The organism is Pseudoalteromonas sp. SG44-1, from assembly GCF_014164315.1.
GTDB classification, from domain to species: domain Bacteria; phylum Pseudomonadota; class Gammaproteobacteria; order Enterobacterales; family Alteromonadaceae; genus Pseudoalteromonas; species Pseudoalteromonas rhizosphaerae.
Genome location: NZ_JACJEW010000004.1, coordinates 1 through 57,671 on the forward strand (window position 1 = coordinate 1; position 57,671 = coordinate 57,671).

51 protein-coding genes (1 of these 51 running past the window's edge) are annotated in these 57,671 nt (G+C 40.7%); 32 read left to right on the forward strand and 19 right to left on the reverse strand.

What is annotated here, in order from left to right; all coding sequences use genetic code 11:
• Positions 1–118: 118 nt before the first annotated feature.
• The 8 genes from H5187_RS02630 (at position 119) to H5187_RS02665 (ending at position 10,869) form a co-directional block, all read left to right on the forward strand.
• Entirely contained in the window at positions 119–1,708 is a 1,590-nt protein-coding gene (locus tag H5187_RS02630) for an alkaline phosphatase (RefSeq protein WP_145238328.1), read from the forward strand.
• Positions 1,709–1,719: 11 nt separating this feature from the next.
• Entirely contained in the window at positions 1,720–3,510 is a 1,791-nt protein-coding gene (locus tag H5187_RS02635) for an alkaline phosphatase (RefSeq protein WP_182784077.1), read from the forward strand.
• A gap of 120 nt (positions 3,511–3,630) precedes the next feature.
• Entirely contained in the window at positions 3,631–4,341 is a 711-nt protein-coding gene (locus tag H5187_RS02640) for a hypothetical protein (RefSeq protein ID WP_145238334.1), read from the forward strand.
• A 273-nt stretch (positions 4,342–4,614) separates the two neighbouring features.
• A complete protein-coding gene (locus tag H5187_RS02645) occupies positions 4,615–5,421 on the forward strand; it encodes a VOC family protein (protein ID WP_182740406.1) in 807 nt (268 codons plus the stop codon).
• A 103-nt stretch (positions 5,422–5,524) separates the two neighbouring features.
• The gene (locus H5187_RS02650) at positions 5,525–6,190 is read left to right on the forward strand and encodes an SDR family oxidoreductase (protein ID WP_182717654.1); all 666 of its coding nucleotides are present in this window, start codon (positions 5,525–5,527) and stop codon (positions 6,188–6,190) included.
• Positions 6,191–6,317: 127 nt separating this feature from the next.
• On the forward strand, positions 6,318–6,680 hold the full coding sequence (locus tag H5187_RS02655; protein ID WP_145238340.1) for a hypothetical protein: 363 nt from the start codon (positions 6,318–6,320) through the stop codon (positions 6,678–6,680).
• A gap of 4 nt (positions 6,681–6,684) precedes the next feature.
• Positions 6,685–9,018: a fatty acid cis/trans isomerase gene (locus H5187_RS02660; RefSeq protein WP_182797520.1), complete on the forward strand. Its 2,334-nt coding sequence runs from the start codon at positions 6,685–6,687 to the stop codon at positions 9,016–9,018.
• Positions 9,019–9,141: 123 nt separating this feature from the next.
• The gene (locus tag H5187_RS02665; RefSeq protein ID WP_182740403.1) at positions 9,142–10,869 is read left to right on the forward strand and encodes a response regulator; all 1,728 of its coding nucleotides are present in this window, start codon (positions 9,142–9,144) and stop codon (positions 10,867–10,869) included.
• Between the two features lie 6 nt (positions 10,870–10,875).
• Here the strand turns inward: H5187_RS02665 and H5187_RS02670 are convergent, their stop codons facing one another.
• A complete protein-coding gene (locus H5187_RS02670) occupies positions 10,876–11,493 on the reverse strand; it encodes a hypothetical protein (protein WP_149982578.1) in 618 nt (205 codons plus the stop codon).
• A 145-nt stretch (positions 11,494–11,638) separates the two neighbouring features.
• Here H5187_RS02670 and H5187_RS02675 point away from each other — a divergent pair, with 145 nt between their 5' ends.
• The 10 genes from H5187_RS02675 (at position 11,639) to H5187_RS02720 (ending at position 19,483) form a co-directional block, all read left to right on the forward strand.
• On the forward strand, positions 11,639–13,081 hold the full coding sequence (locus H5187_RS02675; RefSeq protein WP_149982579.1) for an ATP-binding cassette domain-containing protein: 1,443 nt from the start codon (positions 11,639–11,641) through the stop codon (positions 13,079–13,081).
• A 490-nt stretch (positions 13,082–13,571) separates the two neighbouring features.
• Complete coding sequence (locus H5187_RS02680) at positions 13,572–14,354, forward strand: RES family NAD+ phosphorylase (RefSeq protein WP_220493226.1); 783 nt, start codon at positions 13,572–13,574, stop codon at positions 14,352–14,354.
• Positions 14,355–14,797: 443 nt separating this feature from the next.
• Complete coding sequence (locus H5187_RS02685; protein ID WP_182784083.1) at positions 14,798–15,847, forward strand: ankyrin repeat domain-containing protein; 1,050 nt, start codon at positions 14,798–14,800, stop codon at positions 15,845–15,847.
• Positions 15,848–15,969: 122 nt separating this feature from the next.
• Positions 15,970–16,533, forward strand: a complete 564-nt coding sequence (locus H5187_RS02690) for a hypothetical protein (protein ID WP_182797521.1) — start codon at positions 15,970–15,972, stop codon at positions 16,531–16,533.
• Between the two features lie 565 nt (positions 16,534–17,098).
• The gene (locus H5187_RS02695; RefSeq protein ID WP_149982583.1) at positions 17,099–17,425 is read left to right on the forward strand and encodes a hypothetical protein; all 327 of its coding nucleotides are present in this window, start codon (positions 17,099–17,101) and stop codon (positions 17,423–17,425) included.
• Positions 17,426–17,522: 97 nt separating this feature from the next.
• On the forward strand, positions 17,523–17,843 hold the full coding sequence (locus H5187_RS02700) for a hypothetical protein (protein WP_149982584.1): 321 nt from the start codon (positions 17,523–17,525) through the stop codon (positions 17,841–17,843).
• Positions 17,844–17,861: 18 nt separating this feature from the next.
• Positions 17,862–18,173: a hypothetical protein gene (locus H5187_RS02705; protein ID WP_182717661.1), complete on the forward strand. Its 312-nt coding sequence runs from the start codon at positions 17,862–17,864 to the stop codon at positions 18,171–18,173.
• A gap of 111 nt (positions 18,174–18,284) precedes the next feature.
• Positions 18,285–18,920, forward strand: a complete 636-nt coding sequence (locus H5187_RS02710; RefSeq protein WP_182717662.1) for a DUF4272 domain-containing protein — start codon at positions 18,285–18,287, stop codon at positions 18,918–18,920.
• 66 nt (positions 18,921–18,986) lie between these two features.
• On the forward strand, positions 18,987–19,262 hold the full coding sequence (locus tag H5187_RS02715; RefSeq protein ID WP_182740399.1) for a DUF6881 domain-containing protein: 276 nt from the start codon (positions 18,987–18,989) through the stop codon (positions 19,260–19,262).
• A gap of 20 nt (positions 19,263–19,282) precedes the next feature.
• Positions 19,283–19,483, forward strand: a complete 201-nt coding sequence (locus tag H5187_RS02720) for a hypothetical protein (RefSeq protein ID WP_182797522.1) — start codon at positions 19,283–19,285, stop codon at positions 19,481–19,483.
• A 253-nt stretch (positions 19,484–19,736) separates the two neighbouring features.
• On the opposite strand, the gene H5187_RS02725 is transcribed toward H5187_RS02720, so the two are convergent.
• The 6 genes from H5187_RS02725 to H5187_RS02750 are packed head-to-tail and all read right to left on the reverse strand — an operon-like array spanning position 19,737 to position 26,811.
• Positions 19,737–20,615, reverse strand: coding sequence for a TraB/GumN family protein (locus H5187_RS02725; RefSeq protein WP_182717664.1), 879 nt, complete (start codon positions 20,613–20,615; stop codon positions 19,737–19,739).
• A 46-nt stretch (positions 20,616–20,661) separates the two neighbouring features.
• Positions 20,662–22,110, reverse strand: coding sequence for a sensor histidine kinase KdpD (locus H5187_RS02730; protein WP_182717665.1), 1,449 nt, complete (start codon positions 22,108–22,110; stop codon positions 20,662–20,664).
• Positions 22,091–22,765: a response regulator transcription factor gene (locus H5187_RS02735; RefSeq protein ID WP_182717666.1), complete on the reverse strand. Its 675-nt coding sequence runs from the start codon at positions 22,763–22,765 to the stop codon at positions 22,091–22,093. The genes H5187_RS02730 and H5187_RS02735 overlap by 20 nt, the downstream gene beginning before the upstream one ends.
• Before the next feature lie 56 nt (positions 22,766–22,821).
• On the reverse strand, positions 22,822–24,786 hold the full coding sequence (locus H5187_RS02740) for an LTA synthase family protein (protein ID WP_182797523.1): 1,965 nt from the start codon (positions 24,784–24,786) through the stop codon (positions 22,822–22,824).
• Complete coding sequence (locus tag H5187_RS02745; protein WP_182717668.1) at positions 24,777–25,151, reverse strand: diacylglycerol kinase; 375 nt, start codon at positions 25,149–25,151, stop codon at positions 24,777–24,779. Before H5187_RS02745 ends, H5187_RS02740 begins: the two co-directional genes overlap by 10 nt.
• Positions 25,144–26,811: a phosphoethanolamine transferase gene (locus H5187_RS02750; protein ID WP_182760682.1), complete on the reverse strand. Its 1,668-nt coding sequence runs from the start codon at positions 26,809–26,811 to the stop codon at positions 25,144–25,146. The genes H5187_RS02745 and H5187_RS02750 overlap by 8 nt, the downstream gene beginning before the upstream one ends.
• 567 nt (positions 26,812–27,378) lie before the next feature.
• Here H5187_RS02750 and ilvG point away from each other — a divergent pair.
• The 7 genes from ilvG (at position 27,379) to can (ending at position 35,883) form a co-directional block, all read left to right on the forward strand.
• Positions 27,379–29,028 (forward strand): acetolactate synthase 2 catalytic subunit, encoded by a 1,650-nt coding sequence (ilvG, locus tag H5187_RS02755; protein ID WP_182784090.1) that lies wholly within the window; start codon positions 27,379–27,381, stop codon positions 29,026–29,028.
• Positions 29,025–29,267, forward strand: a complete 243-nt coding sequence (gene ilvM / locus H5187_RS02760) for an acetolactate synthase 2 small subunit (protein WP_145238377.1) — start codon at positions 29,025–29,027, stop codon at positions 29,265–29,267. The genes ilvG and ilvM overlap by 4 nt, the downstream gene beginning before the upstream one ends.
• Positions 29,268–29,382: 115 nt before the next feature.
• Entirely contained in the window at positions 29,383–31,239 is a 1,857-nt protein-coding gene (gene ilvD, locus H5187_RS02765) for a dihydroxy-acid dehydratase (protein ID WP_145238380.1), read from the forward strand.
• Between the two features lie 2 nt (positions 31,240–31,241).
• Positions 31,242–32,792 carry a threonine ammonia-lyase, biosynthetic gene (gene ilvA, locus H5187_RS02770; protein ID WP_149982595.1) on the forward strand — a complete coding sequence of 517 codons (1,551 nt, stop codon included), beginning with the start codon at positions 31,242–31,244 and terminating at the stop codon, positions 32,790–32,792.
• Positions 32,793–32,948: 156 nt separating this feature from the next.
• The gene (locus H5187_RS02775; RefSeq protein WP_182740394.1) at positions 32,949–33,998 is read left to right on the forward strand and encodes an ABC transporter substrate-binding protein; all 1,050 of its coding nucleotides are present in this window, start codon (positions 32,949–32,951) and stop codon (positions 33,996–33,998) included.
• Positions 33,999–34,030: 32 nt separating this feature from the next.
• Positions 34,031–35,224 (forward strand): methyltransferase, encoded by a 1,194-nt coding sequence (locus tag H5187_RS02780; protein WP_182717673.1) that lies wholly within the window; start codon positions 34,031–34,033, stop codon positions 35,222–35,224.
• Positions 35,224–35,883, forward strand: coding sequence for a carbonate dehydratase (gene can, locus H5187_RS02785; protein ID WP_145238393.1), 660 nt, complete (start codon positions 35,224–35,226; stop codon positions 35,881–35,883). The genes H5187_RS02780 and can overlap by 1 nt, the downstream gene beginning before the upstream one ends.
• Before the next feature lie 109 nt (positions 35,884–35,992).
• Here can and H5187_RS02790 read toward each other — a convergent pair whose 3' ends face one another.
• From H5187_RS02790 to ubiK, 4 genes are all read right to left on the reverse strand, one after another.
• Positions 35,993–36,790: a helix-turn-helix domain-containing protein gene (locus H5187_RS02790; RefSeq protein WP_182797524.1), complete on the reverse strand. Its 798-nt coding sequence runs from the start codon at positions 36,788–36,790 to the stop codon at positions 35,993–35,995.
• A 14-nt stretch (positions 36,791–36,804) separates the two neighbouring features.
• Entirely contained in the window at positions 36,805–37,590 is a 786-nt protein-coding gene (gene map / locus H5187_RS02795; RefSeq protein WP_182758652.1) for a type I methionyl aminopeptidase, read from the reverse strand.
• Positions 37,583–37,789, reverse strand: coding sequence for a ParD-like family protein (locus H5187_RS02800; protein WP_149982600.1), 207 nt, complete (start codon positions 37,787–37,789; stop codon positions 37,583–37,585). Before H5187_RS02800 ends, map begins: the two co-directional genes overlap by 8 nt.
• A gap of 112 nt (positions 37,790–37,901) precedes the next feature.
• Positions 37,902–38,174 carry a ubiquinone biosynthesis accessory factor UbiK gene (ubiK, locus tag H5187_RS02805; RefSeq protein WP_145238407.1) on the reverse strand — a complete coding sequence of 91 codons (273 nt, stop codon included), beginning with the start codon at positions 38,172–38,174 and terminating at the stop codon, positions 37,902–37,904.
• Positions 38,175–38,287: 113 nt separating this feature from the next.
• Between ubiK and rep the strand changes: the two genes are divergently transcribed.
• Positions 38,288–40,306, forward strand: a complete 2,019-nt coding sequence (gene rep / locus H5187_RS02810) for a DNA helicase Rep (RefSeq protein WP_145238754.1) — start codon at positions 38,288–38,290, stop codon at positions 40,304–40,306.
• A gap of 47 nt (positions 40,307–40,353) precedes the next feature.
• Here the strand turns inward: rep and H5187_RS02815 are convergent, their stop codons facing one another.
• The 3 genes from H5187_RS02815 to elbB all read right to left on the reverse strand — a co-directional run bounded on the left by H5187_RS02815 (position 40,354) and on the right by elbB (position 44,356).
• Positions 40,354–42,927 (reverse strand): diguanylate cyclase domain-containing protein, encoded by a 2,574-nt coding sequence (locus H5187_RS02815; protein ID WP_392352781.1) that lies wholly within the window; start codon positions 42,925–42,927, stop codon positions 40,354–40,356.
• A 193-nt stretch (positions 42,928–43,120) separates the two neighbouring features.
• A complete protein-coding gene (locus H5187_RS02820) occupies positions 43,121–43,513 on the reverse strand; it encodes a cytochrome c5 family protein (protein ID WP_182767484.1) in 393 nt (130 codons plus the stop codon).
• Positions 43,514–43,705: 192 nt separating this feature from the next.
• Positions 43,706–44,356, reverse strand: coding sequence for an isoprenoid biosynthesis glyoxalase ElbB (elbB, locus tag H5187_RS02825; RefSeq protein WP_149982603.1), 651 nt, complete (start codon positions 44,354–44,356; stop codon positions 43,706–43,708).
• Positions 44,357–44,923: 567 nt separating this feature from the next.
• Here elbB and polA point away from each other — a divergent pair.
• Positions 44,924–47,659: a DNA polymerase I gene (gene polA, locus H5187_RS02830; RefSeq protein WP_182717677.1), complete on the forward strand. Its 2,736-nt coding sequence runs from the start codon at positions 44,924–44,926 to the stop codon at positions 47,657–47,659.
• Positions 47,660–47,797: 138 nt separating this feature from the next.
• Here the strand turns inward: polA and H5187_RS02835 are convergent, their stop codons facing one another.
• Together H5187_RS02835 and H5187_RS02840 are read right to left on the reverse strand one after the other, a co-directional pair.
• The gene (locus H5187_RS02835; RefSeq protein ID WP_182760684.1) at positions 47,798–48,607 is read right to left on the reverse strand and encodes a lipase secretion chaperone; all 810 of its coding nucleotides are present in this window, start codon (positions 48,605–48,607) and stop codon (positions 47,798–47,800) included.
• Positions 48,608–48,610: 3 nt separating this feature from the next.
• Positions 48,611–49,531 carry a triacylglycerol lipase gene (locus tag H5187_RS02840; protein ID WP_182740281.1) on the reverse strand — a complete coding sequence of 307 codons (921 nt, stop codon included), beginning with the start codon at positions 49,529–49,531 and terminating at the stop codon, positions 48,611–48,613.
• 437 nt (positions 49,532–49,968) lie between these two features.
• Here H5187_RS02840 and H5187_RS02845 point away from each other — a divergent pair, with 437 nt between their 5' ends.
• Together H5187_RS02845 and H5187_RS02850 are read left to right on the forward strand one after the other, a co-directional pair.
• Positions 49,969–50,556: a YceI family protein gene (locus H5187_RS02845; protein WP_182717680.1), complete on the forward strand. Its 588-nt coding sequence runs from the start codon at positions 49,969–49,971 to the stop codon at positions 50,554–50,556.
• Positions 50,556–51,077 (forward strand): DUF1285 domain-containing protein, encoded by a 522-nt coding sequence (locus H5187_RS02850; protein ID WP_145238431.1) that lies wholly within the window; start codon positions 50,556–50,558, stop codon positions 51,075–51,077. The genes H5187_RS02845 and H5187_RS02850 overlap by 1 nt, the downstream gene beginning before the upstream one ends.
• Here H5187_RS02850 and yihA read toward each other — a convergent pair whose 3' ends face one another.
• Positions 51,078–51,740: a ribosome biogenesis GTP-binding protein YihA/YsxC gene (gene yihA, locus H5187_RS02855; protein ID WP_182740283.1), complete on the reverse strand. Its 663-nt coding sequence runs from the start codon at positions 51,738–51,740 to the stop codon at positions 51,078–51,080. It lies immediately after the preceding gene.
• 295 nt (positions 51,741–52,035) lie between these two features.
• Here yihA and H5187_RS02860 point away from each other — a divergent pair, with 295 nt between their 5' ends.
• From H5187_RS02860 to H5187_RS02870, 3 genes are all read left to right on the forward strand, one after another.
• Positions 52,036–52,668, forward strand: coding sequence for a cytochrome c (locus tag H5187_RS02860; RefSeq protein ID WP_149982610.1), 633 nt, complete (start codon positions 52,036–52,038; stop codon positions 52,666–52,668).
• Positions 52,669–53,422: 754 nt separating this feature from the next.
• A complete protein-coding gene (yihI, locus tag H5187_RS02865; protein ID WP_145238440.1) occupies positions 53,423–54,007 on the forward strand; it encodes a Der GTPase-activating protein YihI in 585 nt (194 codons plus the stop codon).
• On the forward strand, positions 54,007–54,519 hold the full coding sequence (locus tag H5187_RS02870; protein WP_220491317.1) for a DUF2489 domain-containing protein: 513 nt from the start codon (positions 54,007–54,009) through the stop codon (positions 54,517–54,519). Before yihI ends, H5187_RS02870 begins: the two co-directional genes overlap by 1 nt.
• A gap of 61 nt (positions 54,520–54,580) precedes the next feature.
• On the opposite strand, the gene hemN is transcribed toward H5187_RS02870, so the two are convergent.
• Together hemN and H5187_RS02880 are read right to left on the reverse strand one after the other, a co-directional pair.
• Complete coding sequence (gene hemN / locus H5187_RS02875) at positions 54,581–55,954, reverse strand: oxygen-independent coproporphyrinogen III oxidase (RefSeq protein WP_182717683.1); 1,374 nt, start codon at positions 55,952–55,954, stop codon at positions 54,581–54,583.
• Positions 55,955–56,064: 110 nt separating this feature from the next.
• Positions 56,065–57,671, reverse strand: partial view of a methyl-accepting chemotaxis protein gene (locus H5187_RS02880; protein WP_182797525.1) — the 3' portion only. 424 nt of this gene lie beyond the right edge of the window; the window shows 1,607 of its 2,031 coding nt (coding positions 425–2,031); its start codon lies off the right edge, out of view; the stop codon is at positions 56,065–56,067.

Here is a 57,671-nt window from a genome sequence, read left to right on the forward strand (position 1 = left end):
ATGTAACTTTTAATTTTTATGTAACATAAAGTCACTTTTTAAGTAACAAAACCTACCTAATATTATGCTCTCATTACTACAGACATTCTTGACCAAATCGTATCAATGGAACTTAAAAATGAAAATTAATAAAATTGCGACTGCAATTGGTTTAACACTGGCGTTGTCAGCGGGTGCTAATGCAGGTGTGTTACCTGATAACCAAATGAAAAGTGATTGGTATAGCGCTGCACAGGCTAAATTAACCTCTAAAGAAACGATGGCTAATGCAACACCAGCCACTAAAGCAAAGAACGTAATTCTATTTGTTGGTGATGGCATGGGTATATCAACCCTCACCGCAGCACGTATCCTTGCAGGCCAAAAACAAGGCGCTTTAGGAGAAGAGGGCTTTTTGAGCTTTGAAGAATTTCCGTATTCGGCACAAATAAAAACGTATAACGTCGATGCGCAAACACCGGATTCAGCAGGCACCATGACGGCTATTATCTCAGGTGTTAAAACGGATGTTGGTGTTATTGGTGTTAACGAAGACATTGAACGTGGCAAATGTGCAACTGTAGCAGGTAATGAATTAATTACAGCTACAGAGCTTGCAGAAATTAAAGGCCTAGCCACAGGTATTATTTCTACTGCACGGATCACCCACGCAACGCCAGCTGCAACGTATGCAAAATCAGCTGATCGTAATTGGGAAGACATTTCCGACATGCCTGCAGATGCAGTCACTGCAGGTTGTGAAGATATTGCGTCGCAATTAGTTAATTTCGAAAAAAATCTTGAAGCGCGCTTTGCGGGTGTTGATGTTGATGGTCTAGAAGTGGTGATGGGTGGCGGCCGTCGTCATTTCTTACCAAAAGATGCTGCATTTAACTCTAATGATGCTATGAGTGCAGTCGAAGGTGATCGTACTGATGAACGTGATTTAACAGCGCAATGGCAGCAAATGTATAGCGATGGTAAATACATTACTGATCAGGCCGGCTTTGACGCAATAAATGGCGATACCAAACGCGTATTTGGATTATTTAATGAATCGCATATGCAATATGAAGCGGATCGCAGTAATGATATTGCAGGTGAGCCTTCATTAACGCAAATGACGACTAAAGCGATTGATATATTAAAGAATAATGAAAAAGGGTTTTTCCTAACGGTTGAATCGGGTCGTATCGATCACGCCCACCATGCCGGTAATGCTTACAACGCATTAAATGACACAATTGAATTTGCCAATGCGGTAAAAGCAGCAGTAGAAAATACCGATCCGAATGAAACACTTATTTTAGTCACTGCGGATCACAGCCATGTATTTACCATTGCTGGCTATCCAAAACGCGGTAACCCAATTTTGGGTCAAGTTGTAGCAGTAGGTCGCGATACTCCAACCCTTGCAGCTGACGGTATGCCGTATACCACAGTCGGTTACGCAAATGGCTTGGGCTTTAGAGATTTAGGTGATGAAACAGATGCAGACGCTTCATATTTAGCCGCAGCCGTTGCTGGGCGTGTTGAATTAAGTGGTGTTGATACCTTAACACCGGGCTTTCATCAAGAAGCAGCAGTCCCACTTAGCTCGGAAACTCATGCAGGTGAGGATATTTCATTGCATGCTAAGGGCCCTGGGGCACAGTTGGCACAAGGCGTTGTGGAGCAAAATGTTATTTTCCACATTATCAGTCAAGCGCTCGAACTAATAGAAGAATAATGGTGATTACAATGAAAAAACTTAACTTAATATCTCTTGCTGTGGTTGTTGCGTTAGCGGGTTGCTCTGATGATGACGATAAAATTGAGTCAATGACGGTTAAAAATACGCTTGCAGTTGGCTCTGAGCAATGTATCAATGGTGGCATTGAGACCCTAACAGGTGACGACAGCAATCAAAATGGTGAGCTGGATGCAGATGAAGTAACTACAACCACTGTAGTGTGTAACGATGCTGAAACTTCATTGAATCCACAACAGTTAGCGCCGCTTACTACCAATACTTGGTATAAAGAAGCACACACTAAATTAGCTAGTAGCCAAGATAATATTGCTAATATTGTTAAAGAGTCTGGCAAAGCGAAAAACGTCATTTTGTTTGTTGGCGACGGTATGGGGATTTCAACAGTAACAGCTGCGCGTATTTTAGCGGGTCAGTTACAGGGCAAAATGGGTGAAGAACATCAGTTAAGCTTTGAAACACTACCGTTTTCAGGGTTTGCTAAAACTTATAATGTTGATGCACAAACACCTGATTCTGCCGGTACGATGACAGCAATGGCATCAGGCGTAAAAACTGATGTCGGTGTTATTGGTATTGATGAAGCAGTGGTTAATGGTAATTGTTTGTCAGGTAAAGGCCATGAATTAGTAACGTCATTAGAGCTTGCGGAAATTGCAGGTAAATCAACGGGACTTATTTCAACGGCACGTATTACCCATGCCACACCAGCTGCAACGTATGCAAAAGCGGCAAACCGCAATTGGGAAGATGTTTCAGATATGCCTGAGTCGGAAGCGGCTAATTGTGAAGATATTGCATCGCAACTGGTTAACTTTGAAAAGAACTTAGAAGCGCGTTTTGCTGGGATCGATGTTGATGGTCTTGAAGTGGTAATGGGTGGCGGTCGTCGTCATTTCTTACCAAAAGACGCAGCATATAATTCAGCTGATGCAGTAAGCTCGGTAGAAGGCGATCGTACTGATGGCCGTGATTTAACTGCTGAATGGCAAGCTCAGTATCCAAATGGTCAATACGTAATGGATCAAGCAGGTTTTAATGCGATTGATGTGACTAACACTAAACAAATTTTTGGCTTGTTTAATGAATCTCACATGCAATACGAAGCTGACCGTGGCAATGATATTGCAGGTGAACCATCGTTATCAGAGATGACAGCAAAAGCACTGGATGTATTGGATAATAACGAGAAAGGCTTTTTCTTAACGGTTGAAGCTGGACGAATTGACCATGCACACCATGCGGGCAATGCCTATAACGCTTTAAACGATACCATTGAGTTATCAAAAGCGGTGCAAGTGGCGCTTGATAAAACCAGCATTGAAGATACGCTGATTATTGTCACTGCCGATCACAGCCATGTATTTACTATCGCAGGCTACCCAAAACGCGGTAATCCAATTTTAGGTAAAGTGGTTGCCGTGGGTGAAACCGAGCCAACACTTGCTGCCGATAATATGCCATACACCACCGTAGGTTATGCTAATGGTGGCGGCTTTAGAGATTTAGGTCAGGAAACGGATGCTGAAGTAGGTTACGACTTTGCCCCAGTAACCGGCCGTGTTGATTTAACCGATGTGGATACGCAAAGTCCAGGTTTCCACCAAGAAGCACTTGTGCCGCTGTCATCTGAAACTCATGCTGGTGAAGATGTTGGTGTTTATGCAATTGGCCCTGGTGCGCATTTGGTAACAGGTACTAACGAGCAGAGCTTTATTTTTCACGTGATGGATTATGCAGCTGACTTAGTAAAACAAGCGGATGCTAAAGTTACAAATTAAGTAATTGTCATGTAATACGCTTTACTAAAGAGCAACCCAAAACTGAGTTGCTCTTTGTCATTAATCTGCAAAATAAACACATTACAGTGACCCACGGTATTAAATCGAAAAGAGAATCCAGTGAAAAAAATTATCCTATCTTTAGCGTTAATAAGTCCATTGGCCAGTGCCACGCAGTGTGCGTTGGACAGTCAATATGTGCAAGCAAGCTATCAGGTTGGTAAGCAAGTTGCGGGCAAAGCTGTGGCTGAATCTCAACAGTTTACATTATGGCGAACACCCCATCAGGTTGCAGAGCAAGGCCTTGAATTAGTTGAAGTGTGGCAACAGTTGAGTAATCAGCAAATTCGGCCAATTCGTTACTTTCAAACACCGCAGCGTGGTATTGAATATCAACCTTCAGAGGTGCAAGGTCAGCAAGATTGGAGTACTAAATACCAATTAGTGAGTGATGATTTTATTGCCAAGATGACTTTAACCGATGAGCAAGGTGATGGCTGCGAGAAAATACAGCATTATCAATTAGTGCAAGGTGATACTACGATTGAGCTTGCATGGTTGGTAAATCAAAAGCTGGTAAGCGCAATGAGTATTGCTAAACCGCAACTTACTCAAACATTAACGTTGGGCACTGTGGACTTTAAAAAAGCTCAGATACAGCAGCAATTTGCCCTGTGGGATGCTTATCAAACGACTGACTATGCGGATATTGGTGATAACGAAGGCGACCCATTTTTAGCCAAAATGATTAACTTAGGATTTATCGAGCATGGTGCGTCTGGCTTTTATGATGCTAATGGTAAAGCGCTTGGTGGTGGGCACAGCCACTAAAAAGGGCCGGTGAATGCTCTTTTAAAGTCTCGATTTGGGTGTTAAAAGGCCAAATTTCAGCTTTATAAATTAGCATGTGGCCAGTGCCCGCAAAAGTATCGATTCGTTTAACCGTAATAAGTGATATTACACTATCGCAGCTGTATTTAGGTCGGGTTCAAATCATTCGTTGTTTGTTTTGCTATAAAGATCACCTTACGATACAAATAAAATTGGCTAAAATGGCTTTCCTCTTTTAACTTTAGTAGATGTACTATTTAAGGAGATTGAATCGTGAGTGACACACAAAGTAATCACCCCCACGGGGTTTTCTGTTGGTCAGAGTTATGTACATCTAACTGGAAAAGCGGCAAAGCTTTTTACACTGAGTTATTTGCTTGGGGGGCTGATGATCAACCCATTGGTGATGGTCTTTATTACACTATGTTACAAAAGCAAGGTGATGATATTGCTGCCATGTATCAAATGCTGAACGAACAAAAAAACGCAGCGACATCAAGTCATTGGTTAGCCTATATTGCAGTAGATAATATTGATGAAGTAGCTGAAAAAGCCAAACAATTAGGTGCTGATATTATCGCCGGTCCTCATGATGTAATGGACGCGGGTCGCATGGTGTTGCTAAATGAGCCTGGTGGTGCATTATTTGCCTTATGGCAAGGTAATCAACATAAAGGTTGCAAACGTTTAGGTGAACTTAATACTCCCTATTGGCATGAACTGGCAACCCGCAACAGTGCTGCAAGCCGTGAGTTTTATTGCCAGTTATTGGGTTGGCAGAGCGTTGAAAAACCTATGCAAGGAATGAGCTACACATTATTCACTGTTGCTGACCAACCCGTTGCAGGGATGATTGAGATGACCGATGAATGGCCTGCAGAAATTCCTGCTCACTGGATGATTTATTTTGCTGTCGATGATTGTGATAACTATGTCGCAACGGCTCAGCAACTTGGCGGTGAAGTGTGTGTGGCACCAACCGATATTCCCGAGGTGGGCCGCTTTAGTGTGATCACCGATCCACAAGGCGCAGTGTTTTCAATTATGACCTCCGCTATGAATGATGTGAAATGTAACTAGTTATGCTTAATTTAATTAACTAAAAAAGCACTTAGGTGCTTTTTTTATTTTTGTTTGCCCCAAGCTCTCAGTTATAGAGTGTATATAGAATGGGAGTAAAAGTATGACAAAGCATGTGGTAATTACAGGCGCTAATCGTGGCATCGGCCTTAATTTATGTCAGCAATATTTAGCAAAGGGTTACCAGGTTACGGCCGTGGTGCGTACTCCAAGCGATGAACTTAAAGAATTAGATGTGACAGTGATCAGCAATATCGATGTTGCCAATGCAGCAGATATCGAAACACTTGAAAACCAGTTACATGGGCATAAGATAGATCTGCTTATTAACAATGCCGGTATTTTCCATAATGAAAGTATGGCAGAGATGGATTTTGATACCATTAATCAACAGATAGCCATCAATGCTGTAGCACCAATTCGAGTTACCCATGCGTTAATACACTGCTTAGGTATTGACGCTAAAGTTGCCATGATCAGCAGTCGCTTAGGGTCGATTGCTGATAATGACTCAGGTGGTTATATTGGTTATCGTATGTCAAAGGCTGCACTTAACGCGGCATCAGTCAGTTTAGCTCATGAGCTAAAAAGCAAAAAAATTGCGGTTGGTTTATTTCATCCGGGCTTTGTGCAAACACAAATGGTTAATTATGCCGGAGACATTTCGCCTGAATTATCTGCAGAGCTTTTAGCACAACGTATTGATGAACTAAACCTAAGCAATAGTGGTGGTTTTTGGCATTCAAATGGTGAAACCCTACCTTGGTAAATAATATTTAATGTAGGTTATCTTTAATAGCTAAACAGGCTGTAAATCAGCAGTCAGTTTAGCTAAATTTAATTAATTTTTGCTATAATACTGTCATATTAACGATTTTAGTATTTGAGAGCAGCACATGGAATTAGAGCAAGATAGTAGTTTAACACTTCCGTTATTTCTTTTTGATGAGACCTTAAATGAGCGAGATTTATCGACCCCTGATCTCTCAATAAGCGTACTTTTAGATGACGACTTACTGACCCAGCTTTGTCAAAATCCAGCACCGGATAGCAGCATTGCTATTACTATTTCAGATTATATTGTAGAAGCCCATAACCCGGCGTTTGCAGACTTAGCAAGCAATGCACATCAAGCACAGCTAACTTTAACGCGTGGACCATTATTGAGCGCAGTACTCGATACCCAATCAGAGCAAACATTTGTGTCCCCACAAATGGATATGATGCCGACGTTTGACTTGGGCGATGAGGACGAATAATTCGATGAGAAAGTCTTTTTTGCTGAGTGCACTAATTGTTGTGCTCAGTGGCTGCGCTTATTTAGGTGCCGCTCATTACAATGAGCTATTCGGGCCAGAGCAAACACAGCAGCGTATGGTTGAACATAACTCAGGTAGCGGTGCTGAGTTTTTACAGCATGTACAACCTGTGCTCGAGAGTCGTTGTGTGGTTTGTCATGGCTGCTATGATGCACCATGCCAACTGAAACTTTCATCTCCAGAAGGAATTGACCGCGGCCTAAGTAAGGAACGTGTTTACAATGGTACTCGTTTATTAGCATCGACTCCCAGCCGCTTACTTTTTGATGCAACGAATACTAGCCAGTGGCGTGATAAAGACTTTACCCCAGTATTGAATGAACGAGCGCAAACAGAGCAAGCAAATCTTGCCGGTAGCGTGTTGTACAACAGTTTAGTGTTAAAAATGAGCTCACCGCTACCAAATGATGAGATCTTAGGTGATGAGTTTGATTTTTCTTTAGATCGCTCGCAAAGCTGCGCCACTATAGGAGAATTTGACAGCCTTGCCAACAGCCAACCTCATTCCGGGATGCCATATGGATTACCTGGTATTTCGCGTACTGAATTTAAGCACCTTGAAAAGTGGCTTAAAGAGGGCGGTAAAATGGCGCATATTAAACCGCCAAGCAAAGCTGCTTTAGCTCAAGCACAACGCTGGGAGAGCTTTTTAAATCAAGACGATTTAAAGTATCAATTAACAGCACGTTATGTGTTTGAACATTGGTATTTAGCACATATTTATTTTGTACAAGATGATGAAAAAAGCTTTTTTAAATTGGTGCGTTCGAGTACCCCACCAGGGCAGGACATTGAGTTAGTAAATACCCGCCGCCCTTACGATGACCCTAAAGTGGAGCGGGTGTATTATCGCTTAATGCATGATCGTTCGACTATTTTGGCAAAAACGCATTTACCACTGGCACTGAATGACAGTAAATTAGCGCGCTTGTACAGCCAGTTTATTGCGCCAGATTATCACGTTGACAGCATGCCAAGTTACTTGCCAGAAATAGCATCCAACCCATTTAAAGTGTTTGCCGCCATGCCGGTTAAATCTAAATATCAATTTATGTTAGATGAAGCTGAATTAATCATTATGGGCTTTATTAAAGGGCCTGTTTGTCGTGGTCAAATAGCGTTAAATGTTATTAATGATCATTTTTGGGTGGCATTTGCTGATCCAGCTAAAGCGGCAACGCCAGAAGTGGGTGAAATGCTGCTACAACATGAAGATGCCTTGGCATTGCCAGCGGCTGAAGAAAGCAACGCTTTACCTATTTCTAGCTGGGTCAAATATGCCAAACGTCAGAATACTTACCTTAAAGCCAAGGCAACGTTGGCAAATAGCATGTTCAAAAATGGTGAAAATCTAACCACCGACCTATTATGGCGTGGTGACGAGGTGAATGATAATGCTGCTCTGACTATTTTCCGCCATTTTGATAGTGCGACTGTGGTTAAAGGTTTTATTGGCCAAGAGCCAAAAACCATGTGGGTATTAGATTACGCACTGTTTGAGCGGATACATTATTTATTAGTTGCCGGGTTTGATGTCTACGGTAATGTTGGCCATCAGTTGATCACTCGTTTATACATGGATTTTTTACGTCTAGAAGGCGAGCAAAACTTTTTAGCACTGTTACCTAAGCCTCAGCGTAAAGAGTTAAAAGCAAACTGGTATCGTAAAGCACCACCGAGTTTAACTAATTTCTTTGAAAGTGGTGATGAGTTTAGTCAGCCAACTGGTATTGACTACAAAACACAGGATCAACAACACGAGTTATATGGCTTAATTAAACAAACGCTAAAACCGGTGTTAAGTCCGCGCTTTGATTACACACAAGTACCAGAGCCGTTACAGCAGTTAAATAATATGCCTGCAAAAGCAATTAATTTACTGCCGCAAATCTCGTTTATATTAGTGAAAGACGGTGCTGCAGAGCATCAAGCGTATACCATGATCCATCACAATGCCCATTATAATATTTCTAGTTTATTGAACGAGGAAGGGCAGCGCGCTTATGCAGAAGATACCGTCACCATTGTGCCTGGTTTCATTGGTGATTACCCTGAAACAATTTGGTATTTGAATAATCCACAACAACTTGCATCATTTGCCGAGCAACTACCATTGATGCAAATAGAAGCCGATTACAGAGCATTAAAGAGTCAGTTTGCAATTCGCCGAACACATCCGCAATTTTGGCAATACAGTGATATTTTGCACAAAGTTGCCAAACAATACGGTGGTGTTGAATACGGTTTGTTTGATTATAATCGTTTAGAAAATCGGTAATTATTAAACCAAAACTGATAAACCCCGCATTTAAGCGGGGTTTATTTTTTTAATAATATCATTGCGTAAAGTGTCACTTTATCCCCTTTGGTCTACACTTATTAAAAAATAATAGGGCCTATTATGATTCAAATTATTGCTAATATTCGGTCGCGCTATCGTTGGGCGTTATTAGCGATAGCGATTCTCTCGAGCGCGAGTGCTTTGCTTATTCAGTTTATGTTTTTTGTGCAAAAAGACGATGCTCATATTATCAATGTTGCAGGTAAGCAGCGGATGTTGTCACAAAAAATCGCTTGGCATAGTAATGCCATGGTTACTGAGATTGGTAGCAATATTAAATTACATCGTAATGTATTAGCTAAAGCGAGCGCAGAGTTTAGAGCAGGGCATGAATTTTTAGTGCAACAGCATTCTAATGGCGATTATTTATATTTAGACGACGAGTTGGTTGCTTATTATTTTTCGTCACCGATTAATCTTGCGCAAACGTCGCTAGCGTATTTGGCTAAAGTGCAGCAACTGTTAAATGATCCTAGTGTAAGCAAAGTAGAAAAGCGATTTACAGTTGCAGAGGTTGAACGCTTGCTCAAGGAGCTTGATGGTGCAGTCTCGCTATTTGAACAACAAGCAAAGTTCAAAACCCGAGTGCTGTCCAACCTAGAGCTGGCTTTTTGGCTATTAACTTTAGTGTTGCTATTCATTGAGCTGAAATTTATATTTCAGCCTATGGAGCTGCAAATTATCGCTGCGATTAATAAATACCAACAACAAAAGTTGCGAGCAGAGCAGATAAGCACTTATAAAGAGCGCTTTATCGCACGGGCAAGTCATGAATTTAGAACACCGCTACAAGGGCTGATAGACTCGATTGAGCAACTTCAGCTATCAGAATCTCAGCAAGCATTGCAAAAACAAGCAAAATATTGTGCCAGCAGGATTGTAAGTATGCTGGATGAGTTACATGAACTACAGCAGTTTAATACTGGGCAATGGCAGTTAAAATTTATCAAGCGTAATTTAATAACCACGCTTGAGTCGGCTATTACACCTTTTCAGTTTGCCTGTGATAACAAACAGTTAAAGTTTGAAGTAAAACTCAGTCCTGAGTTAGATCGCTATACAGAGTTTGATCATTTACGATTGCAGCAAATCATTACCGAGCTACTTAGTAATGCCATTAAATTTACTAGCACTGGGCAGGTTTCAATATCCGTTAGTTACCAAGATGGTCATATTAAAATAGTGGTCGCTGATAGCGGCGTTGGTTTTGCTCAATGCTATCCATATTTAAATCATCATAGTATAGAACAGAGCAATGACTTTCAGGGCTTACAAACCGGTTTGGCACGTGTGCAACATATTGTCAGTGCTATGCAAGGCGGCGTTGAGTTTAAAGATGTCATACCGCATGGTGCACAGATTAAGATCCGTTTGCCATTATCTAAAGCTGCACTACTAACGAATCAAGGCAACTTACCCGCACAACTGCATTGCTTAATTGTGGAAGACAATTTATTAAACGCAACAATTTTATCACGAATTTTAACCGAGCTTAATTACACCGTTGAAGTGGCTGAAAACGGTTTAATAGCAACACAAAAAATTGCTGAAAGTGAGTTTAATGTGATTTTTATGGATTTGAACATGCCGGTGATGGATGGCTTTCAAGCGATAGATATCATTCGCAAAGAATTAAATTCAACGGTTCCGATCATTGTGATCACCGCCAACACTGCGCCAAGTGATTTAGAGCGAACTTATGAACTTGGCTCTAATGTACATGTTTATAAACCATTTTCGGTTGCGGATATTAAAAAAGCCCTCATGAATGTCTTTAACGAGGGCTGATAATTTTTAGTGGCTGATTTTAATATCGCCTACACCGACTTCAACGTTAATGCGGTATTGGCCGTCACCGTTATATTTACTAGTTGAGGTGACCAGCTTACGGCTATGTTTAGCATCATTTTTCATGCCTGCTATTTTGGTGTCGCCAACACCGCTATCTAAGGTGATCGTTTGATAGTCAGCTAACGCACTGCTGATCCGTACTGCGCCCACACCGACATCGATGCTGGCAGTGTTAGCAAAATTGTTTACTTCAATATCGCCCACACCTAGCTCTAAATCTATCGCCATGGTTGTTGGTATACTTACCAGCCAGCTTTGTTGCACATCGTCATTATCAATCGAGAGGCTCAGCTTATCGCTACTTTGTTGATTTTTTAAAGTGATATCTTCAAGTGCAACATCATCACTAAACCAATTATCATTTTTCGCTTTTAGCTCAATCGACACGGTTACTTGGTTACCTTGATGGGTGCTAAGTTCTAGGCTGCCAACGGGCACGTTGATCGCCAATGCCTGCTTGGCAGTGACATCAAAGGTCTGTTCAATTTTTTGCTCAGCATGAGCAGCTAAACTACTAGTTAATAAGATTACGGCTAAACTAGAGATACTAAGTGTATTCATTATTTTTACTCGTTGTTAATGGCTTTATAGATTAGACGTTAGCAGATTTAAAAAGGTTTAAACCGCGTGAATTTTATTCTATAGCCATGCTAATAAAAGTCATGTATTTTCAAACTAATTAATTTAAGAGCTAAAAAGGATCGCTGTGCAGTCAATTAAACTCAATAATGTGACGGCTAACCTTGGTACTAATGAACGCGAAAGTTTTCTCGTAAGTAAGCTAACTTGGCAGGTTGAGAGCGCTCAGCATTGGGTGCTGCTTGGCGGTAACGGAGCAGGAAAATCAGCCATAACAGCAGTATTACTCGATCAAGCTAATATTGTCAGTGGTACACGAAGTTGTGATTTTAAGCGTACAGAAATAGTCTCTTCAGATCTGCAAAAGCAATTGATTACCGCTGAGTTATTAGCTGATCAAGACGACATCACCGATGGTAAAACTAGCCCTAAATTGGTGTCAGAGCTGATTTATCAGCAATCAAGCCCATGTTTTGATCAACAGCTATGCCAGCAGTTAATTACAGGGTTTGCTTTTGAGACATTGCTTAAGCAACGTTTGCGCGCACTCTCAACCGGGGAAACACGTAAACTAATGTTAATTAAAGCACTGAGTAATCGGCCCGAACTGATTGTGCTTGATGAACCGTTTGACGGTTTGGATGTACAAAGCGTTGAGCTATTACGTAGCGTATTAATCGAACTAAGTGCCAGCATGACCATGGTCTTTGTGGTTAATCGGTTAGATGAAATCCCCGTATTTATTACGCATTATGGTTATGTGAAAAATGGCGAATTACAACAGCAACTAGCAACTCCTGACCTTAAGCAGCGCGATGATTTATTTAAATTATTACACCTACAACAAACTGATTTAACGATTCCTAGCAAAGATGTGGCACACAGTGCCCCAGAGTTTAATGAGCCTGAGTTAGTACGATTGCAAAATGCCAGCGTCAGTTATAGCGGTAAGGTTATTTTTAACCACTTAAATTGGACAATCAAAGCACGACAGCATTGGCAGCTCAGTGGTCAAAACGGCTCCGGCAAAACCTGCCTGCTTAACTTAATCACTGGCGATAATCCGCAGTGTTATAACAATGATATTAAAGTGTTTGGCTATCAACGCGGCAGTGGTGAAAGTATTTGGCAAATTAAGCAGCATATTGGCTATATTTCGAATGCTTTGCATATGGAATATCGGGTTAGTATTTCGGCGCTTAATACCATAGTATCAGGCTTTTACGACAGCATTGGCTTGTATCAAAAGCCAACTCAAATTCAGCTTGATATCGCCATACAATGGTTAGCATTATTAGGTTTGAGTGAGTTAAAAAACACCCCATTTACGCAACTGTCTTTTGGTGACCAACGCATGCTATTGATTGCCCGCGCTATGGTAAAACACCCCACATTACTGATTTTAGACGAGCCATGTTTGGGGCTTGATGAAGCCAATCGGCAGCGTGTTTTACTATTAATCGAAAAAATATGCGCTGCAGGCAGTAGCACAGTAATTTATGTAAACCACCATGCGAAAGATAAAATTACCGGGATAGAGCACTATTTAGATATGGCAGATTTTAGGTAAGGAAAAGGTTCTAGGTTTTAGGGGCCAGGCGCTAGGAAAAACCAGAGCAGCTCGGCGTTAAATTTATCGCCGTAGGTTGGGTTGAGTGCAACGAAACCCAACAGCCATTCTTGCAAAGTAACTCTAAACCCCCTATGAAACGCTGAATTCTGCATCTAGAGGTGGTTTGGGTATATGGATAGCAAACAGTTACATAATTTGTTATTAATGAGTAATGTAAATAAGAGAACGCGCCTTTTGTATAAAAGAGGAACGTGCTCTTTGATTAAATTTTTATATGACAAGGATAGCTCAATGGAAGTAGCAGCTCAGGTTACATTTATCAAAATTGATAGACCATCTCATGTATTCAGGTATTTTGGTGATAATTGCTGGCCAAGAATATAATATTCACCTGATTTAGATGCTAGTAGTAGAATAATTTTGTGGAAGAACGTCACAAAACTGCTTGTTGTAAGTGTTATGTGTTACTACAAACTAAGGAGTATGAATGAGCTTCAAATCTTGGTTAAGCTATTCTGACTTTTCTAAAAAAGCGTGCTCTAAGTTGCACTACACTTTAGATCATGAGTCGAGTGAATTTCTAAATTCAATTAATGACACTTGTAATGACAGGATTAAAACCTTGAAATCTGGTTCTGTGGTATGGCGTGCACAAACTGGATGCGATAAGGAAAAGGCTACTGATAGTGCAGAACAAGAGTTCCATGTTGATAAGCGTATTCCTTATTCATTCAAGCGAATGAAACCCTTGAGCAATAGCCCCTCAGAGGGGAGAGCGAACTTAAAAGGGAACCCTTGTTTATATGTAGCAGCAGATGCAGAAACTGCGGTACACGAAGTGAGGCCTTGGCCTGGATTACCCGTAACAATCGCTAAATTGCATTTGACAAAGGATATGAAGTTGATAGATTTTTCGGAGACTGCTGAGGCCGAGCAGTACCCATATTTTTACATCGACGAACCTTCTATTGAGCAGAAAATTGACGCTGTGTGGGCTGCGATGGATATTGCTTTTTCTTGGCCTGTAACGGAATCTGATTCCAAATCAGAATATGCGCCGACGCAAATAATATCAGAGTTTATTAAATCGAAAGGGTATGACGGGATTATTTATAAAAGCTCTTTAACTAAAGGGCATAATTATGTCCTTTTTAATTTAAATGATGCGGCAGTTGTTCAGTGTGACTTGTTTGTCGTATCTAAGGTTAAATATGACTTCGAGAGGTTGGATGAAAGCTCATCTTTGACAGCGGAGCGTGGCAACACATAACACATATGAGCCTTAACTCTGGCAATAGTGTTCTTTTTGACTGTTTTTATATAGTGATGGTCAATTCTAAATCAATAAACAAATTCGTTTACTTCCTCTAAAGTGCAGGCCTCTTAACCTTATTGTGAATAATTCACTAATTTTTTTGCACAAAGAGTAATGAATGAGCAGTAAATGAGGGGGGAGCAAAATAGCTACTCGGTTATGGTTGAACCATCAATAACAATAAATTAAAAACGAGTGATTCTACAGCTCGCCTCCATTAAAAATGGGGGAATTACCGTTTGTCTGTTAAAAACACCGATCTATAGGGAAATTATTTTTGTATAATAGCGCCTCTAAAATAAGCCATATCAGTCTTCGGGATATTATATAAAATATAGACCCCCAGTTCACTTAGCGCACAGTGAATATGTTATATACAAAGGATAGAGTACGTAACCATGGCACGAAAAAGAAAAACACTTCCCAAGAATTTTGATGAGCTGATCAAAAAAGAAAATCTCTCGACTCTTATCACTATTTTTGACAAATGCGAGCTGGATGCTTACAGCGGCTACGGTAAGGTATCGGCACTAGGGTTTAGTCATTGTCCCGATGAGTTGTCAAAGTGGCTTGTTGATAATGGCGCGGATTTGCATTATTTAAATACCTATGGCAATACGCCGCTACACCTTAGAGCAGGCGCTATACACTCGAACTTGGACGTTCTTATTCAAATGGGAGCGGACGTAAATTTTCAAAGTAAAGCGGGCAATACGCCACTGCATAGCGCAGTAACCTTTCATAACGTCCACAATGCGGCAGTATTGCTTGCGGCCGGTGCGGATATTAACGTTAAAAATGAATATGACTTAACACCATTAGAATACAGCTTGCAGCGCTGCGGCAATTTGGATATTCCCAGTATGGTTGATATGACAGAGCTATTCGTTCGTTATGGCGTAGAAATTACGCCTAAAATGCAAGAATTGGTGACCGCTATTGGCGATAAGTTCGAGTTTATGCGAGAAGACTTTAATAAAGATAGTGTAGATGAGTACAGTCACGCCTTAAATAACTTGTATCGCTTATATGGTGTAACGCCTGTGGCAACGCGTTTGCTTCACGACGGACAGTCAGCTATTGAGTTAGTTGGTGATACTTGGGAGCAAACATACGATAACCTTTGGGATTATTTAGTCCCGCCTAAAGGCGCAGCATTAACCGTACAAGGTGAAGTTATTCGTATCGCAGGGCGAGTGACTGATGAGCTGTATGGTAATGGTGGTGTTAATTGGGATCGCGCATACCGGCAAATGTGCAATGCTTATCTTAAGCATATTGCTTCACACAATTCATTGGAAGAAAAAGAAATTGCTGCATTAAGTAATCTAGTTTCCGATATGGAGCTGTTAATGGATGAGACCACTCAGCTGCAACAATATGCTGTTAAGTGGATTTCAAAAAACACTCATCCAATTAAATTAGAAACCCCCAGCTATAAACGTTAAAGTATTTATTACTGAGGCCATCTGCTATGTGCTTTTTATGTGCTCTATGCAAGGTATTTTAATTACTAGTGTCATCAGTTATTGATGAGACTCCATCTGTATTATTTAAATAGGAAAATTAAGTGAACGAAGAACAATTACTCGAAATTATTACTAATCCGATCCCCGATAACTATTTTCCAGTCCAGTTTCTTGAAGAATGCAAAGCGTTGAAAGAGTTAGACTATATTTCACCGGTTGTATTAAAAGAGGAAGTAGTATCTCGATGTAAAGCGATTATTTCACCGCAATGGCATTCTTGGATTGAAGCCTATTTCCAGCTTGTTTCGAGCGGCAAGTTTCCGTTTTTATGGCCTTTTAGACAGGATATGATTGGTTTTAACTTCAGAGAAGAGTTGGATGACTTTGAACGTGACGATGAGTTATTTTCATTAGGCTCTGACCCAGTTGGTGATTGGTTTGTGATGACCAACAGTAGCGGATCACAAGTGTTTTTATCAGATCATCATATTTATGATTTATATGACGGTTGGAAAAACCCCAATCATCTAGTGGCTTGGGCGTTACGCTCTGCATTGGCTGATGAACATGGGTTGGCTGTTGCAGATATTATGAATGCTTGGGAACAACGAAATGATAAAGTTGAACTCGATGCTCTCAAGCGGATCATATCGGATCTTAACTAAACCGAACATGTCGTCGGTTGAATATGGGGGAAACGCTTTATTCTGACGTTACCCCATACATCTTTAACGTTATGGTTTTTAACTATTCTTATGTACAGCAGTAGCCAGTACGTTAGGCAAATAAACTCAAAAAAGAGTAAGTTAATGTCCAAATGGCAGTTATTTAAAAGCGGTATATGAGAAGAGATTAAGACCCCATTTTAATATCAGAATGTTTTTTATTTAATGAGTAAAGTCAATCACTTGAGTATCGCATAGGCTTGTTAGCAAAGAGTTTAGTTGCAACTGATAATCTACACAGGGGCATGGTGCTGTAGCATAGCCAGTATCACATGAGGGGATTGTGAACATTTAAATGGCAAACGACAGGTAAATGTCAGTAATTCGAAAAATACGAATTTTCGGTCATTCACATTTTGAAATCAATTATGGTAATAGCGATCAAAGTAGAAAATCAGCAAACGATTGAATCAAAATAGCAACTCGGCTATGGTTGAGAAATAAATAAAAATAAAATTGCGTTATTCTACAAGTTCGTTAACTACTTGAAATAGGGTTATCCTGAATGAAAACTAATGTCGAAAATACAGAACAGCTGGCTACTGTAAATCAGAAAGTAGTTAAGGACGGGGAGGTTTTACCTTCAGTTCATTTAAAAGATGGGAGTCGGGTTCAGACAGGAACCGTGGCAACAATGTTATATAACATTAATCTTTATAATGCTGGCGAGCGAGAGCTAGTAGAGAAAGAGCTAGAACTTGCTGTGCCAACGCTTGTGAAAGTCGGCCTATTTGATCTTTTTCCCATTGAGGACTGGATTGCTGGCACTAATCCTGGCCGGCGTTTCGTCGGTGAATGTGCAAGAAACTATTTATCTCGATTAGGTAGCTAATAAGTGATTATTTGACACTGACTGCGTGACGTGGGCATGAAGATAATTACAATGAAAAATTTCGAACTGTTTATTAAAAGCTTCGCGTTAAGAGCCTATGAGCAATAAATTACGAAAATATAAAATGTCAGGATTTTTGCGGGCATCGGTATTACCAGACTACGACATCGATCCTAATGGGTATGCTGCATATAAAAATGCACAACTCATATTAGACTCATTCTGTGAGTTAAAAGATGAATCTGTATTTCTACCTTTTGGGGTATTTAGTCGAGTTTACAATTTTTTGGGCCAAGAACTAACGCTTGATCACGATTCGGATGCAGGCGATGTAACGTTTATCCCAAAAACTGATGTGCAATTAGAGGGCTTACTATCACTACTGATAACCGAACATGGCTACGAAGTCAGCCCTTAACAAGTTTAGGCTGTATATTTGAAATTTAAGTTTGCATGCCTGTTTGCTTTAATATTCAGCAGTAATGCGGTTTTGCATGCTGATGAATTAGATTTTTCTCAGTATAAAGGAAAAAGCTATGAAGTAGTTAAACGTGAGTTTTTAAACAGTGGTTGGCAGCTAGTGCCAAACCAAGAAGGTGAAACTTCCATCAGCGAACAATATCCTGAAGTGACATGTGGCTTAGGTAGTATGGCTATTTGTTCTGTTGGTTTCAAAAGTAAGCAAAACTCGGTTGCTTTCATAGTCGTAAAATCGCAAAGTGAATTAATTATTTCTGGTGAATATTGAGTTAGCCACTAATACATATGAGCTCAGCTATGGTTGATACATCAATGGCAATAAATTTAAAACGAGCAATTTTACAGGCTTGTTATATTTAGGGAAAATTAGGGAGAGGTTATGGATACTCAAGCAATTAAAAAAGAAAGCGAAACTATTGTTTCAAGTTTTGATGGGGAAATTTGTGATTGGCTTCCTGTCTATGATATCTCACAGATGAGATCAGATAGTGAGATCATAAATAGAGCACTGATTATGAATGCAATGATCAATATTGCATTCAACGCCCCAATTGACTTCATAAAAAACTATATCGATGAAAACCAACTAGCTGAACACTTGTCAGACGTTGAGAAAACTATTCTTACACAATCCCAAGAAAACATAAGTGAGCAAGATAAAATCAATTTACATTGGTATCTTGAGTCACTCTGGGCGTTGATTTGGGTTATGAATAAATTCGATGACCTCAGTTTTCCATACCCAATACCGGACGATATGATCGACTACTGCCCGGATCTACAGCAAGAAGAAGGCCCAGAAAAGTTTACGAAAGATATTAAAATCCGCTCGTTTGAAGAAATATATAAAATGAGAGATGTATATTATCGAGCTATGTGGAGTTGTAGGCATTACCAACTTAATAATGACCCCCATGATAATTTTAATATGAGCATAATCATGGAGCGCCGTCGAGCGCTAAGCTGGTGTCTTGATAAACAATTAGATTGGGATGATGTCCCTCAAGACACATAAAAAATATAGCAGGGTGATCACCCGAGGTCAGCTAGTTGGCGGGTGATGGCGCTATTGGAGATAAATATGAGATACATTGATGTCGAGTGGATACATGACCTTGAAGATGAGCCGTTTCGTCTCGTATCCGAAATTGGTGATGATAATTTTGAACTCCGCAAGCTTGAGTTTTGTCGTAATGGAAAGCTTGGATTTGCTTCGGGTGAAACCCACACCGAAAATACGATGCTCGGTATTGTTGAAGTGCCGCAACTAGAGGAGATAAACTCTGATGTTGAATTTCAGGGAATAAGTATCTCAAAACAAGAATTTGAGCAGCTATGGCAGAAATATGTACCATAGCTGCTTGAGGCATCAATAATATGCAAGAATATAAAGTGTCTCATAAACAGGGAAGCTCAAAGAAGCATATCGAGTTTTTTTCACCGCCAGAGTCTGCTGATTTTAGAGCTGCATGTGAATCTGCTTTTTCTAAGCATAGCTTCACTATCGAATTTGATGGAAATTATTTATGTGTAACACATTCAGATAAATCGTCACGGTTGTCAGATATAAGTATTTAGTCTGATGAGTGGGGAGTTATTTGGGGTGAGGCATCTCAATGGGGATCGGATGAAGAGAGCCATAGTGCAATAGAATTATTTGAAAAAATACTTGCAGAAAGTGGTGAGTTTATTGCTAAATAAATGCCATAACAGCGTTTTAAGTAAGAGTTTTTTGCAAAAGCTTGTCAAAAATTATAGCCGCTTTTGCATTGATACCTATAACCGCTTGGCTATTACTAGCCAAGCAGGTGAGTTGTCTTTTCGTGAGTAATTACAGGCGAGTTACTGTAAAACCTTGGTTTTTAAACTGCTTTAATAAACCGTGTTGTTCTGGCAAATGCAGGGCGCCTACGGCGATAAATAGTTTTTCTTTACCAATGCGAGGTGTGAGCTCTTTTATCCAATTATTGTTACGTTCAATCAGCATAACTTGTTCGCTGATCTCACCGTAGTTGCTGTCATCAAAGCTTTCATTGTAGTACTTAGTTAAGGTGGCCATATCGCCATTTTTCCATGCATTAACTAAGGTTATAAAGTAGGTTTCAACATCGGCAAGCTGTTCAAACGTTTCTTCAATCATTTCGTTACTTAACAACGATAGATTATTAAACATCTCCATTTGATATTCGAGCGTTTCTAATTCGCCAACCGGTATATTGTTCGCTTTTGTATAGGCAAGCACTTGTTTATCAATGCCATATTGATCAGAAAAACCAATATTTTGAAATTCCATTTGCAGCATAGTAACCATTACGGCCCATGGAGCTAGGTTATTAAACATCGCTATATCAATTGATTTGTTGCTGAAGTATTGCTGAAGCTTTTTATAGTTTTGCTCAGATAATTCGCTTTGTAGAGTATTACCGTTTTTTAGCATCATAAATGGCATAGAGCGGCGCTGCATTTCCATCGGGCTGATTGCACTAACATCGACTTCAACAATTACTTGATCGCTGGCATCAAGCGCGTCGGTTACTTTTTTAGGTAGCCCTTTCATAGTGGCATCACCGACATGCACAGTGCCAAACAAATATGATTTAACGCCATTTTTTTCTATTTGCCACAACCCAGGTTCACTGTGGCTAGCAAAACTAATACACAGTAAAAGGGATAAAATAAAGTAACTGCTAATACGCTGAGTGAGGTTCATAATTGTCCTTATTGGTTGGGTATATATCCATATTAAACCAATACGCTTAATTGGGTAACGTTAAAATTAATGCTAAGCGAGAGTTTGGCTTGTTTTTTGCGCTGATGGTAAAGTTATTGAGATTACATAAACTGTTAACTATCGCTAGCCCCAAGCCGTGGCGTTGGTTATTCGTTCGTGAGCTATCAAGCTGGTAAAGGGGATCAAAAATAGCCTCAAGTTGTTGTTCACTTAAAGGCTTAGCTAAAGCGTTGCATAGCGTGATTGTGGTGTGATATTTAGTTTGTTCGACCTGTAAGTTGATAGGTTGGGTGCTAAGCCCATAAAACAATGCGTTATCGAGCAAGTTAGATAAAATGGTATGCAGGCAAAATCGGTCAGCGGTGATCATCAGCTCAGTTGCAACATCTAGCTGTAAGCGCTGCTCAATATCGGCATGTTTAAACTGCAGTTCATTGCTTAATTGCGTAATAAAGTCACTTAAATTAACGCTTTCTAAATTGAGCTCTACAGCGCTACTACCAGCGCGTTGTAATAGCAGTAAGTTATTGACGATGGTTTTCATACGCTGTGATATAGCCAAAATGTCGCTGGTATATGTGGCGCTAATACGCTCATCATCAGGGTAACGCAGTGCCACTTCCGACAAGCTGATCAGCTCAGAAATTGGTGTTTTTAATTCATGTGCGATGTCGCTGGTTAGGCGTTTTTCATTTTGATAGAGCTGTTGATTGGTGGTAATAAATTTATTCAGCTCATTACGAATAGGTTCAATTTCCTCTACTTGAAAGTCGCTTTTGATAGTTTGTGAGGCGCCAGTGATATCGAGTAATTTTATTTGTTCATTTAAGTTGTTCAGTGGAAAGAGGCCACGGTTAACGATTCGAGTGACTAAATAACGTACTCCAAAAACTGCGATAATGCAGGTCAGAATAAAAACCACATCAATGATCAGTAATACTTTATTTAATGATGAAATAGGAGCGGCGATAGTTAAAACCATGGTCTTAAAATGACCGCTGCCGCGCGCTGCTTCATTTTCTTGCTGGGCAATGAAGTGGCTGATCATAGCGCGACCCTCTTCACCGTTAGGCAGAGTGTAATCAATAATTTTAAATTCGTTAATGGGGATAGCTAAATTGGGTAAATCAATATTTTGATATAGTTGCAATGAATCTGATTTTTCAAACGTCAGTTGTTCGTGCCATAGCTGATAAAATTCGCTGGCATTGGCCTGCTCATATTCAGACATAAACTCGCCAGCAAAATCAAATTCTAGTTTGCCATTATGATCTTTTACTAAGGTTTTTAAATAATTAGATTTATTAGTTAAAGATTGATTAAATTGATTTTCAACCCAAGAATCAACACTCAAATCGACGGTTAAAAAAATAGTAACCAGAATAATCGATAGTACGGCACTAATATTATTGACTAGTTTACGCTTGATAGAGTGACGTTTAGTTTTTGGCAGCTCAGTTTTGAGAGGCGACATAACCAAATCCACGTTTATTTTTAATTGGTAGTTCGCCGCCGAGCAGCCGTACTTTTTTGCGGATCGCTGAAATATGCGCTTCTAGCGCATTTTTTGACAGCATATCAAATTGGCCGACCACGGCTTCGCTGATCATCTCAAGGCCTAATACCCGTTCTTTGGCACTAAATAAGCACTCAATGATTTTATATTCGTTGCGAGTAAGGTTTATAGGCTGCTGCTGATAATGCAGTGTTTTTAAGCTCAAATCTAACACGCATTCTCCTACACAGAGTGTGTTTTGCTGGTTTTGTAATTGGCCTCGCCGAGACAGCGCCAGTACTCTGGCATGTAGTTCTTCAAACGAAAACGGTTTCGTTAGATAATCATCAGCACCTTTCATTAAGCCGTTTATTTTGTCTTGTGCTTCAGAGCGAGCAGATAAAATTAATACCCGAGTTTGACTCGAGCTGCTACGCAGTGCCTTGAGAATACTCATGCCATCAACACTTGGTAGCATTAAGTCGAGAATGATTAAATCATAGTCGCCACACAGTGCCATGCTTAAACCGTGTGAACCATCACCGGTACCGTCCACGGTAAAACCGAGATTATTAAGGCCTACATCTAGGCTGCGTCTAAGCGGTTCAGAATCTTCGATTACGAGTATCTTCATGATCTTAACTCAATTAAATAACATGTTCGCTTTGCTACTTTAGCAAGGCTTATAGATTAATGATACCAACTCTTTTGATAGGCTAAATTACCTAAATTGGCATGTGCCAGTGCTTTTTTCACCAATTGTGGGTCGTTGCTGGTGGGCACTAATTTATCTTGTGTGTATATATAAGTGGTTGCTGGTTTTTGTGGTTGTAAAATTACGACCTTATTACCTTGGCCACTATTACCGGTTATGTAGGCAAAGTTTTTATCGTATTGCATCATTGCGCGTTGTTTATTATCTGCGATTGGCTGCGTAAGATCGCGACCTATCATCGGATGTTCACCACTGGCTCCAATCAATGATAATAATGTCGTCGGAATATCAAGTTGGCTAGCCAACTGATGATCACGCTTGGCATTGATACCTTTACCAAAAATAACCGCAGGAATACGAAAGTGATCAATCGGTACTAAACTTGCCCCCGATACGCGCGAGTCATGATCAGCAATCACTATAAAGACGGTATCGTCCCAGTAACTTGATTGCTTTGCTTTTTCGATAAAGGTGCCTAGCGCATAATCGGCATATTTTGCTGCATTATTGCGAGTTTGTTTTTCATTATCGTAAAGTGCAATTTTATTATCAGGGAACTCATACGGGCTATGGTTAGAGCTGGAAAATACTAAGCTAAAAAATGGCTGCCCTTGCTGCTGTAACTTGGTGAGTTCTATATCTGCTTGGTTGTATAAGTCTTCATCCGATGCACCCCATGAGCCATTAAAATCAATATTGGCAAAGTCATTACTATCTACAATGTGTTGAAAACCATTACCCAAAAAGAAGCTTTGCATATTATCAAAGTGGCTTTCACCACCGTAAATAAACTGGGTTTGGTAATCTTGTTTGCTTAAAAAGTCAGCAATGGTAAAAAAATCACGTTGCGATTTATCAAGCTTTACTACTGCGCGAGAAGGGGTGGGGGTAAATCCAGTAATAACCGCTTCTATACCGCGAACTGAGCGTGTGCCCGTGGCGTATAGATTATCAAACCCCCAACCTCGCTGATAAAGTTTATCTATATTAGGGGTTAAAGGTAAGCCGCCTAAAGTACCCACATAACGTGCTCCTAAACTTTCTTGCAAAATGATAACTAAGTTTTTGGGCTTCCCTTGATACGCCGCTTGATGAAAGGTTTTGGTTGGTGCGCTGGCATCGTTAAAAACAGCTTGCTCATTTTGCATACTCGCGCGTACTAAGGCTAATAATTCCTCTTCGGCCATGGTGCCATAAAAGTCTTGGCTTGATTTTTCATTACTGAGTTGTTTAATTGCAAAGGCTACGCTATACAACGAGTTAAGACTAAGATCATTAAGTAAATGATCAGTTGAGAATGCCATCATTGCAGGGTTTAACGGTCGATGACCTAGTGAGTTACGTGCACCTAGAACGGTTAAGCACAGTAAGCTAATCACCAATAAGGAGTGTTTTATGATTGGCAACTGACAGTGGCTACGCCATTGGCTGGTAAAAACTTTTGTAGCCAGTTTTACCCCAACGATCAAGAATAAAAAAGTGGTGAATACCTCTATTTTATACCCCGCAAAAATCATGCGAGAGACTTCTTTTGGGTATATTAAGTATTCAATAAATAAGCGGTTTGGACGCAAGTCATATTCACTAATAAAGGTCGCAGTGATCACTTCAAAGAAGATCAGCAATGCGGTCATTAGCAATAAATAGTATTTAATGATGCCACGAATAAGCTGCTGTTTAGAGACTAATGTGCTGATAATTATCAACAACAATGCCGGCATTAAAATATAACTTAAGGTAGCCGTATCAACGCGCAAGCCGCCAACAAAAATATTTAGCCAAGCATGAGAGCTAAATACTCGCTCACCTTGCCATACACTTAAGCTAAAACGAGCCAGGGTTAACATAGTTAGCGATAAACTAAAAAATGTTAGCAATACCCAATATGGACCGAGTCTATTTTGTAGTTGCGCAAGACTAAATTTATCAGTTATGCCCATAAAATAGCCCACCAAACCAGTGTGCTAATCATCATTGCTATAAATACACTGGCAGAGGCAATATCTTTAGCCAGCCCAGAGAGTTCATGATGTTCTGTACCAATACGATCAACCACCACTTCAATCGCGGTATTGACTAACTCGGCGAATAGTACAAACAGCAAGCTGGCAATTAAAATAAGTTTATCGCTGGTGGGAATATTCGCCAGCCACGCAAACACTCCAAGTAATAAAAATAGCGCGAGTTCTTGCTGAAATGCAGCTTCAAATCGCGTCATCCATTTTAAGCCATTGAAAGTATGGCGTAAGGTAAATAAAAGGCGTAGTAGTCCTTGGCGTTTGAGTACCGTTTTCGAATTATTCATTATTGTTTTTCACTTTTTTATTAATTGCTTTACAGTTACTTACTAAATCTAAAGACTGTTCATAGGCTTTACTTTTGATGCCTATTAGAGTGATTAATGTATGGAATATATTGTCGTGAGAAGCAGCTTGTTGTTGATCAACACTCTTTAAGCAACTTTCTGTAATACGTTGGTTGCCTTTGGCAGCCCACATATACATAGGGACATGGGTTTGGCCACTAGGAGCAAAGCTATACGGAAAGCCATGTAAGTAGGCGCCATTTTCGCCGAGCGACTCACCGTGATCTGAAATATATACAAAGGTTTTATCAATATTGTCAGGTAAGTTATTTAGTTCGGTTAACATTAATGAATTTACGTAGTCGCTATACGCTATGGTGTTGTCATAAGTATTAACTAACTGCTCAGTGCTACAGTTTTGTATATCACTGCGGTCGCAGGTTGGTGTGAATTGCTTAAATTGATCTGGGTAGCGCTGAAAGTAAGTGGGTCCATGAGAGCCCATCATATGCAATACAATGACCGTATTAGCTTGGCTTAAATTAGCTAGTTTACGTTTAAGTGGTGCTAGTAACGCTTCGTCATAGCAATGCTGTTGTTCACAAAGTGCAGAGTTATCTACCTTGATGGTAATGTTGGTAACGCGATTACAGACATTTTTACAGCCACTGTTATTATCAACCCACAACACATCAGCGCCAGCGCTTTGGGCAATGTCGAGAATATTTTGCTGGTTATCAGCTTCGTTACGTGAGAACTCAGCTTGGTTTTGTTGTGAGAACATACAAGGGACCGATACCGCTGTTGCGGTTCCACAGGATGCTACATTGTTCAGGTACGTTACTTTGAAAGGTCGAGTGAAACGGTTGGTATCGCGTGTATAGCCTTGGTAAGCAAAGTTTTCAGCACGTGCTGTTTCACCTACCACGATAACGGTTACTTGAGTGTGTTGTGATGCACTTAGTACTGGTGCTGGGTCTAAAATTTGAAATGGTTCGTCAGAGACCAGCCATTGATCGCGAATATATTTATAGCCACTGCTTAAATATTGGAATGGAATTAACTCTTTCTTTAATAATTGATTGTTACGTCCGGTAGCGGCATAGTCGGCATAAAAACTCAATACAATTACGGCGATTAAGGCAAAGCAGCCCAGTAGCAGTTTACAACGACTCACCAGCTCTTTGCTAACCAGACTAAAGCGAACCTTGGTTTTGATTAAAACCAATAGCGGCAGTAAGGCGAACAAACAAAAGAATATAATAAATTGCAAGTTAAGATAGCTTGCCGCTTCATGACCGTCAGTTTCAAAGGTGTTTTGAATCATAGAATAGTCAAATACCACTCCATAATTTAAAGTGCCGTAAAGAACGGCGCACGAGCTTAACAATAATATGTAATTAATTGGTTTGAGTAGCCAGCGACTAGATAAGAATGAAAAGAAAATAATTAATAAGCACAGCAACAGTAACGGCACTGAGAGTAAAAATAACCACGAAAAAGAGGGCAATGTGGTGATTGCGTTAAATGCACCATGCATAAAAGGGATATTGATGATTAAGCAGTAATAACATGCTAATGCGATGATAAAAGTATTGGCGCTACAGGTAATGTAGAAGCGCTTTTTAAAACCTGTGCTGAGAAATTGGCTTACCAACATAAATTGAGAACTCAATAATAATAATTTAATACCTGCATGGTAGAGTCCAAGACTTAAGAAACACTTAAGGGTAACTAGTCATTTCCTGAATGAGGTGATTTAAAAAAGAATGATTTATTGTGATTTCGTCAAAAATTAATCAAACCAGTAATTGGTTATAACGAGGTATGAAATATCAATAGCTTCATATATTAGGAAAATTAATCTATTTAGGCTTATATATTGGATTTTTATGCCTTTAAAATTGATTGGTGAGTGTTTTTTTAGATTGATTTTAAGGTTGACTTAGCACTCCCATCGCGGTACTAATATAAAAAGACAGCGGGGGAGTTGCAATTCCTTCGTAAATTAACAAATTTTGGTATTTATTACATGCTTACAAACGCACTAAACCTAGTCCTTATTAACGTCGTGGTGATTATTATTACCGCGGGGGCTACTTAGTGCTTTAAAAATACGTAAAGCATTATAAAAGCCCCCCGCACTTAACCAGTCGGGGGGCTTTTTAGTTTCAGGGTTTAGCAATAGTTAAGTATAGATATGTCACTGAGGAATGAGGATTATTTAATGACAGGCGCAGAGTTAACAATTGATTTATTAGCCAAACACGGCGTAAAAGAAGTATTTGGTTACCCTGGTGGGGCAATCATGCCAATTTACGATGCGCTGTATGGTGCGCCGGTTAAACATTATCTCACTCGTCATGAGCAAGGTGCGGGTTTTGCTGCTGTTGGTTTTGCTCGTAGCACGGGTAAACTTGGGGTGTGTTTTGCGACTTCAGGCCCTGGGGCTACTAACTTAATCACCGCGCTTGCTGATGCGATGATGGACTCAGTACCATTACTTGCGATCACAGGCCAAGTACCAACTGCTGCCATTGGCTCTGATGCGTTTCAAGAGATTGATGTATTAGGTATGTCATTATCCTGCACTAAGCACAGTTATATGGTTGAACGTCCTGAAGATTTAGCCGAAATACTGCAAGAAGCCATGCATTTAGCGCAATCAGGTCGTCCAGGCCCTGTGTTAGTAGATATACCAAAAGATATTCAAATGGCGCAAGTGCCTTTTCATCCTTGGCTTGCGGCTGATGATTACTTACCGGTGTTAGATTTAAAGCAAGTGGCTATTGCTAACCAATTATTAAGCGAAGCCAAACGGCCTGTTGCCTATGTTGGCGGCGGTGTACAGGCGGCTGATGCGCAAGTACAACTAATGCAATTTTTAGAAAAAACTCAAATGCCTGCGGTTTCAACGCTAAAAGCATTGGGCAGTGTATTACCTGATTACGAATATAACTTAGGTATGTTGGGTATGCATGGTGGCCAAGCTGCAAATTTAGCGGTACAAGAGTGTGATGTACTCGTATGTATCGGTGCGCGCTTTGATGACCGTGTAACAGGCAATTTAGGCAAGTTTGCGGCTAAAGCAAAAGTGATCCATTTAGATATAGATGCTGCTGAAATTGGTAAGCGTAAACCAGTTAAAGCATCATTAGTTGCTGATTTAAAAACCTCATTGCCGCAATTAGAGTGCTTTGTAACAGAACAAGCATGGCGTGATCATGCCAAAGAGATGATGATTGAACATGCATGGCGTTATGACTATCCGGGCGAAAAAGTATATGCCCCGTATTTATTAAGCCAACTAAGCCAGCGGATGCCAAGTACAGGCGTTGTGTGTTGTGATGTTGGTCAGCACCAAATGTGGGTGGCACAACATATGAAGTTTAGTCATCCAAGCAACCATTTAAGTAGTGGTGGCGCAGGCACTATGGGCTTTGGTTTACCTGCGGCCATTGGTGCGCAAGTCGCTCGACCAAATGATTTTGTGATCACTGTTTCTGGTGATGGTTCAATCATGATGAACATTCAAGAGTTAGCCACTATTCGTCGTAACAATTTACCGGTAAAAATATTAATTTTAGATAACCAACGTTTAGGTATGGTTCGTCAATGGCAAGAGTTATTTTTTGAAGGGCGTTATTCTGAAACTGATTTATCAGATAACCCTGATTTTGTGCAATTGGCTGCCGTATTTGGTATCGCTGGGCAAACGATTACTCACGCTAACCAAGTTGATGATGCAATTACAGCATTAGTGAATAGTAAAGGTCCTTATATAGTACATGCCTGTATCGACGATAAAGAAAATGTTTGGCCGCTAGTACCGCCGGGTGCCGCGAATGACGAAATGATGACGGAGAGTGGAAAATGAAACACAGTTTAACAGTCGCTTTAAAAAATCAAAGTATCGCCGTTGAGCGCTTTTTGCGTGTAGTTCGTCATCGTGGTTTTGATTTAACCCATTTTCAATTGAATATGGATGATGGTCATTACCATGTGGCTATGACGGTCGACAGTGATAAGCCAATTCACTTATTAACCACGCAGCTCAATAAGCTGGTGGACGTTAAGCAAGTAACACTAGAAAATTTACAACAGCAAGCAATGTAGTTTGCTGTAAAAACTAAATCAACAGGGCTATTGGGTCTTTTCCCCTTAGCAATAAAAATTTAAGAATGAGGATGTCAGTTACATATTAAAAGTAACTGCAAACACTGAGGTAACTATGGCTAAATTAAGAAGTGCAACAACAACTGAAGGTCGAAAGCGCGCAGGTGCTCGTGCATTATGGCGTGCAACAGGAATGACAGATAGCGATTTTGGCAAACCGATTATTGCGGTTGTAAACTCATTCACGCAATTTGTACCGGGTCATGTGCATCTTAACCAACTCAGTGAGCTTATGGCAGAAACCATCACTCAAGCGGGTGGTGTGCCAAAAGAATTTAATACTATTGCCATTGATGATGGTATTGCCATGGGCCACGGCGGTATGCTGTATTCATTACCATCGCGCGACTTAATTGCTGACTCAGTTGAATACATGGTAAATGGTCACTGCGCCGATGCAATGATCTGTATTTCTAACTGCGACAAAATCACCCCTGGGATGATGCTGGCGGCACTTCGTTTAGACATTCCAGTAATCTTTGTGTCTGGCGGCCCAATGGAAGCCGGTAAAACTAAGCTTGCTAATATTGATATCAAACTAGATTTAGTGGATGCCATGGTAAAAGGTGCTGATGAATCAGTAAGTGATGCTGACTCAGAGCAAGTAGAGCGCTCAGCGTGTCCTACCTGTGGCTCGTGTTCGGGCATGTTTACCGCCAACTCAATGAACTGTTTATTAGAAGCAATTGGCCTCGCACTACCTGGTAACGGCACTACACTTGCGACTCATAAAGATCGTAAACAACTGTATGTTGAAGCCGGTGCACGAATTGTTGATTTATGCCGTGAGTATTACCAAAAAGATAATAAAGAAGTCTTGCCGCGTGCTATCGCTAATAAAACCGCGTTTATGAATGCCATGGTGGTTGATATTGCTATGGGTGGCTCGTCAAATACCGTATTGCATTTACTTGCCGCTGCGCAAGAAGCCGGTGTTGATTTTGATATGTCGCACATTGATGCGTTATCTCGTAAAACACCTTTCTTATGCAAAGTAGCGCCTGCAACCGCGCAATACCATATTGAAGATGTGCATCGTGCTGGTGGCATGATGGCAATAATTCGCGAGCTTGGCAAAGCTGGCTTAGTGGATCTGTCGGTAAACCATGTTGCTGGCATGACTATGGCAGAGCTAGTTAAAAAATGGGATGCCACTGATCCAAACAACGAAGCAGCACAAAAGTTTTACCGAGCGGGACCTGCGGGCATTCGTACCACCAAAGCAATGAGCCAAGAATGTCGTTGGGATGAAGGCGATAATGACCGTGAACATGGTTGTATCCGTAGCGTTGAACATGCGTTTCGCCAAGATGGCGGCTTAGCCGTACTATCGGGTAATTTAGCTGTTGATGGTTGTATTGTGAAAAGCGCGGGTGTGGTTGATGAAATGCTACACTTTGAAGGCACCGCCGTGGTGTATGAATCACAAGATGATTCAGTTGAAGGCATTTTAAATGACGAAGTAAAAGCCGGTGACGTAGTCGTTATTCGCTACGAAGGACCGAAAGGCGGACCTGGCATGCAGGAAATGCTTTATCCAACCAGTTACTTAAAATCAAAAGGTTTGGCTGAGCAGTGCGCACTTATAACCGATGGTCGCTTCTCGGGCGGTACGTCAGGTTTATCAATTGGCCACGTTTCACCAGAAGCGGCCAGTGGTGGTGCCATTGCTTATGTTGAAAACGGCGATAAAATTATTATCGATATCGCTACCCGCGAAATCACGTTAGCGTTAACAGATGAAGAACTTGAAGCGCGTAAGCAAAAGCAACTTGCTCGTGGTAAACAAGCTTACAAACCACTCGATCGTGAACGTTATGTATCATCTGCGCTAAAAGCGTATGCGCTACTTGCAACCAGTGCTGATAAAGGCGCGGTGCGTGATTTAGCCAAACTGGAGGAGCTTAGTTAATTATGGTTTCTCAAGAGCTCGATTATTTTCGCGCTATTATCCAGGCTAATATGGAACCACTGGCAAAAGTTACTGAGGTTAGCGAAATGGCTGAACTCAGTGCTCGTCTTGGTAATCAAGTATGGCTAAAGCGCGAAGATCAGCAGCCAGTTTATTCGTTTAAACTGCGTGGTGCATACAACAAACTGGCTAAACTGCCAGCCGGTTCAGTGGTGATCACTGCCTCAGCTGGTAATCATGCTCAAGGGGTGGCGCTCAGTGCGTCACACTTAGGGCATCAAGCAACGATTGTAATGCCAGTGACGACCCCTGAAATCAAAGTCAATGCGGTACGTGCGCTTGGTGGCGAAGTGGTTTTACATGGCCATCATTTTGATGCTGCCAAAGCTTATGCACTAGAACTTACTGAGCAGCGCGACGGCATATTTGTTCCTCCATTTGATGATCCTGATGTAATTGTAGGGCAAGGCACGGTTGCACGTGAATTAATGCAGCAGCTTAATCAACTTGATGCGGTATTTATTCCAGTTGGTGGTGGTGGCTTACTTGCTGGTATGGCCGTGTATATAAAGTCATTGCGCCCAGATATAAAAGTAATCGGTGTAGAAGCTGATGAAAGTGCCTGTTTACAAGCGGCACTTGCAGCAGGCAAGCCCGTCGAGCTTGAACGGGTTGGCAGTTTTGCCGATGGTGTTGCGGTAAAAATTATTGGTACCGAAACCTTTCGTTTAGCGCAAAAGTTTTGTGATGAAGTAGTCACTGTAACCGGTGATGAAATATGTGCGGCGATGCAAGATATTTTTGTTTCAACCCGTGCGATTGCTGAGCCATCAGGTGCGCTGGCAACGGCTGGGCTGAAAAAATGGTGTCAGCAAACAGGCCAAAAAGGGCTGCATTTAGCAGCTGTGTTATCTGGCGCAAACTTAAACTTTGACCGCTTACGTTATGTGGCTGAGCGTACTGCGCTGGGAGAGAAAAACGAAGCGTTGTTAGCAGTAACCATCAATGAAGAAAAAGGCAGCTTTAAACAGTTTTGCGCCTCATTAGGTGGTCGCGCAATTACTGAATTTAACTACCGTTACGCAGGCCCTGGTGAAGCGCAAATATTTGTTGGTGTTGCACTGCGCCAAGGTCAGCAAGAGTTAGATGAACTGACAGCTGATTTAACCACCAATGGCTATCAATTTTGTGATTTATCAGATAACGAACTGGCTAAATTACATGTTCGTTATATGGTTGGTGGTAAAGCACCTGAGCAGATGCATGAGCGGTTATTACGCTTTGAGTTTCCTGAATATCCAGGCGCACTAGCGCGCTTTTTAGATACCTTAGGTAGCAATTGGAATATTACTTTGTTTCATTATCGTAATCATGGTGGTTCGATGGGTAATGTATTAGCAGGGTTTGCGATTGAGCCTAGTCAGTATGAGGTATTCAACGAGCATTTAAATCGCTTAGGTTACAGTGTGCAAGATGAAACACTGAATCCATGTTTTACCCAATTTTTAACTACTCAACGTCCCATTGATAGGGTGCAAGCGGTTAATAATTAAATATATACTAAAACCACCTCAAGATACGAATTCTGTAGCTTGAGGTGGTTTTAGTATAAGCAAGCACCTCAATTGAGGTGCTTTTTTGTCTCTTTGCAAACTCAATGTCTTGGGTTTATAGTTATAGCAATATTAGCCAACTAATTAGATTACGATTTGTCATTAAAAGGACTGAAATTTCAGCTTTATGCTACTTTGCTTATACTCAGCGGGCAAAGTGTTGCGGCAGCGGATGTGACTTTACAACTAAAGTGGACGCATCAATTTCAATTTTCTGGTTACTATATGGCTCAGCAACAAGGCTTTTACAAAGCGGCAGGGCTAAACGTCACTATTTTACCGGCAGATCCTGAGAACCCAGATACCTTTAGTAAAGTGTTGGCTGGCCAAGCTCACTTCGGGGTCGGGCACTCAGGTATTTTACAGCAACGGATCGCAGGTAAACCCTTGGTGGCAATGGCTGCTATTTTACAATTTTCTCCTTATTGTTGGATGGTAAAAAAAAGCTCCGATATTTTTCATCCTCGGGATTTTGTCAATAAGCGTCTTAGCAGTATCAGCCGCAAAGAAAATGCCGAATTATTGGTAATGCTCGAACGCAGTGGTATCCAAACAAATAATTTACCTTCTTATGAAAGTGGTAACAGCATTACGGATTGGTTAGCTGGGAGTATTGATGCGATGCAAGTGTACGTGACTAATGAGCCGTATATAATGCGTGAGCAAGGCATCGACTATAGACTTATTTGCCCGCAGAAGTATGGAATTAATGTTTATAGCGATATTCTTTACACCACAGAAAATATGCTCGAACAACATCCGCAAACAGTTGAAGCATTTTATCAGGCCAGCTTAAAGGGCTGGCGCTATGCAATGATGCATATGGATGAAACAATTGCATTAACTCAACACCAATACGCACCTGATAAAAGCTTTTCTCAGCTTGCCTATGAAGCTGAAGTATTGAGTGATTATATTTTACCACCTGGCACTAATTTAGGATCTATGTCGATAGCGAAATGGCGGTTGATTGCTGATCTATACGGGATTGAGCAAGATGCCTTTAATCAGGCGCAAGATGGCTTTATTTACCAGTATGTTGAACCTGAAAAAATTAAAATGTCGTGGATGCTTATTACAGCAATTATAATTAGTTTGTTATCGATACCACTTTATTTACGCTTGATGTTCAGAAAAAGCGTATAATGCATAAATGAAATGACCATCGCTAAAATCACATGAGCCTTGCTGAGCAGTTTACAGCCCTAGATAACTTATTACATAGTACTCGCCACTATTGGCAATGCACTGCATTCGATTTTGATCAGCTGCCATGGCCTGAATTAGAACAACCATTAACGCTGTTGAGCGATCAACAAGTTGCTGAACTCGATAGCAATCAAGATGCCTTGTATCAATTTTTTAGCCCGTATATTCCCGTAGTCAATAACTTAGCTACATTGTGTGACTTACCTCAAGCCTCCACTACGCGTTGCGAATATCCGTTTTGGATCAGCAATGGTATTAAAGGGCGCAAGTTTGCACAGCTGCAAGATTTTGTCTGTGCGCTTGGCCAAGAATCACAATTACCTGTATTAGAATGGTGTGCAGGGAAAGGCCATTTAGGACGTATGCTGGCATTTAACCGTGCGCCGAGTGTGCACAGCATCGAACTGCAACAACATTTATGTGAACAAGGTCAGCAAAGTGCTCTGCAACAAGGGTTAGCCATGCACTTTAGCCAAGCAGATGTACTTAAAGATGATGTAACTGAGTATTTTCAACAAGCACAACATGCCGTAGCGCTGCATGCTTGCGGAGCGTTACATCAGACGTTTATGAGTAACGCGGCTAGCGCGCAAACGCAAAAAATCAGTCTATCGCCGTGTTGCTATCACTTATTCACCCCGAATGATTATCAAGCTATGAGCGATGCCGGTAAGCGTAGTCAACTGCAGTTAACGCATCGTGATTTAAAATTAGCACTACAAGAGACGGTGACAGCGCCTTCTCGGGTAGATAAAGTTCGTAAAACTGAAGTGCAATGGCGATTGGGTTTTGATGCTTTACGCAAAAGTCTCACCAGCGAACAAAACTACGTCAGTGTGCCCTCAGTTAACAAAGCTATTTTTTCAGATTCATTTAAAGCTTTTTGTGCATGGGCCGCGGAGAAAAAGGCGCTAGATATACCACAAGGTATTGATTATGAGTCATTTTTAAAAAAAGGCGAAATGCGCAAAAAAGTCACTGAACGTATCGAACTGGTCCGTCATGTGTTTAGAAGAGCAATTGAGGTTTGGCTTGTGCTCGATCGTGCTTTATATTTGCAACAACAAGGTTATCAAGTCAGTGTGCAGACGTTTTGCGAAAAACAATTAACGCCACGTAATATCTTGATCCAAGCTACCGTCAAAGACAGAAAAGAGATGTAATGAGAAAATTAAAAAACTTATTTGAAAATAATAAACGCTGGGCTGAACGAACGTGTAAAGATGATCCAGAATTTTTTAAAATTCTATCCATGCAGCAAAACCCAGAATACTTGTGGATTGGTTGTTCGGACTCTCGCGTACCGGCTAATGAAATCGTTGATCTAATGCCGGGTGAGCTATTTGTTCATCGTAATGTGGCGAATGTGGTGGTGCATACCGATCATAACTGCTTATCAGTGATGCAGTACGCCGTTGAAGTGTTAAAAGTTAAACATATTATGGTTGTTGGTCACTATGGCTGTGGTGGTGTTCAGGCAGTACTCAAAGATGCTAAGTTTGGTTTAATTGATAACTGGCTTCGTCACGTCGGTGATGTAAAAGAAAAATACACCTCAAAGATCAATGCACTCGCAGAAAAAGATCGTCTCAATAGCTTGATTGAATTGAATGTAATTGAGCAAGTACGCAATGTATGCCGTACTAATATCGTCCAAGAAGCATGGCAGCGTGGCCAAGAGTTGACTATTCATGGTTGGGTTTATGGTCTAGCAAACGGTCACTTACACGACTTAGAGTCAGTCGTTACTTGTGCCGATGAAGTTGATGTTAACTATAAAAGTGCTGGGCTTAAAGTGTTTGAACGTTACGTAGTAGAATAAGTACGTAACCTAAGCACTGCGTCCTATCTGGGCACGGGCTACCTTCAGTAATTGTAATCTTAGTTTTAAAGGCTAAGTCGATGTGTTTTTTGTGTGGTGAAAACACCCTCTATACTTTCGGTGTTTTTCGCTTGCGATATTGCAGTGGTGTTTCAAAAGTAAAATTATGAAAGGCATGACAAAAGTGAGCATGATCATAATAGCCACATTGCAAGGCTATATCTGTTATCGGTGTTTGGCTGTCAGCTAGAAGCGTGCGTGCGGCTTTTAGTCGGTAAAATTGCTGTAATTGAGCTGGACTAACCCCGGCTTCTTTTTTTAAGCGGCGCTCAAGAGTACGACGTGTCAGGCCAAGTTGTTTGCCTACATAGCTGGTGGAATTATTGAGTTGAATAAGCTGCTTGATCACTTTAATGGTATTGCTTTTTACGAGTTGATTGCTAATTGCTTGGCTGAGTAACCACTGCTCGAGTAAATACAGTTGGCTGGTTAGTGGACTGCTTTGCATTTGTTCAACACATGCTATTAAACTGTGATACCAGCTTGGGGTAAAATCTTCACCGAGTAGATAATTTTCTTCAGCTAACTCGTGTAGCGTTATACCTAATAAGTGATAAGCACCAGTAGGCGCAAAACGAATACTGACTAAATAATCCTGATTGCTGAAAGTTGTTGCCTGCGTTTGACGATTAAATGCGAAGGTAATAACGGGTGTCGCATTGCTAAAATTAATTGTTAGGCTTGCGCCTGCATCAGGGTAGAGCTTTTCTGTAAATAACTGTGCTGTTTGTGTGGTTGTTGAACCTATTTTCCAATAACACTGCACCCAATCAGTTAAGCGTTGATCGGGTGCGAATTTTTGAAAGCTCAAATGGGGCAATGGATCATTTACTAATAAAATGGCCATGGTGTTAACCTGACTTATATCGTCGCAATAGCGATTTCTTCTTCGCGTAAAGTCAGTACCTCATAGCCGTCAGCGGTGACGACAATGGTGTGCTCCCACTGCGCAGAAAGCTTTTTATCACGAGTAACCACAGTCCAGCCATCCGGCTTAGTTTTTACTTTTGCCGCCCCTTGGTTGATCATCGGCTCAATGGTAAAGGTCATACCTTCTTTAAGTTCAACGCCGGTATTGCGTTTACCATAATGTAAAACTTGCGGCTCTTCGTGCATTTGCTCGCCAATACCATGTCCGCAGTATTCACGTACAACGCTATAGCCATTAGTATGGGCAAAATTAGCGATAGCGTTGCCTATATCGCCTAACCTCACTCCCGGTTTTACGAGCTTGATGCCTTGCCACATTGCTTGATAAGTTTTTTCGACTAAGCGCTTGGCCAACGGAGACACTTCACCAAGCATATACATTTTACTTGAATCGGCAATAAAGCCATTCTTCTCAAGGGTAATATCTAAATTGACGATATCGCCTGATTTTAATGCGCGTTTAGAGTCTGGAAAACCATGGCAGACTACTTCATTTACTGAGCTGTTTAACACATAAGGATAATCGTATTGGCCTTTGCTGGCAGGACGTGCAGCAAGTTCATCAACAATATAGCGCTCTACTAAATCATTGATCTCCATTGTGGTGATGCCGATTTTGACCTGTTGATCTAAATAGGCAAACACCTTTGCCAGTAGGCGACCAGACTCACGCATTAGCTCTATTTGTGCGGGAGTTTTAATAATTATTTCACTCATGCAAAGATTCTCCAGCTGTTACATCGGCTTGTGCAAGTTGCTGTTTGATTATTTCGGCGTAGGTCATGGTTGGATTAAGCTCAGCTAGCATGCCTATCTTTATCCAGTATTCAGATTGAGAGTTTATAGATCGTACCATAGTGGTACTGGCTTTGCGGATCTCTTCGTGCAGTTGATCGCTGATTTTTACGATACCCATAACAGTGCCTATATATAAAACGTATACGTATCGTATATAGGTGTTCGCGTGTATGCAAGGCGTAAAACAAATCAGGCAGCCGAAGCTGCCTGAAGTAATAACTAAAACGGTATTATTCGGGTTGCTCGCTTTGCTTATTACTACTGAGTTGTTGCTCAAGTAGTGCAACTTTCGCTTCTAATGCAACGAGCTTCTCGCGGGTGCGAATTAGTACTTGGCTTTGTACATCAAATTCTTCACGGCTGACAAAGTCCATCTCAGCAAGCTTATTTTGAATAGCTTGTTTGGTTTTTGCTTCAAACGTATCGGCAAGGTTTTTAACGCCTTGCGGCATGTTACTGGAAATCTGTTTGGCAATTTCTTCAAGTTTTGCTGGGTTGATCATGTCTGTCCCTTACTGTCGCGTAAATGATAATGGCTAATGTTACCTTATTGGCTAGGCGTATTGTAGTGATTACGTTAAAATTGCCCGTCTTTAATGCAATCTCTTTGGTCGATATGAAACTCAATCCTAAACAAGATGAAGCGGTAAAATATATTAGTGGTCCATGCCTAGTGCTGGCGGGGGCGGGATCAGGAAAAACTCGTGTAATTACTAATAAAATCGCTTACTTAGTACAAAAATGTGAGTATCAAGCACGTAATATTGCCGCGGTGACCTTTACTAATAAAGCGGCGAAAGAGATGCGCGAGCGAGTTTTTCAAACGTTAGGTAAAAAAGAGTCAAAAGGCTTGTGGGTATCTACCTTTCATACCTTAGGCCTTGAGATCATTAAAAAAGAACTAACAACGCTGGGTTTTAAACCAGGCTTTTCATTATTTGATGATCAAGATACCGGGCAATTAATTGCTGACTTAACTGAAGAAGAGCTAAAAAAAGACAAAGATTTACTCAATCTATTAAAAATGCAAATAGGCAGCTGGAAGAACGAGCTTATTTTACCAGAGCAAGCGATTCGCGAAGCGCGAGAGCCACAAAAAGCGCTATTTGCGCAATTGTATGCGCGTTATCAAACCCAGTTACGCGCCTATAATGCTTTGGATTTTGATGACTTGATCATGATCCCCACCTTATTACTGATCAATAATGCAACCTCGCGTGAGCGTTGGCAACAACGTTTCCGTTACCTGCTGGTGGATGAATATCAAGATACCAATACCAGTCAATATCAATTAGTTAAGTTGCTTGTGGGTGAGCGTGCGCGTTTTACCGTGGTAGGTGATGACGACCAATCAATCTATTCATGGCGCGGTGCTCGACCACAAAACTTAGTGTTATTAAGCAAAGACTTTCCAGGTTTACGGCTCATTAAGCTTGAGCAAAACTATCGCAGTGTGAAGCGTATTTTAAAAGCTGCTAATATCTTGATTGCCAATAACCCTCATGAATTTGATAAAAAACTGTTTAGTGAGTTAGAAAATGGCGAGCCGATCAAAGTGATTGGCTGTCGTGATGAAGAGCATGAATCAGAGCGGGTCGTCGCTGAGATCATCTCGCATAAATTTATGAAACGCACCAGTTATAAAGATTATGCTATTTTATACCGTGGTAATCACCAAGCGCGTGGCTTTGAAAAGTCGTTAATGAGTAACCGAATACCTTACAAGATCAGTGGCGGAATGTCGTTTTTCTCACGCTCTGAGATCAAAGATATAATGGCGTACTTGCGCTTATTGGTGAATCAAGATGACGACAATGCGTTTCTACGTATTGTGAATACTCCGCGCCGTGAAATAGGCACAGTTACGCTGGAAAAGTTGGGTACCCTAGCCAATGAAAAACATGCCAGTTTATTTGCCACCTGTTTTGATAATGACTTAGGTTATCGCTTAAAAGGTCGCGGTTTAAACTCGTTAGCGGGATTTGCACGTTGGGTGGTTGAGCTGTCAGATAATGCGGTACGTGGTGATACCCTTGAAGCGGTAAAAGATTTAGTCAGACAAATAAATTACGAAGCTTATTTATACGAGTCATCACCGAGTGCGAAAGCTGCAGAAATGCGCATGAAGAATGTTTCTGAGTTGTACCGTTGGATCACCGATATGCTCACAGGTGATGCGGATAATCCGCCGTTGACGCTTGCTGAAGTGGTGAGTAAGTTAACGTTGCGTGACATGTTAGAACGTAACGAAGAAGAAGATGAAGCCGATGCAGTGCAATTACTAACGCTGCATGCCTCTAAGGGCTTGGAGTATCCTTACGTATTTATGGTAGGCATGGAAGAGGGGTTATTACCGCATCAAGTAAGTATTGATGAAGAAAACGTTGATGAGGAACGTCGCTTAGCTTATGTGGGGATCACTCGTGCTCAGCAAGAGCTGACCATGACCTATGCGAAAATTCGTCGTCAATTTGGCGAAACATCACAAACAGAGTTGAGCCGCTTTATACAAGAGCTACCGCAAGATGATTTAGCATTTGAAAATAAAAAAGCGCCAAATACGCAAGCCGAACGAATGGAAAAGGGCCAAGCCAGAGTTGCTAATTTACGTGCTATGCTGAAAAAGCCTGAGTAGTTCATCTGAGCTGCGGATAATAAACTGGTTATCCGCGACGCATATCGTTAATTTAAAATTTGCTCGTTCGAAGAGTCAGCTGGGAGTGTTGCTGTAGAACTAATTGCATGCTGCCTACCAATAAATAGTGATAAACCATGAGTGTCTAGTAAGGCTCTATAATTTAATATTGAAGGGCCTTTCGCGATTACTTTTATTTGTTTTATCTTAGTTATTGCTAGTACACCTTGTAGTTGTAAATCAAAGCTTTGTTGTTGTAACACTCGTTTACTAAAGGTAGAGCTAAGTAATAAATAATCGAAATTAATATCGCATAGTAAATTAAGTTCGCAGCGATCTTTAGCAAAATCATTTAAGCCAATCGAATAGCCTTGTTTACTCAATACTTTTAAATTACTAATTTGTACCGCTGAGGCGTAACGGATCTCTTGTTCATTAAACAATAAACAAATTTGTTTCGTTATGTTGTGGTTTTGCATTGTTTGGCATAACGCCTGGAATTCAATTTTTTCCAGTAATAAGCCCGAGCAAGGGAATAACACCATCTGCAGTTGTGCCGTTTGGATTTGTTGACACGCTTTAGTTAATAACTGTAATTCCACTTCCAGCTGTTGTGCTTTATCAGCGGCAAACTTCTTTAATATTTCAAAACTAGTGCTACCAAGTACTGGGTGTTCACCAAATGCTTCAAGTAGCGACTCTGACTGATGCTGTTCATCAAGTGTAATAATTTCAGAGCAGCGAAAATGCATTGGTAAAGAGTCTAAGTGATGACTGGTTTCTAACTCATACGGGCTGGTGCCGGCACTAAGCAGTGGATGGTAAAACTCGAACCGGCTGCGACCGGCATTTTTTGCATAATACATGGCAGCATCAGCATCACGAATAATTTCATCCGTATGCTTGTAGTTTGTTTTCGAATAGGTAATACCGACACTGGCACCACTTTGTACACATATACCTTTCATGCAAAATGGTTTTTTCATTAGTTCAATTAATCGCTTAGCAACATCTTCGGCTTGTTGACGATCAGTTAAATGAGTTAATAAAATAACAAACTCATCGCCGCCTAAACGCGCAAGTAAATCGTGCTCCCTAATACATTGTGAGAAAGACTCACTGACGCTAATTAAAAACTGATCACCAGCTTGGTGACCAAGTTGATCGTTAATATCCTTAAACTTGTCTAAATCAATAAACAGCACAGCAAACTGTTGTTCAGGGTAACGTTGATAATGCTGTAGAGTTTTTTCTAATTGGGTTAAAAATAAACTGCGATTAGGCAAGCCAGTAAGTGGATCGTGGTGGGCATCATGATACAGCTGTTGCTCTATTTTTTTACGCTCTTCAATTTGCATTTGTAAATGCATATTGGTTTGGCGGATCTCTTTGGTTTTTTCAGCAACCCGAAACTCTAATTGTTGATGACTTTGTTTTAAGGCTTGAGCAGCCAAATGTGCTTGTAATACAGTCGCTATCTGATGTGATACAAAGGTAATTAATTCAAAGTCGTCTTGATTGAAAATATGCTTATGGTTGTAGGCTTGGCAAGTTATTAAGCCAATTACACCTTGCGCAGTTTTTAATGGTGCACCTAACCAGCTGGTTGCTGAGTTTGAGTCAGAGACTTGTCCAAGTCGCTCGACTTCGCCTGACTTGAGTAGTTTTTGTGCTCTAGTACAATCAATAAGCTGAGTTTGTTCGGTACGTAATACTAATTCGCTATAACCTTTGGCGAAAGGACGCGGTTGGGTATTATCTCTATATTCATCCACACAGTACGGAAAGTTTAACCAACCTGTTTCGCGATCATACAATGCAATGTATAAGTTTTCAGCGTAAGTTATTGATTTTATTATTTCATGTACTTGTTGATATACTTCATTGATATGCTTTGTTTGCGTCGCTAACTCTGAAATTTTAAACAAAATATGCTGGCGTTCGAGGGTTTTTTTATGTTGTTCTACTTCGAGGTTAAGCGCTTCATTGCTCTGTGTTAATGCACGAGTTCTTATTTTTACTTCAGACTCTAATAGTTCGCGTTTTTTTACTCGTTCGATAGCTGTTGATAAATAGAGCGACATTACTTCTAATAGCTCGATTTGTTGTTCAGAGTAGCTTTGTTGTTTATCGTAACTTTGTGCGACTAGCACTCCAATAATACTTTGCTCTCGGTATACCGGGACGCCTACCCAATGTTCTGCTGGTGTGCCAAGTAACTTAAATAACCCCTTGTTGGCAGCAGCCTGCATTTCATCACCTTGGAAGTAGGTGGTTTTACCTTGCTTAAACACATACCCAGTGACACCTTGGATAAAATTATTATCTTGATTAAGTGGCACAGATATACCATCTTTTTCATCAGCAAAGTAAGATAGTTCAAGGGTGTTACTAAATTGATTTAACAGCACCACGTAAAAACTTTTACTTGGCATATAATCTTGCAAAATATCATGAATCGCAGGGTAAAGTAGCGTTAATTCGGCAACAGAACTAGCTTGCTCTGATAATTGGATCAGGGCATTTTGTAAGTGGTGGGATTGCTTATACTTTTGGACTAGAGCTTTTAAACGATTATTTTTATGCTCCAGCTTATGTAGTAAAGCTGTTATATCTTCCAGTGACATTAAACCGATTTTTATTATTGTATATTTATTGGTCTTATATTTTCACTTTTTTGCTGAATCGTCAAGCGGACAATAGTATTAGAAAATGATAATAATAAATAGTGATAAAGGTAGGTTAATATTTATTTTTATAATAAAAAAGGCTGAAAAAATCAGCCCTTTATAAAAAAAAGTACAGAATTAAGTATTATTTTTTGCTCATGAAATCAATAGCTGCGCTTATTTCATCATCTGAGCAATCCATGCATGTACCGCGTGGTGGCATTGCATTAAAACCATTAATTGCATGACTTAATAGAGTGTCAGCGCCTTTCGCTAAGCGTGGAGCCCAGTCATCTGCTGATTTTGGTGCACCAAGTGCGCCAGTACCATGACATGCAAAGCACGCACCTTGGTAAACTTGTTCACCGGTACGAGGACCTGTTGGCACTTCAGCAACTGCTGCTTTATCGCCTTCAAAGTAAACGGCACCTATAGGCGCGATACGTTTTTTGATCGCATCTTCAGTCATAGAGTTATCATATGGCTGTGCGTATGCGGTGTTTGCTAGCAATAATAATGCTGCTGATAGTTTTTTCATTTTGCCTTGCTCACTTCGATTTGAACGTGATCAATCACGATAGATGACGGAATTTAGAACGATTATAACGCTAAGCCGCAATTTATAAAACGCTACGATGTATTTTTCTTATGAAAAAACACTATTTTTTTGCGCCAGCGCAACAAAGCAGCTACTTTAGAATGACTGATTTGCGGTTTTTTTAGCACCTAATTAGCTCATTTTCAAAAGCGCAGCGACTAGTTTTTCAATACCTGCATCAGCATCTAAAATTGATTGCGCTAACATGTAAGCTGGAGTGCTTACGAGTTTATGTTGCTCATCAATTACAATATCATCTACTGCACAATTAATGTGTTGAGCGCCTAAACTTTGTAGTGCGTTGGCAGTATCAACATCATTACCAATAGTGGTTTTTACGCCAGCACTGTAGATCAATGGGATCATTGCTGGAGCAATGCACATATAGCCTGCTGGTTTTTTGGCATTCGCAAATGCTTTAGCAGCACGGAGCATTTCAGGGTTTAATTGTGCTTGCGCACCATTGATCGCAAAATCACACAGGTTTTTAGCCGCGCCAAATCCACCAGGCACAATCAAAGCATCAAAGTCATTAGCATCTAACAGTGTTAACGCTTTGATATCGCCACGGGCAATGCGTGCCGCTTCGACTAATACGTTCCGGTTAGGGGTCATTTGTTCCCCATTCAGGTGATTGATCGTGTGCAATTGCTCAATATCAGGGGCAAAACACTGGTAGCTTGCTCCGGCTTTGGCAATATGTAATAACGTTAATACGGCTTCGTTGATTTCTGCACCGTCATAAACTCCACAACCTGCTAAAATTACAGCTATTTTTTTCATATACTATGCCCTTATTTATTATTCATAAAGTCAGTTTAGCATGACTTTTGCTGACTGTTATGGCCTTATTAAGATCATTTTGTGATCATCAATAATGATGAGTTAAAGATTATTTTTATTTGATCAATCCACTCGAGGCAGAGCAAAAACGCGCTATATGCTTTTTTTTAAGTTGGCTAATAGGAAAAAATTATAAAGGATCGCTATGATCTTTGATCCATTGTGATAGAATGCTCGTCCGGTTATTTATAAGGAATGAATTAACCGTTTTTTAGTTGTAAAAAGCCACAATCAAGCAAAGCAATAAAATGTTTTTCCACATTGTGATAAAAATAATAAAAAAAGAACCTCGTATTATCTTTTTAAAACAAAACATACACTTAACTTGTTTCTAAGTAGTTTTAAATTACTTTGGAGGAATAGCTTGTGGGTGTTATCTACATAGTTATCCACAACTTACTCTTATTTAACGGTTTAAACAAAGCTTAATTCACAGTCGTTTTATGCGTGCCCTTATGGCATGCTTACAGATATTTCGTTTTCTCTCATTTAGGATCCAATTACATCATGGCTCAGATCCCTGAAAATCCACTTATTTTAGTCGATGGCTCTTCCTACTTATTCCGTGCATATCATTCACCACCGCATTTAACTAACTCAAAAGGTGAAGCAACAGGCGCTATTTATGGCGTTGTTAACATGATGAAAAGCCTGATCAAACAGTATGATCCAAGCCATATGGTGGTGGTTTTTGATGCTAAAGGTAAAACTTTCCGTAATGATATGTACAGTGAGTACAAAGCCAACCGCCCGCCAATGCCCGATGATTTGCGCACGCAAATAGCGCCACTGCACGATATTATTAGGGCGATGGGTTTTCCGCTTATTAGTATTGAGGGTGTTGAAGCGGATGACGTGATTGGTACATTTGCCCGTATTGCTTCAGAGCAGCAGCGCCATGTATTGATCTCAACCGGTGATAAAGACATGGCTCAGTTAGTGAATGAGCATGTCACTTTGATCAATACCATGACCGACAGTATTTCTGATCCAGACACTGTGGTTGAAAAATTTGGCGTTGGTCCTGAACTGATCATCGATTACTTAGCTTTGATGGGCGATAAAGTAGATAACATCCCAGGTGTCGATGGATGCGGCCCTAAAACGGCGGTTAAGTGGTTACAAAAATACGGATCATTACAAGGTGTGCTTGATCATGCTGATGAGATCAAAGGTAAGATCGGCGAAAAGCTTGCCGCCGCAGTCGATCATTTACCGCTAAGTTATGAACTGGCTACCATTAAATGCGATGTTGAAGTTGAATCAGACTTAGATACCTTTAAATTGCAAGAGCCAAATCGCGATGAACTGATTGCCTTGTATGGCGAGTGTGAGTTCCGTCGCTGGTTAGCTGAGTTATTAGATAATCCAAAAGATGCAGACACTCACTTGGCTGTCCCCAGTGAAGCGAATGAATTACCGCAAGTGGCTGATGCTCACTATGAAACAATCCTGACAACAGAGCAATTAGATACTTTAGTCGAGCAATTAAATGCCGCTGAACTATTTGCCTTTGATACTGAAACAACCAGCCTTGATTACATGCAAGCTAAACTTGTCGGGATGAGTTTTGCTGTTAAAGCTGGCGAAGCCGTGTATTTACCGGTTGCCCATGATTATCCTGGCGCGCCCGAACAGTTAAGTTTAGAGACGGTGATGGCGAAGATCGGGCCAATTTTAGCTGATGAAAACAAAGCAAAAGTTGGTCAAAATTTAAAATATGATAAGAGTGTATTGGCTAATGCCGGTTTTGAGCTAAAGGGTATTAAATTCGATACTATGCTTGAATCTTACGTATTTAATAGTGTTGGTACTCGCCATGATATGGACTCGTTGGCGCTAAAATATTTAGGCCATAAAAATATCAGTTTTGAAGACATTGCTGGTAAAGGTAAAAAGCAGCTGACATTTAATCAAATCGAACTTGATAAAGCGGCACCTTATGCCGCAGAAGATGCGGATATTACGCTTCGTTTACACCAAGTATTATGGCCGAAACTTGCAGCCGATGAAAAGCTTAAATCGGTATTTGAAGATATAGAGATGCCGCTTGTCAGCGTTATTTCAGATATTGAGCGTACCGGTGTTGCGATTGATAGCAAAATGCTTGCCGCGCACAGCCAGCGTTTGGGTGAGCGTTTAATTGAGCTGGAAAAAGAAGCGCATGAGATTGCTGGTGAACCATTTAACTTAAGCTCACCAAAGCAATTACAAGTATTGTTGTTTGAAAAACTTGAACTGCCAGTTATTAAAAAAACGCCAAAAGGCGCACCTTCTACAGCTGAAGAAGTACTACAAGAGTTGGCTCACGATTACCCGCTGCCTAAAGTTATTATTGAGCACCGAGGTTTATCTAAGCTTAAATCAACCTACACTGATAAATTACCACTGATAGTGAATGAGCAAACGAAGCGTGTGCATACTTCTTATCATCAAGCGGTAACGGCAACTGGCCGATTAAGTTCAAGCGATCCTAATCTGCAAAATATTCCTATTCGTTCAGAAGAAGGACGCCGTATTCGTGAGGCTTTTATTGCTGCAGATGGCTATAAAATAGTGGCTGCCGATTACAGCCAAATCGAACTACGTATCATGGCGCACTTATCGCAAGATAAAGGCTTGTTAAATGCGTTTGCCAATGGTCTTGATGTACACAGTGCAACTGCTGCGGAAGTGTTTGGTGTTGAGTTAGAAGATGTAACCACGGATATGCGCCGTAAAGCTAAAGCGGTTAACTTTGGTTTAATTTATGGGATGTCGGCATTTGGTTTGGCACGTCAACTTGATGTTCCGCGCCATGAAGCGCAACATTACATTGATAAGTATTTTGAACGTTTCCCTGGTGTGCTTGAGTACATGGAATCAACCCGTGAGAAAGCTGCTGAAAATGGCTATGTTGAAACTATTTTTGGTCGTCGCTTACATTTACCAGAGATCAACGCCCGTAATGGCGCGCGCCGTAAAGGAGCCGAACGTGCTGCGATTAATGCACCAATGCAAGGCACCGCTGCTGATATCATCAAAAAAGCCATGCTAACAGTCAACAAATGGGTGTATGAACAAGCACCGAATACGGTTAAATTACTGATGCAAGTACACGATGAATTGGTATTTGAAATCAAAACTGAGTGTGTTGAGCAATACACCGCAGAAATTTGCCGGTTAATGTCTGATGCTGCGAAATTAGATGTGCCATTAGTGGTTGAAGCTGATAGCGGAGATAATTGGCAACAAGCCCATTAATCACTGAGCTTTTTAAATCATATAAGCGCGGCTGCATTGAGTGAAGCCGCGCTTTTTTATGTCTGTGAATAGGGTAGTCAGTTTTTTTTAAAAGGTGGCCATTCGGCTACTTTCTTAACGCTATAGTAGGTCACTCATTTAATGCAATGGATATAACACTAAAAACCGTCGCTTTTGATTTGTGGTTAAATGCTCATCAAGTAGCTGGGTAATTTTTTGCTCTGCTTGTTGTGGCTCATAGTGTTGCTTTAACTGTTTAATTTGTTGTGTGAGTTGCTCACTCAATGTTTGCCATTGCCGGCGCTGTTGCTCTAGAGCGATTAACCTTGTTGCCGCAGCATCGCCAAATTCCGCTGCTAGTTGATTGTAGTCTTGTTGTTGCAGGGCATCTTTTAGCTCAGTGTTTAAAGCTTTTAGATCGTTACTAGGTTTAAGTGCCTGGGTAATACGCTCAGGTTGCTCGCCCTCTAAATTAGATAACAATTGTTGCTTTAATTCATCACTAATATGGTTGTTCTGATTAATTTCAAGCTTGGCAATTGTATAGTGCTGCCACTCATTATCATCGTTAAATAAAAGAGTAATTTCAGCTGCATTGAAGTAGCGTTGTTGAAAAGCGATCATTGCAATTAATTGTTCGCTTAGCGGCAAATGAGCGAGTTGTTGCTGCAGCTCTGCCAGCGCTATTTTAAAGCTGAGGTAGCGATTAAATAGCTCACTATTGATTTCGCATGCAGCTAACTTTTCGCACTGTTCTAGAGCCTGCGAAGCACTAAACTCACCGGACTCTTGGCTAGCTAAAATAACGTGTTCAAAAATGCTATCGATTGCCATCGGTTGATCGACATTTGGTGGCGTTGCACTTGTAAGCTTATCGTCGCTGAGTAAAAAAATCATAGCGGTGCTAGTGATAGATATCACTAGCACTAAAATGAGCAACCGCTTCATTGTTTATAAGCCTAATTTTTTTAAGCGATTAGCATGTTGACGGTAGACTGTCAGTGGATCGGTTGTAAATAAATGATGAAAGCCAATCAGTTGATTCACTTCATCAAGGTGATTCATGCGGTAATTATCTTTTAATACATAACCTAAATGGCTACTACAACGAGAGACTAAGCCATCGTCATCGCCTGGGATCAGTATTGCAGTGATCGCCAGTGCTGCATCTGATGGGTCAAATATATTTGTTAAAGTTCGAGTGCCACTCCAAGAAAAGTAATATACGCCATTACTGGCATACATAGGTCCTTGCTGGCATTGCTCAGCAGGTAGGCCTTCTGGATATTTTTGATTAAAGGCCAGCGCGCCCTCAGTGGTTAAGCTCTCCAGTGCACCAAGCGCATCTTGTGGTAACTGACTATTGTCAGAGAGTAATGCGATTAACCCGCCAAATGCATCAAAAGCTGTTTTAGCTATACCTTCTAGCTTAGATCCAGGAGTCAGTCCTTGGCGCACCACATCAGCAACAGGGCTACCAAAATTAACACCGCCAACACTGGTCGCAGAGGCAACTAAGTCGGGGCGTAGTGAGGCAACATAGCGAATACTTTGCGCGCCTTGACTATGACCAATGAGATTTACTTTTGTTGTACCAGTTAGCGCAATAATCTGTTCAACTTGCTGTAGTAACTGCTCGCCTCGTTGTTCAGAGCTATTCAGCGAGGATACGGCCGTGACGAAAACCTGTGCGCCATCACGACTGAGGCTTGCTGGTACCCGATAAAAATAATCGACACCTAATACATCGTCAAAACCCATCAAACCATGTGCTAATACAATTGGGTATTTAGTTTGGGTATAGCCTGCATTAGCGCTATTACTGAAGATAAACAGCAGGCAGCATAAGTATAGAGTGGTTATTTTTTTCATGATCAGTGCTCTTTTATTGTGTGTGTTTGATCACGCTTTGAACTGCTGTTTACAGACAAAGTGTGTGGATTTTTTATTCTAATTAGTTAATAGAGCAAATTTTGAGCTGAAATTCAATGTTAATATTAAGTTAAATTAACATGCAATTTGTAGTATTAGTTATATGTTTATCAATTCGACTAGTTAGTACCTGTATTTAGTTTATTTATCATGGTTAGTTTGGTAAAGTCCGCGTCGTCCTCATCCTGTAGGACATCCTGTTGATGATGCACTCGAAAGGGTGCTCGTATTGATAGCTTCTCCCCAGTTTGCTATACCGGCCCAGCATTAATTTGTTGGGTCGTTTTTTTGTCTCTGTTATTTATTATGCTATTGATTGCACTTCATAGAACAAGTGATACCATTGAATCTCATTTTCATTTTGAAAGGAATGCGTGATGGTTAAATCAATTGCGATATTAGGTCTTTCGTTATCAAGCCTATTAGTCTCTGGTGTTGCCTGTGCTGACTGGCAGGTTAACAATGATCAAAGCAAAGTAAGTTTTGTGTCTATTAAGTCAAATAGTATTGCTGAAGTGCATCACTTCAAAAATGTGTCAGGTAGTTTAGCTGAAAATGGCTCTTTATCAGTCGATATTGATCTGAGCTCAGTTGAAACGATGATCCCTATTCGTAATGAACGCATGACCAAGTTGTTATTTGAAACAGCGAAGTTTCCAACCGCAACCATAACAGCTAATTTAAGCAAGCAATTAAAAGCGCTTAAGCCTGGCCAACATGTATTTAAAGGTATTAGTGCTGAACTTGATTTTCATGGTGCTAAGAAAGAGATTACAGTGGATGTTATCGCCAACTTGTCATCGCAAGGGGATATCAGCGTTTCATCAATGAGCCCAATTATCATTAATGGCGCAGACTTTGCTGTCATTGATGGCATTATGCAATTGCAAAAGTTAGCAGGTTTACCATCGATAGCAACGGCAGTACCGGTTAGTTTTTCATTAACGATGAACAAGCTTAAATAATGCACTCTTTGAATGAGCTTGCCACTGCACTTGAGCAGCCAAGCAAGCCATTTTCTCAATGGCAGCCGCAGCATTGTGGCGAGCTGCCAATTATCATCAATCAGCAAGGTGAGTGGTTATACGGTGGCAGTAAAATTACTCGTATCGCTATGGTTAAGCTGTTTGCCTCAGTTCTTTGCAAAGAGCAGGATACTTTTTACTTAAAAACACCAATCGAAAAAATAGCTATTACTGTCCATGATGCTCCCTTTATAATCGTTAATTGGCGCTTTGAAATGACAGAGCAAGGGCAAGTGTTATGTTGTGTGGATAATTTACAGCGAACTTGGCTAGTAACCTGCGAACAACCTTTAGTAGTACAAGATTATCAGGGCAATGATGTGCCGTATTTACAGTTACCGTATGGCTGTAGTGCTCGAGTATCAAGAAGTGTGTTTTATCAGTGGGCAGAAATAGCACAAGCTGATAAGCAAGGCTATTTCATTCAATCTGCGGGTCAGCGTTTTTACTTAAACGTGTGATTAAGCATCTGATTCAGGCGTTTGTTCAATATCAGTAGGTGGTATTGCAACAATTGGCCCTAGGAACCATTCATCTAATTTCTTAGCAACTTCAGGTAATCCTGTGCCTTTTAAAGATGAAAACGCATGAACGGTAATATCACCTTCTAAGCTGCTTAACTCGCGACGAACTTGCAGCACCTGTGCTTTACGTGCACCTTGCTTTAGTTTGTCGGCTTTAGTTAATAGCGCCAATACTGGAATTTCACTACCAATTGCCCAATTAATTAAATCGCGGTCTAAATCTTTAAGAGGATGACGAATATCCATTAAGATCACGATACCTTTTAAACTTTGACGTTTTTGCAGGTACTCACCTAATGACTTTTGCCATTTTTTTTTCATTTCGATCGGTACCTTAGCAAAACCATAGCCAGGTAAATCGATTAGGCGCATATCATCAACATCGGCTAATTCAAATGTGTTGATCAGTTGCGTACGACCAGGGGTTTTACTAGTACGTGCCAGCTTTTGGTCAGTTAATGCATTAAGAGCACTAGACTTACCGGCGTTGGAGCGGCCAGCAAAGGCAACTTCAATTCCCGTATCAGCAGGCAATTTAGTGATATCTGGAGCGCTGGTAACGAACGACGCAGTGTTATATTTGATACGAGATTTGAGCACAGGCTCTCCTAGAAACTTAATTAAGTATTACAGCGAGTAAACTTTACTTAATTAAAGTTCACTTAAGGGGCGCATTTTATACTATTACTACACTATTAAAAAGCGGATTTAGACTAAGATAGCAGCCTAAAATCAACTAAAATGATACGGCCAAAGCTTAATCTAGGTCAAAACCCTATAATTTATAAGTTTAATATGAGTAGAAAACGTGCCAGAGAATTTATTATCGTGTAGAATATGTAAATCACAACATCCATATTGTAGATGATACAGGGTCGGAAACAGAGAATTCACCATGAAAAAAATAGCACTATCTTTAACTATATTGCTTGGTGCGTTGTCAGCAAGCAACGCAACAGCATTTGATGGCGATGTAAACGCAGGTAAAGAAAAATCAGCAACGTGTGCGGCTTGTCACGGCCCAGACGGTAACGCGCCGGTTAATATCTACCCAAAACTTGCAGGCCAACACGCGGATTATATTTATAAGCAACTTACTGAATTGAAGTTAGGTATGACTTCAGGTGGTAAAGAGGGTCGTATGGATCCAGTCATGAGCGCGATGGCAATGCCATTGAACGATCAAGACATGAAAGATTTGGCTGCTTATTTTTCGTCACTTAACATGTCAGAGGGTGCAACACCTAAAGATATCGTTGACGTTGGCGCCATGCTTTATAAAGCAGGTGACGCAGAACGTGGTATTCCAGCATGCGCAGCATGTCATGGCCCACGTGGTAATGGCTCATCATTAGCTAAGTTTCCAAAAATTTCTTTTCAACATCCAGAATACATCAAGTCACAACTTGAGAAATTCCGTGATGGTGTGCGTCATAATGATTTAAATGGCATGATGCAAGATATTGCCACCAAGCTAACAGACAAAGATATCGAAGTGCTTTCTAAGTACTTAGGTGGACTACACTAAAGTAGTATAGATTAGTTTTATTATTAATCCTAAAATCTATAGTGGTTACAAAAAGCAGCGTAAGCTGCTTTTTTTGTATTTGTGTTTTGTCGATATTACCTCTTTCCTTGTAAGACATTGACCATACCTTGCTGTAAGCTAAATCCTATTTTTATTTTTGTTTTTATCATAACTTATTGTAATTTAATGTTTTGGTTATGTTGCAATTTGTATTGCGTAAGAAAAATTATATAAATTAGTTGTAACAAAATTATTAATGCGTAAATTAACCCCTGTCGCTGAAACAATAAGAACAAAATGGACTAAACTACACGGAAAGTAGTGTGACGTGATTATCGGGGATAAGACATCGGTTGATGTCACCGAAGGAATATTAAAAAAGAGTCAATGAAGACCGAGAATAATAAAATCTCACGGAAGTTTAAAATAAAAACAAAATGGAATGCTACACGGAAGGTAAAAATAATAACAACATGGAACAACAAAAATAATAATAATAATAAAGACTAAAAAGTCGAAGGGAGAAGTGTCCAGTTAAATGGCGCTCAGATTAGCAGGCGGTAGAGATGTTTCTCTACCGCCTTTTTATTTGTCCTGTTACAATAGCCATCGTTTATACTTAAATGTATAGAAAGTGCGCAAGTAGTCGAGTTACCCAACCTCAATCCGCACAAACCGAATTCTTCTGGCAAGGCCAGCATCGCAACGCCAAAATGCGCGTTGCTCAAAACCTCTTAAGTGAGATGATCAAGATATGAGTAGAACTAAAAAGTCACGTAAAATCCCGTCTAACGGTCCTGTTCGTTTAAGCAAAGATAAGCTTAAAGAAATGCGTGCATTGAAAGAACAACGCGTTAAAAAGACCAAAGGTGCAAAGCCAGGTTCACGTAATTCGATAGACGCTTTACAGCCTGAGAGTAATAGTAATCAGCAACATAAAGACAAACGTGTTGGTAGTAAAAAACCAATCCCTTTAATTGCCGTTGCAGCTGAACCAGTTATTGAGCTTAAACGTAACTTGAAGCCACAAGTTGAACTGAAAAAAGTAGTTCAGCCTGAGCTTTCACCAGAGCAAGAATTAGAAGCGCTAGAAAATGACGAGCGCTTATTGAAGCTGGTTGAGTTACATGAAAGTGGCCAGTTATTAACAGGTAAAGATGCTAAATACTTCAACAGCCGTATTGCACGTCATCAAGTGTTATGTGAATTGCTTGGTATTGAAGACGAAGCTGACGATTTTGATGATGAAGAGTTTAGCGAAGAAGCTAATAGTGACTTTGATCATTACTTGTCGAATGATTTAGCCAATGAATGGTTAGATGACGAGGACGATAAATAATGAACATAATGATCTTGGCTCTGTGTGTTGGCGCTGTGATCATTGCGGGGCTGGCATTTTATGCTGGCCAATTACTGTATAAACTCAGTGCGCAAAAAAAACTGATCGCGAAAGAGCAGGTAAAGCAGCAAGCTAAGTTAGCTAAGTCGCGCTTAGAGCGTAATGCCAAGCTCGCAGACAGCATTCATTTAATCGCCCGTGCTATGCACCAAGAGCAATGTGAGTTCTCAGAAGGGTGTTTGCGTATTTGGGTGCTAATGTCGCAATACAGCTTTGAGGATGACGAAGACCTTCCAGGGCGTTATCCAGGCATATTTGCGATGTATGAAGTGGTAAAAGAAATGCCAACTCATGACGCTCGTAAAAAATATTCGAAAAAAGAAATATTTAAACAAGACAGCGCTCGCTGGCGTGCTGAAGAAACTCATGCAGAGCAAATTAAAGCTGACTGTGAGAAAATCATTGAAGAGTTTAAAGCAGCCCCTGGTAGCGAAAACGTGGTGTTTAACTAATTTTACAGTATCAATAAAAAAGCAGACCTCGGTCTGCTTTTTTTATGCTTGTGCACTCAGATTAAATTACCCGAGAGAACCGAGTCGCGTTAATCTGTTTTTGTAAATGAGCATCAAAACACATACAAATGATACGAATAAACAAATTGCCGCGTGCTGTGACGGTTATTAAGTCTGCATCGATAGTCACCATGCCATCTGCTATTAGTGGCTCAAGAGCTTGCAGTGAGCTGGCAAAGTAATCTTTAAAGTCGAGTTGATAGGTATTAGCAATACTTTGCATATTCAGTTCAAAGTGGCAAATAAGCTGTTTGATCACATCAGCGCGAATAACGTCATCATTATCAAGTTTCATACCTTTGCTGATTGCACTGCCAAGCTGATTATCAATCGCGTGATAGTAATGCTTTAACTCTTTTTGATTTTGCAAAATAGCAGTGCCAATTTGTGAAATTGATGACACCCCTAAACCCAGCAAATCACAGTCTCCATGAGTGGTGTAGCCTTGAAAATTACGATGTAATTGCTGACTATTTTGTGCAATAGCTAACTCATTACTGGTTTTTGCAAAGTGATCCATACCAATAAACTGATAACCTGCGTTACTCATTTGTTCTAAGGTATTCTTAAACATGGTGAGCTTATCGTGAGCGCTAGGTAAATCTGCATCCTTAATTTTTCGCTGAGCGGCAAAGCGATCCGGTAAGTGCGCGTAATTAAATACCGATACACGATCAGGACTAAGGGCAATTAATTGCTCAATAGTCTCTTTAAAGCTCTCAGGGGTTTGCAGTGGTAAGCCATAAATCATATCTGCATTAATTGATTTGAAGCCGAGTTCACGGGCTTCACCAATCAAACTTTTTACTGCATCAGCACTTTGTGGACGGTTAACGGCAAGCTGTACATCATCATTAAAGTCTTGAATGCCAAATGATACACGGTTAAAGCCAAGGCTACGCAAGTGGCTGAGCATGTCAGTTGCCAGTGAGCGAGGGTCTATTTCAATACCACGCTCTGCATCGGGAGCAAACTTAAAGTGCAGCTCAAGTAGCGCGATTAAACGGCTCATTTGGCTGGTTGTTAAAAAAGTGGGCGTGCCACCGCCTAAATGCAGTTGCTGTACTTGATAGCTATCAAATAGCAGCGCTTGAGCGATGATTTCTTTTTCAAGATAATCTAGGTATAAGTCAGCTTTTGATTGATGGCGGGTTATTACTTTGTTACAGCCACAGTAATAGCAAAGCTGACTGCAAAACGGAATGTGGATATATAAAGATAAGCTGCGACTGTTTGATGAGTTAATTGCACTGATCAAGTCTTGTTGTTGATAGCCATCATTAAACGACAATGCTGTGGGGTAGGAGGTGTATCTTGGTCCAGACACATTGTACTTATTTATTAAGCTTTGATCCCATTTGGGTAAATTAATCATCACGCGCACCTTTTATATCATTTTCGTTAGTATAAAAAGGATGCGTCGAGGGAATATTGATCTACAACAAAAAAGAGTGCCGGAGCACTCTTTTGCTTATCAATATTGGCTTACTTAAGCTTAAACTGATTAACTGTTTTATTTAGTAAGCTGGCAAGCTCGTTAAGGTCCCTGGCTTCATCAGCAAGCTCAAGGGCATGATCTGCAGTGCTGTTCACTAAGTGATTAATTGCCGCTAAACTATTATTTATATCTTCGGCAACCACCGTTTGTTGCTCGGTTGAGGTGGCAATGTGATGACTTTGATCTTGTACTTTAGTCACTGAGTCAGCAATGTTTTGCAATGCATCTAGTACTTCTTGAGTTTGCGTAACCGAGCTTTGCGCGCGCTCTTGTCCTTGTTGCATCATAGTTGAAGCTTGCTGTGCAATTTGCTGTAAGCGTGAGATCATGTTGCGAATATCATCAGTTGACTCTTGTGTGCGACTGGCCAACGAGCGAACTTCATCGGCTACGACCGCAAAGCCACGGCCTTGCTCACCAGCACGGGCGGCTTCAATTGCAGCGTTCAGCGCCAGCAAATTGGTTTGCTCTGCAATGGAATTGATCACATCAACTACGGCGCCGATGTTACCACTTTCTTGCTCTAGGCCTGCGACCACTTTAGCAGCTTCGCCAATATGCTCAGCTAAGGCGGTCATCACGCTTTGTGCATTTTGCGAGCGAGTGGCGCCATCTGCAGTGATCTGTTGGACTTCCTCAGCTGCATTGTTGGTGTGTTGTGCATTACGGGAGATCTCCATAACCGTGGTCGCCATTTCGGTTACTGCAGCGCTAACACTATCAACCTGCTGTTTTTCTTGTTGAATTTCGTCATTAGTTTGTTGCGAAACCGATTTTAATTGTGCCGCCGCATCGGTAAGTTGTTCAGCCTGTACTGCGGTATTAAGCATCATAACGCGTAATTTATCGATAAAGGTATTCATATGATGAGCTAACTGGCCAACTTCATCTTTGCTATCAATAGTAATTTTTTGGGTTAAATCGCCATCCCCAGAAGCAATATCGCGCATAATATGGGTTAAGGTGATGATCGGTTGTGAGATCATCTGTGTGGCCCACAAAATCATTGCGATGATGATTAATAAAATAATAACGACCGAGCTGGTGGTGGTCATGACCGCGTCATTTACTGGCTCATCAATCATAGTGTGTGGCACTAAAATACCCACGTACCAGTTTAGATAAGGATGCTCTAATTGTAAGCGGTTATAAACCACAAAGTACTCTTGCCCTTGCAAGGTTACTTTGGCATCACCAGCGACGTTATTTTTCATTTGCTGGTTGAGCGCACTGAAGCCTTGCGTGTCGCTAAATTGTTTTTCAAGTACTTCTAAGCCTTCTTTACCGTTAGGACCTTCATCGGTGATTGAAAGTTTATGGTTGGTACGTTTTGAGAAATGCACCACTTTTTGGTCGCCATCGAGTAAAAAGCCAAAACCTTGACCGTTAAAACGAATATCTTCGACCATTTTATTGATTTTATTCAGTTGTAAATCTACGCCACCAAAACCAATTAGTTCGCGTTGCTTATTATAAACAGGCTGTTGCACAACCGCAGAGGCATTACCTGTGGTTAAATCAACTGAAATGGGCCCGACATATAAACGGTTAATTTTTAATGCATCTTGCCACCAACCACGTTTATAAGCGTAAT

Excerpts from the sequence above, each read along its gene's own strand:
- ilvG (WP_182784090.1), top strand. The coding sequence starts at position 27,379 with ATGACAGGCGCAGAGTTAACAATTGATTTATTAGCCAAACACGGCGTA.
- H5187_RS02800 (WP_149982600.1), bottom strand. The coding sequence starts at position 37,789 with ATGGGTATCGTAAAAATCAGCGATCAACTGCACGAAGAGATCCGCAAA.
- H5187_RS02750 (WP_182760682.1), bottom strand. The coding sequence starts at position 26,811 with ATGTTGGTAAGCCAATTTCTCAGCACAGGTTTTAAAAAGCGCTTCTAC.
- H5187_RS02635 (WP_182784077.1), top strand. The coding sequence starts at position 1,720 with ATGAAAAAACTTAACTTAATATCTCTTGCTGTGGTTGTTGCGTTAGCG.
- can (WP_145238393.1), top strand. The coding sequence starts at position 35,224 with ATGAGAAAATTAAAAAACTTATTTGAAAATAATAAACGCTGGGCTGAA.
- H5187_RS02700 (WP_149982584.1), top strand. The coding sequence starts at position 17,523 with ATGAGCAATAAATTACGAAAATATAAAATGTCAGGATTTTTGCGGGCA.
- H5187_RS02820 (WP_182767484.1), bottom strand. The coding sequence starts at position 43,513 with ATGAAAAAACTATCAGCAGCATTATTATTGCTAGCAAACACCGCATAC.
- H5187_RS02650 (WP_182717654.1), top strand. The coding sequence starts at position 5,525 with ATGACAAAGCATGTGGTAATTACAGGCGCTAATCGTGGCATCGGCCTT.
- H5187_RS02725 (WP_182717664.1), bottom strand. The coding sequence starts at position 20,615 with ATGAACCTCACTCAGCGTATTAGCAGTTACTTTATTTTATCCCTTTTA.
- hemN (WP_182717683.1), bottom strand. The coding sequence starts at position 55,954 with ATGATTAATTTACCCAAATGGGATCAAAGCTTAATAAATAAGTACAAT.
- H5187_RS02835 (WP_182760684.1), bottom strand. The coding sequence starts at position 48,607 with ATGAAGCGGTTGCTCATTTTAGTGCTAGTGATATCTATCACTAGCACC.
- H5187_RS02840 (WP_182740281.1), bottom strand. The coding sequence starts at position 49,531 with ATGAAAAAAATAACCACTCTATACTTATGCTGCCTGCTGTTTATCTTC.
- H5187_RS02870 (WP_220491317.1), top strand. The coding sequence starts at position 54,007 with ATGAACATAATGATCTTGGCTCTGTGTGTTGGCGCTGTGATCATTGCG.
- H5187_RS02680 (WP_220493226.1), top strand. The coding sequence starts at position 13,572 with ATGAGCTTCAAATCTTGGTTAAGCTATTCTGACTTTTCTAAAAAAGCG.
- H5187_RS02630 (WP_145238328.1), top strand. The coding sequence starts at position 119 with ATGAAAATTAATAAAATTGCGACTGCAATTGGTTTAACACTGGCGTTG.
- yihI (WP_145238440.1), top strand. The coding sequence starts at position 53,423 with ATGAGTAGAACTAAAAAGTCACGTAAAATCCCGTCTAACGGTCCTGTT.
- ubiK (WP_145238407.1), bottom strand. The coding sequence starts at position 38,174 with ATGATCAACCCAGCAAAACTTGAAGAAATTGCCAAACAGATTTCCAGT.
- H5187_RS02665 (WP_182740403.1), top strand. The coding sequence starts at position 9,142 with ATGATTCAAATTATTGCTAATATTCGGTCGCGCTATCGTTGGGCGTTA.
- ilvD (WP_145238380.1), top strand. The coding sequence starts at position 29,383 with ATGGCTAAATTAAGAAGTGCAACAACAACTGAAGGTCGAAAGCGCGCA.
- polA (WP_182717677.1), top strand. The coding sequence starts at position 44,924 with ATGGCTCAGATCCCTGAAAATCCACTTATTTTAGTCGATGGCTCTTCC.
- H5187_RS02740 (WP_182797523.1), bottom strand. The coding sequence starts at position 24,786 with ATGGGCATAACTGATAAATTTAGTCTTGCGCAACTACAAAATAGACTC.
- H5187_RS02715 (WP_182740399.1), top strand. The coding sequence starts at position 18,987 with ATGAGATACATTGATGTCGAGTGGATACATGACCTTGAAGATGAGCCG.
- ilvM (WP_145238377.1), top strand. The coding sequence starts at position 29,025 with ATGAAACACAGTTTAACAGTCGCTTTAAAAAATCAAAGTATCGCCGTT.
- H5187_RS02790 (WP_182797524.1), bottom strand. The coding sequence starts at position 36,790 with ATGGCCATTTTATTAGTAAATGATCCATTGCCCCATTTGAGCTTTCAA.
- H5187_RS02695 (WP_149982583.1), top strand. The coding sequence starts at position 17,099 with ATGAAAACTAATGTCGAAAATACAGAACAGCTGGCTACTGTAAATCAG.
- H5187_RS02780 (WP_182717673.1), top strand. The coding sequence starts at position 34,031 with ATGAGCCTTGCTGAGCAGTTTACAGCCCTAGATAACTTATTACATAGT.
- H5187_RS02720 (WP_182797522.1), top strand. The coding sequence starts at position 19,283 with ATGCAAGAATATAAAGTGTCTCATAAACAGGGAAGCTCAAAGAAGCAT.
- H5187_RS02850 (WP_145238431.1), top strand. The coding sequence starts at position 50,556 with ATGCACTCTTTGAATGAGCTTGCCACTGCACTTGAGCAGCCAAGCAAG.
- H5187_RS02685 (WP_182784083.1), top strand. The coding sequence starts at position 14,798 with ATGGCACGAAAAAGAAAAACACTTCCCAAGAATTTTGATGAGCTGATC.
- H5187_RS02655 (WP_145238340.1), top strand. The coding sequence starts at position 6,318 with ATGGAATTAGAGCAAGATAGTAGTTTAACACTTCCGTTATTTCTTTTT.
- rep (WP_145238754.1), top strand. The coding sequence starts at position 38,288 with ATGAAACTCAATCCTAAACAAGATGAAGCGGTAAAATATATTAGTGGT.
- H5187_RS02730 (WP_182717665.1), bottom strand. The coding sequence starts at position 22,110 with ATGTCGCCTCTCAAAACTGAGCTGCCAAAAACTAAACGTCACTCTATC.
- H5187_RS02670 (WP_149982578.1), bottom strand. The coding sequence starts at position 11,493 with ATGAATACACTTAGTATCTCTAGTTTAGCCGTAATCTTATTAACTAGT.
- H5187_RS02710 (WP_182717662.1), top strand. The coding sequence starts at position 18,285 with ATGGATACTCAAGCAATTAAAAAAGAAAGCGAAACTATTGTTTCAAGT.
- map (WP_182758652.1), bottom strand. The coding sequence starts at position 37,590 with ATGAGTGAAATAATTATTAAAACTCCCGCACAAATAGAGCTAATGCGT.
- H5187_RS02745 (WP_182717668.1), bottom strand. The coding sequence starts at position 25,151 with ATGAATAATTCGAAAACGGTACTCAAACGCCAAGGACTACTACGCCTT.
- H5187_RS02860 (WP_149982610.1), top strand. The coding sequence starts at position 52,036 with ATGAAAAAAATAGCACTATCTTTAACTATATTGCTTGGTGCGTTGTCA.
- ilvA (WP_149982595.1), top strand. The coding sequence starts at position 31,242 with ATGGTTTCTCAAGAGCTCGATTATTTTCGCGCTATTATCCAGGCTAAT.
- H5187_RS02735 (WP_182717666.1), bottom strand. The coding sequence starts at position 22,765 with ATGAAGATACTCGTAATCGAAGATTCTGAACCGCTTAGACGCAGCCTA.
- H5187_RS02845 (WP_182717680.1), top strand. The coding sequence starts at position 49,969 with ATGGTTAAATCAATTGCGATATTAGGTCTTTCGTTATCAAGCCTATTA.
- H5187_RS02660 (WP_182797520.1), top strand. The coding sequence starts at position 6,685 with ATGAGAAAGTCTTTTTTGCTGAGTGCACTAATTGTTGTGCTCAGTGGC.
- elbB (WP_149982603.1), bottom strand. The coding sequence starts at position 44,356 with ATGAAAAAAATAGCTGTAATTTTAGCAGGTTGTGGAGTTTATGACGGT.